Here is a 55,603-nt window from a genome sequence, read left to right as displayed (position 1 = left end):
GGGGGCAGCAGCTCGGGTGGGGGCTGCGGAGGCAGGGGCTCGGCGGGTGAGGACGAGCAGGGCGGGATGGCCGCTGGGCGGGTGCGGGGGATCGCGATCAGGTGCTGGTGGCGGGGTGGTGGGCCGGCGGTGGGGCGGGTCCGGGGCAGGGCGATCAGGTGGCGCCTGATGTCGGGTTGGTCCGGCGCGGCGGCGCGGGGCGGTGGTTCCGGAGTGGAGGTGGCCACCTGACCAGCGTGGGCAGCGGAGTGTAGTGGTGTCGATCCCCTGCGTGTGCCAACCGTGAGGTGTGAACCGGGACCACCGGATACGCCCGGGAGTGGCCCAGCGATCCGGTGGATCGCCTGCGTGGCGGTGATGGCCCGGGACTGTGCACAGGTCGTACAAAATGAGTGACGGCCTGGCGAAAACGCCAGGCCGTCAGTGAAAAGCGGTCAGAGGGACTTCATCATGTCCTCGAAGTCGGCCGTGAGGGCGAACGGGTCGGTGACCGTGGCCGGTTCGCGGCGTTCGAGTTCGCGGGCCAGTTCGGCGGCCGCGCGGTCGATGCGGCCGCGCAGGGGGCCCTCGACCGAGTTGGCGCCCCAGTCGTCGCTGGCGGCGAAGACCGCGGTCGGGGTCGGCAGCGCGCGGAGGTAGGCGAACAGCGGACGCAGCGCGTGCTCCAGGACCAGCGAGTGGCGGGCGGTTCCGGCGGTCGCGGCGAGCAGGACCGGCTTGTCGAGCAGCGCGTCCTGGTCGAGCACGTCGAAGAACGACTTGAACAGGCCGCTGTAGCTGGCGCTGAAGACCGGGGTGACCGTGATCAGCGCGTCGGCGGCGGCGACCGCGTCCTGCGCCTGCTTCAGCGCGGCCGGGGCAAAACCGGTCAGCATGTGGTCGGTGATCTCGTGGGCCAGGTCGCGGAGTTCGACGACCTGGACGTCGAGGGTGACGCCGAGCTGGGCGGCGGCCCGCACCGCCGCCGCGGACAGCTGGTCCGCGAGCAGGCGGGTGGAGGACGGCTGGCTGAGGCCGGCGCTGATCACAACGAGATTGCGCTGCTTCATGCCTTCACCTCTTCTTTGATCTCGAGCTTGGCGGCGTCACGGGCGGCGACGAGCGAGGCGTGGGTCGGCGCGTCCGGGACGTGGGCCGGCTTGAGGGCGGCGAACTCCTTGCGGAGCACCGGGACGACCTCGCCGAGCAGGTCGAGCTGCTCCAGCACGGTCTTCAGCGGCAGGCCGGCGTGGTCCAGCAGGAACAGCTGGCGCTGGTAGTCGCCGACGTAGTCACGGAACTTCAGGGTCTTCTCGATGACCTGCTGCGGGCTGCCGACGGTCAGCGGCGTCTCCCGGGTGAAGTCCTCGAGCGACGGTCCGTGGCCGTAGACCGGGGCGTTGTCGAAGTACGGCCGGAAGTCGTTGATCGCGTCCTGGCTGTTCTTGCGCATGAACACCTGGCCGCCGAGGCCGACGATGGCCTGGTCGGCGGAGCCGTGGCCGTAGTGCTCGAAGCGGTCGCGGTACAGCTTGATCATGCGCTGGGTGTGCGACGCCGGCCAGAAGATGTGGTTGGCGAAGAAGCCGTCACCGTAGAACGCGGCCTGCTCGGCGATCTGCGGGCTGCGGATCGAGCCGTGCCAGACGAACGGCGGGACGTCGTCGAGCGGGCGCGGCGTCGAGGTGAACGACTGGAGCGGCGTACGGAACTTGCCCTCCCAGTCGACGACGTCCTCGCGCCACAGCCGGCGCAGCAGGGCGTAGTTCTCCAGCGCCAGCGGGATGCCCGCGCGGATGTCCTTGCCGAACCACGGGTAGACCGGGCCGGTGTTGCCGCGGCCGAGGGTCAGGTCGACCCGGCCGTCCGCGAGGTGCTGGAGCATCGCGAAGTCCTCGGCGATCTTCACCGGGTCGTTCGTGGTGATCAGCGTGGTGGCGGTGCTGAGCTGCAGGGTGCTGGTCTGCGCGGCGATGTACGCGAGCGTGGTGGTCGGCGACGACGAGAAGAACGGCTCGTTGTGGTGCTCACCGAGCGCGAAGACGTCGAGGCCCACCTCCTCCGCGTGCTTCGCGATCGTGACGATGTCCTTGATCCGCTCGGCCTCGGTCGGGGTCTTCCCGGTGGTGGGGTCGGCGGTGATGTCGCTGACGCTGAAGATGCCGAATTGCATGACCCGCTCCTGAAACCTCCGGCCGGGGCTCGTACGTCCCGGACTACCCCGCACAACCTTGTTGACGGGGAAACTATTTCAGATTCAAACAACTTCGGCTGCGGCGCGGGTCACACTCTCGACTTTTCACGTGAGGAAGTACCACAGCGCGGAGGTGAGCCAGATGCTGACCAGAGCGGTGAAGACCAGGCCACCGGCGAGCGGCAGCACCCAGGAGCGGCCGGTGTCCGGCTGGCTGAGGACCAGCATCTTGGCCACGAACGCGCCGTAGAACAGGCAGCCGAGCAGCGAGTGGGCCAGCACGCGGGCGCTGTCGAAGCCGAAACCGAGCGCGTACAGGCAGTGCACCGCGACCGGCAGCGAGAGCAGCACGGCCAGGCGGCCGCTCCAGCGGTGCACGACGGCGGTCCAGGGCGGTGACGGCAGGCGGCCGTAGAGCGCGAGCGCGGAGATCAGCTGGACCGCGGCGAGGACCACGACGCCGGTGGTCAGAGCGGCTTTCAGCAGGATCGGCTGCCCGAGCGTGCCGAGGAAGGAGAGCGCGGCCGGGTCGTGCAGGCGGCCGAAGACGCCGAGCCCGACCGCGACACCGACACCGGCGACGACGGGCAGCCAGAGCAGCGGCCGCCGAGCCGCCATCTCAGAAGCCCTCGCCGCTGTCGACATCGATCGAGGTGGCGGTGACCGTGGTGCCGTCGACGGTGGTGGTGCGGCCGGTGACGTCCAGTTGCGGCGCCGGGCCGACCTCGTCGCCGTCGGTGAGCACGCCGACCTGGCGGCCGTCCGGCAGCACGATCCAGGAACCCTCCACCTTGGCGCCGCGCACCTCGGCGGACGCCCGGTAGAGCCCGGACGGCTTCTTCGCGACCTTCAGGGTGAAGCCGTGCTTCTCGCCGCGCAGGGTGATGTCACCCTCGGCGCCGCGCGCGTCGAACGTGCCGTCGATCTTGCTGCCCTTGCCGGACAGCTTGAGCACGCCGTTCTCGGCGGTGCCCTTGAGCCAGGCCTCGACCCGGTCGCCGTCACAGACGTAGGCGATCGCGATGCCGTCCCGGATCGAGATGGCCAGGGTCCCGGCGTCGTCCTCGACGAACCCGGCCAGGGTGACCCTGATCAGTGCCGGGGCGCTGGTGGGCGCGCTGGTGGCGACCGGGTCGGTGGGCGGCAGGGTGGCGCCCTGGCCGGCGGTCGCGGTGGCCGCGGGCAGGCTCGTCACGCCGACCACGGCGTCCCGGCGCGGGTCACGGTCGTCGGCCGACGCGATGTTGACGCCGATCAGGGTCGCGGCGACGGCCGCGAGCACCGCGAGGGTCACCAGGGGGCCCCGGCGCCAGCGAGGCGGTCCGGCGCCGGGCTGCGGCGCTTTCGGGGGTACGGCGGGAGGCGTCACGCCGGGCCTCAGCCGCGTCTCCCGGATCTCGGGGTCGGTGGGTGCGGTGCCGAACTGACCGGCCCACGCGTCGACGGGGTCGGAGGTGCTCGCGGAGCTCGGGAACGCACCGGCCCAGGCGCCGCCCGTGGCAGCGCCTGCTCGGCTGGCGGCCGCCGCGGCCGCTCCGTTGGCGGCCGCCGCCCCTGCTCCGGCTCCTGCTCCTGCTCCTGCTCCTGCTCCTGCTCCGCGCAGCGTGGTCTGCCGAGAGAGCGGGCTCGGCCCCCGGGCCGCGGCCGCGCTCTCCGGGCCGGCCGCGGTCGGGTCGGCGGCTGCGGCGCCACCCAGCGGCTGGGGCGCGCGGGGGAACCCGCCCGCGGGCTGGGCCGACAGCGCGCCGGCGTCCGCGAGGCTGCGCAGATAGGACGCCAGGCGCCGGGCGGTCGGGCGCTGACGCGGGTCGGGGAGCAGGCACGACCGGGCCGGGCCGGCCAGCTCGGCCGGCAGCGCCTCCGGGTCACCCTGGGAGTCCCCGGTGATCATCTCGACCAGCAGGACACCGAGGGAATACACGTCGGCCGCGGCGGTCGGCGGCGCGCCCTGCCAGATCTCCGGAGCGGTGTAGCCGGGTGTGCCCCCGGCCACCCCACGGTCGGCGTCCAGCAGCAGCACCGCCACCCCGAAGTCGGTGACCCGGGCGACGGGTGGGTCGGTACCGCGTACCAACAGGAGGTTTTCGGGTTTGAGGTCGAGGTGCACGACGCCTTGCGCGTGGGCGGCCGCGACCGCGCCGGCCACCTGGGCGACGATCGCGGCGGTCTCGGCCGCACCGAGCCGGCCGTCGCGCTGCGCGAGATGGCGGCGCAGGTCGGGACCGTCCACGAAGTCCATCACCAGGGCCACCGCGCCGCCCTCGACGACCAGGTCGCGGAGCCCGACGATGTTGGGATGGTCGAGGTCGCGGAGCGCCGCCTCCTCCCGGAGGAAGAGCTCACGGACCCGGCGGTCGCCGGCCAGCTCGGGGCGCAGCAGTTTGGCCGCCAACGGTGGCCCGCCGGAGCGCCGCACGGCTCGCCGGACGACGGCGAGGGCGCCTCGTCCGATCTCTTCGTGCAGCACGTATTCCCGGCCGAGGGCATCCTGATCGGCCATCCCCGTACCCTTTCCGGAATTGATCTAGCGGACCGGAAGACCGATTATGATCCGCCGCCGGCGGTCATGATGTTCTGAGCGATCTTCTGCAGCTGGTCGCGCAATTCGTCCAATTCCTGCTTGGCCTTGTCGAGTGCGGCTTTCGTCTCCGGCCAGGTCTGATCGCGGAACTGCTGCGCCAGCGGACCATCCCAGACGTCCGGGTTGGACAGCATCTTCCCCTGCGCGTCGAGCTGCGAGATCTGGTCGGTGAGCCCGCCGTTGATGATCGCTTGGACCTGCTGAATAGACGTCTTGGCCTGATCAGTCGAGAGTACTCGTCCCGGCATCGATCCACTCCCCCGAATCATGATGATCAATTTTGACTCTGTCTTCCCGGACTGCCATTGTCGTCACAGGAGACCTGTCACCGCAAACACTCTTCGTATTCTGTGGACAACCACGGGGAGAGAACGATGGTCGATCTACGGGGGATTTCCGAGGACGTTCCATACGACCGTGAGGCCGCCGACCGGCTGGCCGGGCAACTGCGCGCCGCGGCGGACGCCTGCGACGGGCAGATCCCCCGGCGCACCACGATCGCGTCGCACGCCGCGCAGGAGTGGCGCGGTGTCTACGCCCGCCAGTTCGGCACCCGGATGGACATCTGCACCGGCGACGCCCGCCGGCTCGCCACCGCGATGCGCCAGGCCGCACAGCAGGTGGACGAGCTGAGCCGGCTCGCGGCCGAGGAGCAGTCGCGCCGGGAGAAGGCGCGCGCCTGGCAGCAACAGCAGGAGGACGAGGGCGTCCTGGACAAGATCGGCGACTTCTTCTTCGGCGAGGACGACCTGCCACCGATCCCCGACCCGGTCACCCCGCCCCGTTTCACCTCGCCCGCCCCGGCCACCGCGGCCAGGGAGTGAGATGGACACGAGCTCCGCGCGGCCCGACGACCTGGACGACTTCGTCCGGGACAGCCGCGCGGCGGACGACGAGTTGCGCACCCGGTCGACCCAGTTGCGCAGCGCGTACGGGGAGTTCCAGGACGGCAACCGGTGGGGGCATCTCGACGCCACGTCGCTGCTCACCGCGTTCGGCACGTACATCGACCTGAACGAGGGCGACGCGAAGTGGGTGGCGCAGATCGCGGCGGCGTTCCGGGCCGCGGGTGGGGACGGTGACCTCGCCCGGCTTCCGGATGCGGCCATCGCCGCGAGCCTCCGGGCGGCTGGACTCGGCGGCGGGCGCGCTTCGGTCACTTTCGACGACCCGATTGCGTACGGGTTCCCGCCGACCAGCGGGTTCGCCGACGACCCGGTCAACACGGCGAGCGGCAACTTCGTACACAAAGCTGTTGATCGTGAAGGTTTTGATCGGGTCTACAACAGCCGATCGTCGGCCGTCGGCGCGTTCGGGACCGGCTGGTCGTCGTGGGCGGACACCCGGCTGCGGATCTCTGCGGACGGTGCCGCGTTCCATGGGCCGGACGGGCAGGTCGCGTTCTTCGGCCGCCAAGGAGCGGGCTACGGCCGGGTCGTCGGCATCGCCGCGACCCTCGACGGCGATCTGAGCCTGCGCTGGTTCGACGGGCGGGTGTGGCGGTTCGACGACACCGGGCGGCTGCTGACCGCGAACGATCTGTCCTTCGTCTACACCGACGGCCGCCTGAGCAGTGTCGGCGACGTCACCGTGGGCTGGACCGGCGAGCGGATCACCACGGTCGGCGACGTCGCGTTCACCTACGACGAGTCCGGCGACCTGGTCGGCGACGGCACCCACCGTTACGAAGTGGACGACGGCCGGGTCACCGCGGTGATCGACGCCGACGACGTCGTGCACGCCCGCAACACCTACGACCCCGACGGCCGGGTGCTCACCCAGACATCCCGGTTCGGACACCTCACCCGCTACGTCTACCTGCCCGGACACGTCACCGTGGTCGGCGAGACCGACGTCTACGTGCACGACGACCGGGGCCGCCTGCTGTCGGTGACCGACGCGCACGGTCAGACGTTGCGCCGCGCCTACGACGAGTGGGGTCACCCGGTCACCGTCACCGACCGCAACGGCGCGGTGGTCACGATGAGCTGGGACGACCGGGGTCATCTGCTGCGCCGGGACGGCTTCGAGTACCGCTACGACGATGCCGGCCGGGTCGTGGAGGTGAGGTTCGGCGACGCGGCGGTCCGCTACCGGTACGACGGCGCCAACCGCACCCCGTCCGACATCGTCGACGGCGAGGGCGGTGTCACCCGGCTCGAGGTGCGCGGGGACCTGGTCCACCGGATCGTCGATCCGGACGGGGTGACGGTGGACTTCGGCTTCGACGACGCCGGGCGGCTGGTCGCCACGACCGACGCGGACGGCAACACCGCGCGCCTGGAACGCGACGGGCTGGGCCGGGTGGTCGCGGCGATCACGCCGCTCGGCCGGCGCACCACGTTCGAGTACGGCCCCGGCGGCCACCTGGTCGCACAGACCGATCCGGACGGGGCGCGCTGGCAGTGCGAGTACAGCCGCGCCGGCCGCGCCACGGCGAGGATCGACCCGCTGGGCGCCCGGCACGAGTTCCACCACGGCCCGCATGGCGAGGTCGAGGCCTCCAGGGATCCGCTCGGCCGGATCACCACCCGCCAGTACGACAGCCTCGGCAACCTGGCCCGGCTGATCCTCCCGGACGGCGCCAAGTGGGACTTCGCCCACGACGCACTGTCCCGCCTGATCAGCACGACCGATCCGGCCGGCGCCACCTGGCTGCGCGAATACGACACGATCGGCACCCTGACCGCCACTATCGACCCGGCGGGCACCCGGTACTCGGCGGCCGTCGACGCGCGCGGCCGGATCACCGGGCTGGACGACGGGATCACCTCGGCAGCCTTCGCATTCGACCCGCTGGGCCGGACGATCGCCCAGATCCGCCCGGACGGCAGCGCGGCCCGGGCCGGATACGACCGGTGCGGACGACGGGTCACCGTCGAGGGCCCGGCCGGCGGTGTCATCCGGGTCGAGTACACCCCGGCCGGACGGCTGGCGCGGACCGTCACGCCGGGCGGTGCCGTCACCGTCTACGAGCACGACCAGTGCGGGCGCCTCGCGGCGGTCACCGACCCGCTCGGGCGGCGCTGGACGTACCACTACGACCACGACGGGCGGCCTGTCGCACGGATCAATCCGGACGGCGGCCGGGAGACCCTCGAGTACGACCCGGTAGGCCGGCCGGTCCGGCGTCTCCGTCCCGGCACCGGGGCGGAGACCGTCGAATACAACCTGGCCGGGCGCCCGGTAGCGGCGTCGTCCCTGGCCACCGGGCCACGCCGGTTCCGCTACGACCTCGCAGGGCAGATGGTCGCGGCGTCCGACGGACTGGGCAACACCACCCACTACCGGTACGACCTCGGAGGCCGCCTCAGCTCGGTCACCGATCCGCTCGGCGCGACCACGGAGTTCCGGTACGACGCGGCAGGCCGGCCCGTCGCCCGGACCGACCCGCTGGGCCGCACGGGCACCGTCGACTACGACCCGGCCGGTCGCATGGTGACCTGGACCGACCCCGCAGGACGCCGGCAGCAGTGGCGACGCGACCGGTCCGGCCGGGTCCGGTCGATCGAGGCCGACGGCGCCGCGCCGATCACCGTGATCCGCGACGCGCTCGGCCGGCCGGTCCAGGCCGACGAGGGCACACGCCGGGTGACCCTGCACTGGGACCGGTCCGGACGGCTGACCCGGCGGGAGCGCGACGGGCTCCGGCTGTCCTGGAGCTATGACGCGGACGGTAACCGCACTGGTCTCACCTACCCGGACGGCAGCCGGACGGGATACGAGTTCGACGCGTCCGGGCAGCTCACCGCGGTACGTCACGGCGACGGCGCGCCACGCCTGCTGAACCGTGACGCCAACGGTGACCTCGTCGCCGCAGGCGGGGACCAGGTCGACCGCGACGAGTCCGGGCGGGTGGTGGCCAGGGCCGGCCGGAGATACGGGTACGACGCCACCGGGCGGTTGCGGTTCGCCGGTGAGACGGCTTTCGAGTACGACGCCAACGGCCGCCTGGTGCGCGAGCACGACACCGGCCGGGACATCGCCTACCGATACGACGCGGCTGGTCAGCTCCTCGCGCGCGGTGACACCACTTTCGAGTACGACGCCGCCGGCCGCCGGACAGCCGCCATCGGACCCGACGGCCGGGTCGACTACCGCTGGGACGCGTTCGGCCGGCTCGCCGGCGTGGGCGGGACCGGGGTCGAGGTGGACCCGCTCGGGGAACTCGCCGCGGTCGGCGGCGTGCCGGTGCTGTGGGACAGCGCCCACCCGGTCGGCGGGCCGTGCTGGATCGGTGACGAGCCGGTCCGCGCGTCGCCTCGTGATGCCCATCGAGATGATCGGGACGTCTGGGGAGCACCGGGCTCCGTGTCGCTGGCAGTCGGCTACCGAGGTGAACTGGAATTCGGCGGCCTGGTGTGGTTGCGCAACCGGGTGTACTCCCCCGCCGAGCGAAGCTTCCTGTCCCCGGATCCGCTGCCGGGGCTACCCGGCACCGGATCGGCCAACAACCCGTACCACTACGCCGGCAACGACCCGATCAATCTGGCCGACCCGCTCGGCCTGCGCCCGGTCACCGACGCCGAGCTGCGCGCCTACCGCGACGAGATGGGCAGCGGCTTCTTCGAGGACGCCGGCGAATGGGTCGGCGACAACTGGGAGTACATCGCCGCCGGCGCGATGATCGTCGGTGGCATCGCGGTGATGGCCACCGGCGTCGGCGGCCCGATCGGCGCCGCCATGATCGGCGGAGCCCTGCTCAGCGCCGGCAGCAGCGCCGGCATCCAGAAATTCACCACCGGCGAGGTCGACTGGGGCCAGGTCGCCGTCCAAGGCCTGATCGGCGGAGCCGCGGGCGGCCTCGGCGCCGGCGCCGGGATGCTCGCCGGCGGCGCCCGGTTCCTGGGAACCAACCCGTTCGTCCGCGGCGCGGTCGTCGGCGGCATCGAGAACGTCGCCGGTGGGGCCATCACCCGCGGGCTCAGCGGCGCCGATCCCTTCGACCCCGGCGGGCTGGCCACCGACCTGCTGATCGGCGGGGTTGCCGGGGGCGTCGGCGGCCGTCTCGGCGCCGGGCGGGCGGGCCCGCCACGACCGGGTGTCGGTGTCGACGCCAACCCGCTGATCCGGGCCCTGGATCACGGCGAACTGGCCGGCCTCGACAAGGCCATCGGAGATCGGGTGCCGGTGGTGTCGCCACAGGCGGCGAGCGAGTATCTGGCCCGGGGTGTGCAGCAGCGATTCGACGACTTCCTGAACCAGCGGGGCGGGCGGATCGGGGCGACACCCACCGAGGCCGAGGCGGCGGCACTCCGCGAGCGGGCGACCCAGATGGTCGACCAGTTCGGCAACAGCCGCAGACTGGGCGAGGCCGACTCCCGGGTGGTCGCATCGGCCATGCGCGACCAGTTGCCGCTGATCACCGACGACCGCCGCCTGACCAGGTTCCTGGAGAACCTGCCCTATCCGGTGGAGCCATTCCCATGAGCGCTTTCAACGTGGTCGTCGTGCCCGAGCCTGAGATTTGCCCTCGGTGCGGCAGCGAGATCACCCGAGAGGTCCAGTTCAAGTACGGCGACCGGCGCGCCTATCGGTACGCGGTCGGCGATGCCCTCCGGTGGGGCGGCAACGACCTCGGTGTCCCCGCGCGGCTGGTCCGGGTGCAGGGCTATCCGGAGGTGTGCCCGGTGTGCGGCTTCGACCCCGACACCGTCTATGACGTCGTCATCCGGGACAACGTGATCGAGTCAGTGGCCCTCGGCACGAGCACACCCTATGTGGGCGCCGACGAGGACTTCGTGGTGGTGGAGGGATGAGGATGCCGAACGAGCCACCCCACGAACAGAACGTCCTGATCGGCCTGATGCGGAGCGAAGGCGATCGGCTGCTGAAGGCCGATCCCACCCTGCTGGCGAACGCGGGTGGCTGGCGCACCGCGCGCGGCGGGCTGTCCTGCTGGCTCCACGCACGCCGGGCCGATCGGCCGGACGAGCCCAGCATGGAGATCACCATCGCGCTCGAGGGCGGGGGCGGGCGGTATCGCGCCGAGAGTGACATCGGCACCTCCGACGGCCAGGTCGTCGAGCTGCTGCAGACCGGGCCGGAGCTGCGCGGCCTGGACCAGCTGCTGCCATTGCTCCGGGACTTCTACGGCCGGCACGCCGACCTGATCTGGCACCTGGCGCGAGAGGAGTGACGGTTGGACGAAATGCGGGCGGTGCGGGACTCGCTGGTGGATCTGCTGCATCTTGAGGGGGATCGGCTGCGCCGGGCGGAACCGGATCTGCGGCTCTACGCCGGCAGCCGGCACCTGCCGACCGGTGTGCTGTCCTGCTGGCTCACCGTGACGCCGCCGGACGCGGCGCGGCCCAGCATGGAGATCAGCATCGATCTGCTCGGGGAGACCGGACGGTACCGCCTGCGCAGCGACATCGCCACGTTCGGCGGCCGGATCGACGCCGAGTGGGATTCCGGCCCGGAGCTGCGGCCGCTGGACGAGCTGGTCCCCTCGCTCCGGCGGTTCTACACCCTGCACGCGGACCTCAGCCTGCGCCTCGCCCGGGAGGAGTGACCCGCCCGCCTCCAGCGACCGAAGGACGTGATCCGGATGAGCTCTGACGATCGACCCGTCGCCGCGGTGGTGCTGTCGGCCGCCGCCGAAGTGCAGCTCGCCTTCGACGAGCTGGCGGTCTGGGCGCGCGAGCAGCGCGGCATGTCCGGAGTAAGGCCGACCTGCGACCTGCACCGCGGCAACCTGAACCGGGCCCTGGAGGTCGACTGGTACCTCAGCGTCCGGCACACCCGCAGCACGTTCGACCTGGAGTACTGCCTGGAGGCCACGCACGAGGACGGCGAGTGGCTGATCCGGTCGGCGGGGTGCGCCGCGGGCCACGATCCGAACGGCAGCGAGCGGATCTACGAGCTGCCGGACCGCTACGCCGTCACCGACCGGGAGTTCGTCGACGAGCTGGTCGGCGCCTGCCGGACGCTCACCGACCACCGCGCCAAGATTCTCGACCTGTTCCTGACCGTTTATGTCCAGGGCTTCACGAAGCCCGGCCGGCCGACGCGGAGGGCCTGATGGGAACCAGTTCGGCACAGCCGGACGACCTCGACGACTTCGTCCGGGACAGCCGCGCCGTCGATGACGAGTTGCGCACCCGGTCGACGCAGCTGCGCAGCGCGTACGGAGAGTTCCAGGACGGCAACCAGTGGGGGCATCTCGACGCGACGTCGCTGCTCACCGCGTTCGGCACGTACATCGACCTGAACGAGGGCGACGCGAAGTGGGTGGCGCAGATCGCGGCGGCGTTCCGGGCCGCGGGTGGGGACGGTGACCTCGCCCGGCTTCCGGATGCGGCCATCGCCGCTAGCCTGCGGGCAGCTGGACTCGGCGGCGGGCGCGCTTCGGTCACCTTCGACGACCCCATTGCGTACGGGTTCCCGCCCACCAGCGGCTTCGCCGACGACCCGGTCAACACGGCGAGCGGCAACTTCGTACACCAGGCTGTTGATCATCGGGTCTACAACAGCCGGTCCTCGACCGTCGGCGCGTTCGGACCGGGCTGGTCGGCGCGGGCGGGCGCCAGGGTGGCGACGTGCCGGAGACCATCCCGATCTATCGCGGCACCCGGCACGTCCTGGAGAACGACATCGCCGAGGAGACCGGGATGGTGATGAGCGACGCGGCCCGGCGCGCCTACGCGGAGACCGGGTCGCTCGACGAGGCGATGGCGGCGTCCCAGCGCGCCCACGACCGTGGGGTCGCCGGCTGGACGAGCACGTCTTCCAGCGGGAGTGCCCGGTCTGTCACCAGACCATCCCGCACTACATCCTCGAACAGATCAACCTCGAGCCGGCCGACTAGGCGGCCTGGCCGAGAGCGGTCAGCAGGTCGAACGCCGGGCCGGCAGCCGGCCGAGAGGGGTGCCCGAGCCGGTCAGCTGCTGACCGCGGCCTGCACGATGTCCCACTCACCGTTGTGGATCAGGTAGCCGCGGCCGGGGCCCAGCCGGACCGGCGCCCGCCGGGGCAGTGTCACGCCGAGCAGGTCGCCGTCCAGGTCGACGTTCGGGCGCAGCAGCAGCCCCACCTTGGACCGGCGGACCGTCTGGGTCCAGTGGCCGTAGAGCGTGCGCAGCGCGTCCGAGCGGCCGGCCACGATCACGTGCAGGTCGGGCCGGCCGGCCGAGAGCAGCCCGGCGATCGCCGCGTCGGCGTCGTCGAACCCCTCCGCGTCGTCGATGAACAGCACCGCCGGGCCGTCGACGGTGCGCAGGTCGGCGAGCATCGCGGTGGCCGCTCCCCCGGCGGCGGCGAACCGGTCCAGGTCCGTGCTCTCGCGCAGCGGGGAACGGCGGCCGCCGGTGGCCGCGAGGTGGGCCCGGCCGCGCAGCACCGCGGCGAGGCTGAGCAGCGTGCTGCTCTTGCCGCTGCGGGCCGGGCCGGTGATCAGCGCGTGGTCGCCCTCGTAGAGCACCAGCTGCGCGGCCTCGAGATCGGACTCGCGGATGCCGACCGGCAGCCGCCACGGCTCGCCGGCCAGCGACGGCGGCGGCAGGTCGGCGGCGGCGACCGCGGCGGGCAGCACGCCGATCCGGGCGGCCAGCACCGGCGCGTCCGGATATTTGGCGGCGACCGCGGCGACCATCGCGGCCGGGGACGGGGTGGGCCGGCCGACCTGCGCCTGCAGTGCGGCCGGCAGAGTGACCATCCGGCCGGGCACCCGGGCCGGGACGTCCTTGCGGGTCAGGCCGGCCGCGACGTAGTCGTACGGGTCGGGCAGACGGAACAGCCAGCGCTGGGTGGTCACCGAGGTCCACGCGGGCGGGACGGTGCTGAACCGGTCGGCGGTCACCGCGAACGTGATCCCGGCCGCGGTGCCGTCGGCGTAGAGCCGGGTCAGCAGGTCCAGCACGGCCAGGCCCTCGACGTCGTCGAACTCGGCGCGCATCGCGGCCAGGTTGTCGATCAGCACCACGATCGTGCGGCGCGGGCCGGTCGCGGCGGTCCGGCGCCGGTCCAGCTCGGCGCGCAGGTGCCGGATCAGCCGGACCTGCCGTTCCCGGTCGTCGGCGGCGATCACCGCGCCGGTCTGCGGGAGCCCGTCGAGGACGGCCAGGTCACCGGTGCCGTAGTCGATCGCATACAGCTCCAGCTGCTCCGGGCCGCGGGCGACGGCCAGGCTGAGCGCGAGCGACTGGAGCGTGGTCGTGGTGCCGCTGCCGGTGATCCCGAACAGCAGCAGGTTACCCTCGGCCGGATCCCAGCCGGCCGGGTGCTGCGCCTGCCGGTCCGGGTCGTCGGCGAGCGCCACGGTGGCCCGCCCGGGTTCCGGTGGCAGCGTGGCCAGGTCGAGGTCGCCGCTGAGCGGTTCCGGCCAGGGCCGCCGGGGTGCCGGCAGACCCGAGGCCGCTGCGGCGATCGCATCGACGAGACGCGCCAGGTCCGTGCGTTCTTCTTCGGTACGAGGTGCAGGCCCCGACGTCACCGCCCCGCCGAACGTGAACGGCGCCACCGCGACCGGCGCGTCGTCCTCACCCCCGGACACCGCGGTGACCAGCGCCGTCTGGATCGGCACCACCTCACCCGGCCCGAGTCGCACGTACGCCCGGCCGGGCAGCAACCGGCTCAGCTCGGCCGCCTCCCGGATCCCGATCACGTCGATCGAGTCGGCGGCGTCCTGCACCCGCAGGGCGATCCGCAGGTTGGTGTTCGTGCGGATGTTGTCGTTGACCGCGCCGGACGGCCGCTGCGTCGCCAGGATCAGGTGCACGCCCAGGGTGCGGCCGCGCTGCGCGATCCCGACCAGGGCGGTCAGGAAGTCCGGTAGTTCCTTGGCCATGGTGGCGAACTCGTCGATCACCACGACCAGCCGGGGCATCGGCTCGGTCGCGCTCGCGCCGCTGCGGACGTACTCGATCAGGTTGTCGCAGCGCACCTCCCGCAACCGGCGCTCGCGGTGCCGCAGCTCCGCCTCCAGGGAGCGCAGCGCCCGCTCGCCGAGCTGCTCGTCCAGGTCGGTGACCATGCCGACGGTGTGCGGCAGCCGCGCGCACTCGTCGAACGCCGCGCCGCCCTTGTAGTCCATCAGCACGAACGTGAGCCGGGACGGGTCGGCGTTCGCGGCGAGCGCGGCGACCAGGCTGCGCAGCAGCTCGCTCTTGCCGGAGCCGGTGGTGCCGCCGATCAGCCCGTGCGGGCCGTCCCGGATCAGGTCGAGGGTGAACACCCCGCGGTCGGTCACCCCGAGCGGCGCGGTGATCGCGACCGGGTCGGCGCGCCGCCAGCGCTCGGCGACCCCGGCGGCGTCCACCCCGGCCAGCCCGATCATCGGCAGCAGCCGCACGCCGTCGGGCAGCCCGGCGCCGGTGCGCTGCAGCTCCGGGTCGTCGAAGCGGGCCAGCCGGCGCGCACAGGTCCGCGCCTGCGGCACGGCCAGCCCGGCGAGCAGCACGTCCGGGACGGCGAGGCCGTCGGCGGGCCGTCGTACGATCGCGTCCCCGTCCGGATCGACGATCTCCAGCACGGTGTCACAGGCCGCCGGCAGGCGGTCGACGCTCGCGGCCAGCACGATCCCGGCGACCGGAACCACCGCGGCGGCCTGCCCGAACGGCGTGCGCGGCGCGACCCGGGCCTGGTTGAGCAGGTCCCGAGCCGGTGCCCGGGCACCCTCGGTGAGCACGTCGGAGTCGAGCACCACGAGGGCGGTGCCGAGCGCGGCACCGGCGGCCAACTGCCGGGCCATCGCCTCGCCGCTCTCCCGGGTGTGCGCGAGCCAGCGGCCGGAGTCGTCCGGGAGCCGGGTGTGCGGCAGCCACTTGCACCAGTCCCACTCCGGTTCCCGGCCGTCGTCGACGAGCACCGCGACGGTCAGGTCGGCCGGGCCGTGGTGCACCGCGGCCTGGCAGAGCAGGCTGCGGGCGACGGCGAGCGCGGCGGCCCGGTCACCGGCGATCCCGACGATCCCGCCGCCACCGAGGGCGACCTCGACCGGCGCGGCGGGCAGCACGGCCTTCGCCACCCGTTCCCGGGCCGGTTCGGCGAGCTTGCCGGTCTCGGCGGTGACCTCCGGCTGCCACGGCCGGTCCGCGATCCCGGCGTAGAGCCGCAGGAAGTCGTCGTGGGCGGGCCGCCGCTCCCAGAGCCGGGTGCTGGGCAGCTCGGCGCGGCGCAGGGCCTCGGCCGGGTCGCCGAGCAGCTCCCGCAGCCGGGTCCGCTCGGTCGCGCCGGCCCGCGCCAGCCCCTGATCCAACTCGGTCAGCCCGGCCGCGAATGTCCGCTTGCCCTCGTCGGTCTCCTTGCGGTTGCGGCGGCGCGACTCGAGATAGGTGCCGATCCCGATCAGCGGGGAGAGCAGCGCGAACAGCCCGAACCGCAGGTCGCGGGTGACCACCACCATGACCACCGCGAGGACCAGCGGGCCGACCGTGGAGGCGACGCTGAAGTGCGGTTTCGCCGGTTCGCGCGGCTCGGCCGGCGCGGTCAGCCCGCCGGGGCGCTCGGGTGGCGCGGCGCGCGGCGGCCGGTTGAACGAGACCGTGCCGCCCGGGCCGAGGTGCCGGCGCAGGTCGAGGCCGGCCGGCCGGTCGCGGCCCGGTCCCGGCCGCAAGGTCATCGCCAGAGCGCCGATGCCGAGCACGTCACCGCTGGTCACGGCGGCTGGTTCGGTCACCCTTACCCCATTGAGCTGTACGCCGTTGGACGCGCCGAGATCGGTCACCGTGACCGTCCCGTCCGGCTCGACGGTCAGCAGGCAGTGCTCCCGCGACACGGTCTCGTGCTCGAGCCGCAGCCCGGCCGACGGCCCGCGCCCGACCACCCAGCGACCGGGGCCCAGCGGGAACACCCGCCCGGCGGTCAGCCCGGCGACCAGCACCGCCTCGTATACCGGTGGCCGGGCCGGCGCGGTGACCCGCGGTGGGCCGGCGTCCAGGGTCGCGCCCTCGTGCAGCCCGGAGTCCTCGATCGGTGTGGTGGTCTCCACCGGGGACCCGTCGACGGTGGCGACACCCGGATCGGCGGCGCCGAGCGCCGGGAACAGGTCGGCCAGGGTCGCCTCCCGGCTGCGCGGCCGCACGTCGATCTCGCGTCCAGCCGGCGCATAGACGATGTGCACCCGCCCAGGCTATCCATTCCCGATGATCGATTCGTCTGTTGATCTCCGCGACCGTGGATGGATTAGGGTGGCCGGATGTCCGGGCGGTGGGGTTGGCTCGACGGGCTGCGCGCGGTCGCGGTCCTGCTCGTGCTGTACGCCCACCTGACCCGGTACGTCTTCACCGGCCTGCGCGCGGTCACCGGCGAGTGGCTGCACGCCGGCACCGCCGGTGTGATGCTGTTCTTCCTGGTCAGTGGGTACATCATCCCGGCCTCGCTGGAACGGCGCGGCGACCTGCGGGCGTTCTGGGTCAGCCGGGCGCTGCGGCTCTACCCGATGTACCTGGTCGCGATCGCCGCCGTGGTGCTGCTGGCCGGCTACCGGACCGCCGAGCCGGTGACCTCGGCGGTGGCGCACGCGACGATGCTGCCGTTCCTGCTGGACGTGCCACTGGTCACGCCGGTGCTGTGGACGCTGACCTACGAGATGGTGTTCTACCTGCTGGCCACCGCGCTGTTCACGGTTCGCGCGCATCGGGCGTCGGCGGCGGTCGCGATCGTGCTCGCCGTGCTCGGGGTGGTCACGGCACCCCTGTCCGGGCCGCGGGCGGGGCTGGTGTGGCCGGCTGCTGTCGTACTCATGATCGGTCTTGGTCTGGTTGTCTCCGGACGAGCCGGGCCGGCGAAGGCGGGCGGGCTGCTGATCGGCGGGCTCGTGGTGACGCTGATCGCTCTCGGTCAGGATCCGGCGCACCGGTGGGACGGGCTGCTGATTCTCGCGGTGATGTTCACCGGGACCGCGATCTACCGCGCCGATCAGGGGCAGGTCGGGTGGTGGCAGCCGGCGCTCGCCGGGACGGTGGTGGCCGCCGGGTTGCTGATCAACTGGCTGGCCGAACTGGTCGCGTTCGACGCGCTGACCCCGCGGTACGTGACCCGCTGCGTGCTCACGCTGGTGACTTTCGGCGGGGCGTTCGCGGTCGGCCGGCTGTGCCGTCATCGTCGTACCCCACAGTGGTTGTCCGGGATCGGGGTGGTGAGCTACTCGGTCTACCTGATCCACTACGTCCTGATCCAGATCGGTCACCGTTTCCTGCTCTCGGGGCTGCCCGACCCGCTGGTCGCGGTCGGCTACCTGACCGCGGTGCTCGGGCTGGCCTGGCTCACCCATCGGTACGTGGAGGTACCGGCTCAGCGAATCGGCCGCCGGAAGCGTGCCTCGCCGCCTCCGGAGCGACAGGATGGTCCCGGTGAGTCACCGAGCGTGAAGGAGACGGCATGGCACGGCTGATCTGCACCGGGATCACCTCCCTGGACGGCTACATCACCGACGAGCAGGGCGAATTCGACTGGAGCGAGCCGGACGAGGAGGTGCACGCGTTCGTCAACGACCTGGAACGCTCGATCGGCACCTATCTCTACGGCCGGCGCCTCTACGAGGTGATGCGGTATTGGGAGGACGCGCACACCCACCCGGGGTCACCTGCGGTGGAGCTCGACTACGCCCGGCTCTGGCAGGCCGCCGACAAGATCGTCTACTCGACGTCGCTGGAGACGGTGACCACCGCGCGCACCCGGATCGAACGCGTCTTCGACCCGAAGGTGGTGCAGGCCCTGAAGGACACCGCCGACCGCGATCTCAGCATCGGCGGACCGCACCTGGCCGCGCACGCGTTCCGGGCCGCGCTGGTCGACGAGGTCCAGCTGTTCATCTCACCGGTCGCGGTCGGCGGCGGCACCAGGTTCCTGCCTTCCGGGGTACGCCTGGACCTGCGCCTGGCCGAGCAGCGCCGCTTCACCAACGGCGTCGTCTACCTGAGGTACCGAGCGGCATGACGCCCACGAAAGCCGCCCACCCGCGCCGAGCAGCCACACGCTGATCGTTTCCGGCGCCGGCGACCGGCCAGAACGGCGCTGGAAAGGATCACCGGCCCGGGGACGGGCCGGGCCGGTGATCGGGGGGTCGCGGTCAGCGGCCCTGGAGGGCCTTGACGTTGTCGCCGAAGGTCCAGTTCTTGGAGCCGTCCCAGTTGATCGACCAGGTCATCAGGCCCTTGATCGACGGGACTGACTGGTAGGCCTGGGAGACCAGGGACGGGCTCATGTAGCCGCCGCCGGCGCCGGACTGGGCGGGCAGGCCGGGGACCTGCTTGTCGTACGGAATCTTGATGGTCGTGCCCTGGATCGTCAGCCCGTTGTTCAAGCACTGGGTCTGGACGGTGAAGCCCTGCACGGTGCCGGCCGCGTAGGAGTCACCGGAACAGCCGTACATCGAGCCGTTGTAGTACTGCATGTTCAACCACCACAGCCGGCCGTTGTCCAGGTACTTCTTGATGATCGGCAGGTACGAGCCCCAGATCGAGCCGTAGGTGACGCTGCCACCGGTCACGTACGCGGTCTCCGGCGCCATGGTCAGGCCGAAGTTCGACGGCATCTGGGCGAGCACCCCGTCGATGATCCGGATCAGGTTCGACTGCGACGCGGAGAGCGTGGTGATGCTGCCGCTGCCGGTGAGGCCGGTCTCGATGTCGATGTCGATGCCGTCGAAGTTGTTCGCCTTCAGGATCGGCACGATGGTCGACACGAACTTGTCGGCGACCGTGCTCGAGCTCAGGTCGATGCCGGCCGCCGCGCCGCCGATCGACATCAGGATCGTGGCGCCCTGTGCCTTGGCCGCGCAGATCTCCGCGGCGGTCGGCACCTTGACGCCGGCGTCCATGCCGTTCTCCCAGAGCACCGTGCCGTCCGAGCGGATCACCGGGAACGCCGCCATCAGCACGTTGTACCCGTGCTGGGTGATCCGGCTGTCGTTGACCGGGATCCAGCCGAGGCCGGGGTGCACGCCGTTCGAGGCGCCGTCCCAGTTCTCCCAGTAGCCCTGCAGCACCTTGCCCGCCGGACGGCCCTTCGTCGCGCAGCCGGTGCCGCCCGTGGAGGTCGGGGTGGGGGTGGGCGACGCCGTCGGGGAGACCGTCGGGGACGGCGTCGGCGAGGCCGAGGTCCTGGTCGGCGTGGGGCTGGGGGTGCCGCCCCCGGTGCACGCGCCGAGGTCCTTCCACAGTGTCGGGGTGGCGGCCGGGTTCCAGCCGGCGCCGGCCCACGCGGTGTGGGTAACGAGCGCCTGGTACAGCTTGGACTGGTAGGTCACCTGCTGCCCGACGGTGTAGGTGGGCCCCTCGGTCCAGGTCACCGACGAGCAGGCGACAGCGGCCTGGCTCGTCGACGAGAACGCGACGACCGACCCGAGTGCCACCCCCACCCCGGCGACCAGTGCCAACACCTGGCGGCGAATACCCATGGCGACTCCTCGACGAGTGAACGTGACCTGTGCCACCACATCGTGGCTTTCACGTTCACAAATATCAAGGGTTCTTAACAGTCAGTTAAGCAAGTTTCTTAACAGTGACCGGGAGGCACGGTCACCGAGAGGCCGCCACCGTGACCGGGAGGCCGACGAACGCGCCGAACGGCTGCAGCGCCTCCTCGGCCCGCTGCCAGTCCTTCGCGGTGAAATCGGTCAGCGGCGACACCACGATGGACACGGCTTTCTTGCCCAGCGTGCGTTTCCAGACCGCGCGCACCTTGCCGTCCTGCACCAGGGTGGACTGGAAGACGCCGTTGCCGCCCGGGATGATGCTCTTCAACATCTCCGGGGTGGCCATCATGGCGCGGTCCTTGAAGCCCAGCAGGTACTCGTCGAAGCCGGGCAGCGCGTGCCACCCGCGCACCGGGCCGGCCGCCAGCACCGCCGGGTCGGCCCACATCTTCACCCCGTCGACCTCGACCTCGGCCAGCCCCGCCGCGGCGATCCCGGCTCGGGCGTCGCCCATGGTCAGCGCGGTCCAGCCGGCGAAGTCCTTGGCCGTGGTGGGGCCGTGGCTGCGGAAATACCGATGCGCGAGGATGCCCAGCGCCTCGTCCCGCGAGGGCGTGTTGCGCGTCGCGGCCCACTCGTCGAGCAGCACGAACGTCTGCTCCTTGCCCCGGTTCGGGGCGACCGCCGTCACGCCGCGCTGACTCGCGTACCACAGAAGGTGGTAAGCGAGCGGACCGGTGACCGTGACGCCGCCGTCGTTCATCGCCACCACGCACTCGGATCGCGTCTTGCGGCCACCGCCCGCCAGGGCGGCGCCGAGGATCTCGACCGCGCGGTCCGCGTCCTTCTCGGACAGGCCCAGGATCTCGCGGCGTTTCTCGACGCCGGCGAACATCCGGACGCCGGTCAGGCCGAGCATCCAGTGCGCGTCGGCCGACGGGATCAGGTGCACGGTGCCGCGCATCGGCCAGGTGCGCACCACGTCGTGCCGCTCGGTCCCGGCGACGATCTCGGCCTGGGTGCGGCCGGGCAGCCGGACGCCCAGCGACCAGAGCACGCTGTTGAGATCCTGCGCCTGCATGGCGCCGAACCACTCGGTGATCCCGAGGACCGTCTGCGGACCACCGCCACCGAGAAGGAGGCTGGTCATGCGCAGGCTCAGTGCCGTTTCCGAATTCACGGCACTGAGCCTAGAACGCCGGTGTGACAGAAATCAGCGGCCGCGCGCGGCCCGGTACCTCTTGATCAGGATGTTCGTCGACGAGTCGGCGTCGTCGGCCGGCGCGTCGGACGCGGTCAGCTTCGGCGCGAGCTGGTTCGCCATCACCTTGCCGAGCTCGACACCCCACTGGTCGAACGAGTTGATCTCCCAGATCACGCCCTGGGTGAACGTGATGTGCTCGTAGAGCGCCACCAGCTGCCCGAACGTGGCCGGCGTCAGCTTCTCCGCCAGGATCGTCGTGGTCGGGTGGTTGCCCTGCATGACCCGGTGCTTGGCGACCTCGGGCTTGGTGCCCTCGGCCTCGACCTGCTCCAGGGTCCGGCCGAAGGCCAGCGCACCGGTCTGTGCCAGGAAGTTCGACATGAACAGGTCGTGCATCTCACCGATGTCGTGGTTCGGCACGCTGAACCCGATGAAGTCCGCCGGGATCAGCTTGGTGCCCTGGTGGATCAGCTGGTAGAACGCGTGCTGGCCGTTGGTGCCGGGCTCGCCCCAGAACACCTCGCCGGTCTGGTAGGCGACCCGCTCGCCGTCCAGCCGGACCGACTTGCCGTTGCTCTCCATGGTCAGCTGCTGCAGGTACGCGGCGAAACGGTGCAGGTACTGCGCGTACGGCAGGACCGCGTGCGACTGGGCACCGAGGAACGTGTCGTACCAGACGTTGATCAGGCCGAGCAGGGCCGGGACGTTCTGCTCGATCGGCGTGCTGCGGAAGTGCTCGTCGACGGCGTGGTAGCCGGCGAGCATCTCGGCGAACTTCTCCTTGCCGATCGCGACCAGCACCGACAGGCCGACCGCGGACGGCAGCGAGTAGCGCCCGCCGACCCAGTCCCAGAAGCCGAACATGTTGGCGGTGTCGATGCCGAAGTCGGCGACCTTCGCGGCGTTCGTGCTGACCGCGACGAAGTGCTTGGCGACCGCGGCGTCGTCCTTGAGCGTCGCCAGCAGCCAGGACCGGGCCTCGGCGGCGTTGGTGAGCGTCTCCTGCGTGGTGAACGTCTTGGAGACGATGATGAACAGCGTGGTGGCCGGGTCCAGGTCACGGGTCTTCTCGAACAGGTCCGTGGGGTCGATGTTCGACACGAACCGGCACTCGATGTCGCGCTGCGTGTAGTCCTTCAGCGCCTCGTACGCCATCACCGGGCCCAGGTCGGAGCCGCCGATGCCAATGTTGACCAGCGTCTTGATGCGCTCGCCGGTGTGGCCCTTCCACTCACCGGAGCGGACCTTGTCGGCGAACGCGCCCATCCGGTCGAGGACCTCGTGCACGTCGGCGACCACGTCCTGGCCGTCGACCACGAGCTGCGCGTCACGCGGCAGCCGCAGCGCGGTGTGCAGGACGGCGCGGTCCTCGGTGACGTTGATGTGCTCGCCGGCGAACATCGCGGTGATCCGCTCGCTCAGCTTCGCCCGGCCGGCCAGGGCGACCAGGGCGGACAGCACCTCGTCGGTGACCAGGTTCTTGCTGTAGTCGATGTACAGATCGGCGAGCTCGGCGGCGTAGCGCTCGCCACGCTGCGGCTCGCTGTCGAACAGGTCACGAAGGTGGACCGCTGAGAACTTCTCCGCGTGGCCCTGCAGGGCCTGCCACTCGGCGCTGTCGGAAACGTGTTCGCTCATCTCTCCCACTCCGAACCTGGTTACTCGCACACTTCGCCCATCGTGGCACGTACCGCTGCCGGACGCGGCGAACTGGGGTTCATAGACGACGCACAGATGGATCACAGAGGCGTCGTAGGACCACTCGCGAGGTTAGTCCCATGACGACCACCGCCGCCCACCGGACCCGAAGTGCCCCGGAGCGTACGTCTTTGGGCCTTCTTCTGGTGGCCACCGCCACCCTGTACCTGTGGAATCTCAGTGAATCCGGCTGGGGCAACAGCTTCTACGCCGCCGCCGCGCAGGCCGGCGCGCAGAGCTGGAAGGCGTGGCTGTTCGGCTCGCTGGACGCCGGCAACGCGATCACCGTGGACAAGCCGCCCGCCGCGATGTGGGTGATGGGCCTCTCCGCGCGGATCTTCGGGGTGAACAGCTGGGCGATCCTGGCGCCGCAGGCGCTGATGGGCGTGGCCAGCGTGTGGCTGCTCTACCTGGCGGTCAAGCGCTGGTTCGGGCACGTCGCCGGGCTGCTGGCCGGCGCCGCGCTGGCGCTCACCCCGGTCGCCGTGCTGATGTTCCGCTACGACAACCCGGACGCGCTGCTGGTGCTGCTGATGACCGCGGCCGCGTACACCACGGTCCGGGCCACCGAGACGGCCAGCGGGAAGTGGCTGGTCTGGACCGGGGTGCTGCTCGGCTTCGGGTTCCTCACCAAGATGATGCAGGCGTTCCTGGTGCTGCCGGCGTTCGCGCTGGTCTACCTGGTCGCCGCGCCCACCACGCCCGGGAAGCGGATCAAGCACCTGCTGCTGGCCGGGCTGGCGCTGGTCGTCTCGGCCGGGTGGTTCATCGCGCTGGTGTCGCTGTGGCCGGCGTCGTCCCGGCCGTACATCGCCGGGTCGACGAACAACACGCTGTGGGAGCTGGCGCTGGGCTACAACGGGCTGGGCCGGATCCTCGGCGGTTCGGGCAACGGTGGCGGTGGCGGCGGTGGCGGTGGCGGTGGCAACACCGGGTTCGGCGGGGCGACCGGGATCGGGCGGTTGTTCGGCACGTCGATGGGCACCGAGATCTCCTGGCTGCTGCCGGCCGCGCTGATCGCGATGGTGGCGGTGCTCGCGGTGACCTGGACGGCGCCGCGTACCGACCGGGCCCGGGCCGGGATGCTGCTGTGGGGCGGGTGGCTGCTGGTGACCGGGGTGACGTTCTCGTACATGAGCGGGACGATCCACCCGTATTACACGATCGCGCTGGCGCCGTCGATCGCCGCGGTGGTGGGGATCGGGGCGCGGGTGCTCTGGCTGTACCGGGCGGAGATGTGGGCGCGGATCGTGCTGGCTGGGATGGTGCTCGCGACGGCCGGGTGGGGATTCGTCCTTCTGGGTCGTACCGAATGGATGCCGGCACTCCGGTGGGCCGCGCTGGCGGCCGGGACCATCGCGGCGATCGCGCTGATCGCGCCGGCTGCTCAACTGCGCCGGCTGGCCGTGATCGGCGTCGTCGCCGGGTTGCTGTCGACCGGGCTGGGCAGCGCGGCCTACGCGACCGCGACGGTCGGCGTCGCCCATACGGGCTCGATCCCCAGCTCCGGACCGTCCGGAACGTCCGGCATGGGCGGCGGTTTTTCTCGTACGAACAATGAGTCCCGTCCCTCCGCACCTTCGTCGTCGTCCTCTTCCTCGGCCGCTCCGTCGACCGGCGGCGCACCGGGCGGCACGGGTGGCGGCCGTGGCGGCGGGAGCAGCAGCAACAGTGAGCTGACCGCCCTGCTGAAGGCGAGCACCACCCGCTGGTCCGCCGCGGTCAGCGGCGCCACCTCGGCCGCCGACCTGGAGCTCGCCTCCGGCACCGCGGTGATCGCCCTGGGCGGCTGGAACGGCAGCGACCCGTCACCCACCCTCGCCGAGTTCCAGGCCTCCGTGGCGGCCGGCGACATCCACTACTTCGTCTCCGGCGGTGGCATGGGCGGTGGCGGCGGGCAGGGCGGCACCGCCACCGAGAGCTCGCAGATCGCCACCTGGGTGGCCGCGAACTACACCGCCACCACGGTCGGCGGCTCCACGATCTACGACCTGACCGCCACGAAGTAGACCTTCCCCCGAACAGCGGGCCCCGCGACTCCCCCGGTCGCGGGGCCCGCACCTATCATCCGTCGATGATCATCAGGCTCTCCGCGGCGGCCGACCGGCGCCGCACGCTGATTCCACTGTTCGCCGCGGCGGTCACCGCGGCGCTGGTGGCCGCGTCCCACCTGCCCGGCGGGCAGATCCCGGCCGTCCTCGCCCTGCTGGTCGAGTGCCTGACCGGTGTCGGGCTCGGGCTCGCCGTCACGGTCGCGGCCCAGCGGACCGCCCAGGCCGCCCCGGCCTTCGTCGTCGACGAGCGGACGCCGGCCCTGCACAGCACGCGCACCGGCGCGCTCCCGCTGCTCAGCGTCGCCATGGTGTCCGTGCTGGGCATCGCGGTCGTGCTGCCCCCGCTGGATCCGGAACTGCGCCCGGTCATGTGGCCGCTCGGCGCGTTCGCCGCCGTGTTCCTGATCCTCTGCGGTCACGGCATCCTGCGCGGGCTCGGGGTGAGTCTCACCCCGGACGGCGTACGCGCCGACAAGCTGGCCGGCGCCGTGACCGTGCCGTGGGAGGCCGTCGACCCGGTGCAGATCTGGTCCGGGCCGTTCGAGGTCCGGATCCGGTACCGACGGCCGGAGCTGGTCCGGACCACCGGCTGGGTGGTCAACCCGAACCGGTTCCGGGTGGACGGGAGCTCACCGGCGTTCACCGCCGCGACCGTCCAGCACTACGCCGCGAACCCCGATCAGCGGGTGCTGATCGGCGCCCCGGCCGGGCAGTTGCACCCGTCGTCGACGGCCGCCGAACCGCCCCGGTCGACCGAGCCCTGGAACCCGAGCACCGTCGTACCGATCCTGGTCCTGGCCGTCCTGATCGGCGCGGGCGCGCTGGCCGGCGACCTCTGGGTGGGCGCGACCTACGGGAACACCTCGGTCGCCGGCCTGGTCGCCCACGTGCTGGCGGTCCTGCTGGCGCTGGTCGCCGCCCGGTTCATCCGTGGCTCGGTCCGACTGCTGCGCCGCCGATGAACGAGCCACAGACCGGACGGGGAACCCTCGTCGTCATCGGTGGTTACCTGGTCCTGCTCGCGGTCCTGCTCGGCGTGGTGTCCGGTGTCGACGCGGTGTTCGGCGCGGATTCGGTGCCCGGCCTGGTCACCCGGATCGGGAACGGTCTGCTCGCGATCGGCGCCACCCGGCTGCTCGCCGGTGTCGTCCGGGACTGGTGGCGGGACCGGCGCCGGCCGCGGTGAAAATTGTCGTACCTACGTTCTAGGTTCTCGCGCATGGTTACCGCGGCATACTCGTACCTCGGTTCGTCGACTCTGGACGACGGCCTGACTCTGCAGACCTCCGGCGGGCCGGCGGCGCATCCCCGTTTCTTCACCGGCTTCCTCACCTCGCCCGGCGCCGCGGCGACCGGCCTGCTGGCCGTGGCCGAGGTGGCCCGCACGCGGTATTTCCGGCCGCTCCCCCCGGCCAGCCTCGACCCGGTGGTGACCGCCGGCTCCGACCGGCTGCGGTTCGAGTCGTTCTCCGGCTGCTGCGGCGTCTACGCCCGTCTCGACGTGCTCCCCGGCGGGCTGGACGGCGAGATCCTCGCGCACGGCACCACCAATGTCGACGTCAACCTGCCGCTGCAGCGGGCGCTGACCCGGGTCGGCCGCTCCGACCCGATGCACGTCGCGGTCGGCCCCGACGACCTGACCGTGACCACCTTCGACGGACCGCTGGTGGAGAAGAAGGTGCCGCTGCCGTCCCGCTGGCTGCGCGGCTTCGCCGAGGCGCAGGTGCTGACGTCCCGGTTCGACGCGCGCGCCGCGATCGGCGTCGCCGAGGCCCGCGCGCTCTTCCAGCGCCTGCCGGCCACCGACAAGTCCGTGCTCTGGGCGGTTCCGGCCGGGCGTTCGCTGCGCTTCACGTCCCGGCCGACGCCGGGCGCGGTCTGCCTGCCGGGCGCCGGGCGGCTGTCCGCTCTGAAACCCTTCCTCCGGTACGCGACGGGCCTGCGCGTGTTCGGCCCGGCCGTGTCGGCCGGCAGCGCCCCGGTCGCCAGCACCTGGGAGTTGAGCATGCCGACGCTGCGCCTGTCGGTGACCCTGTCGCCGGAGCCGTCGCGCGGCTTCTCCGGTGAGGGCGCGGTGCTCGAAGCGCTCGCCTCCGACGAGGTGGCCGACGACGCCGACCTGATCAGCGCCCTGCTCTCCTGGGACCCGGCGATCGACGTGGACGCGCTGGCCGGCGCGTCCGGGCTGGCCGCGGGCCGGGTGCGGGACGCGCTGACCCAGCTCGGCACGGCCGGCCGGGTGGGGTACGACGTGGCCGAGGCGGGCTATTTCCACCGCACCTTGCCGTACACGGCCGCCGCCGTCGAACGGATGAACCCCCGGCTGGCCGGTGCCCGCGCCCTGATCTCGGCGGGTGCGGTGACGCTCGGCGCCGAGGTGTCGGTGGTGGTCAGCGGCGACGAGACCTATCACGTCCGCCACGAGTCGCAGTCCTGCACCTGCCCGTGGTGGGCGAAACACCGGGGCGGGCGCGGCCCGTGCAAACACGTCCTCGCGGTCCGGATGGCCCACGCCGGCGAGACCGCCGCGACGATCGAGAAGGCCGAGGCCGCCGCATGACCATGACGACGCCACTGACCTGGGTCGGCCTGGACCGCCGCGCCCATCGCAACGAGGTCGGCGCGATCACCGCGCTGCTGCTCGCGGCCACCGAGGAGGAGCGCCTGGCGCTGGCCGAGGACGTCGAGGCCGGCATCAAGAAAGCCGACCGGGACGGCTGGTGGCGCGGCGACACCAGCCCGACGCCGGGGCACGCGCTCGCCGTGATCGGCTGCATGCCGACCGCCGCGAAGGCCGCCGCCCTGCTGCTGCGTGGCAACATGCGCAACTGGAGCGCGGTCACACCACGGCTGTTCCTGGAGATCGCCCAGGCGCGGGAGCTGCCCTGGCTGGGTGAGCTGGGTCAGCGCCTGGCCGCGCGGACCCCGGTGCGCGAACGGTGGAACAACGACTGGCCGTTCGCGGTCCGGCTGATGCACGCCGGTGGCGCCGAGCCGCCGGTCACCGAGGGCGTGACCCGGGCCTGGGTGGAGGGGCTGCTCCGGCCCGCCCAGCAGGGCACGCCGGTGCCACCGCTCAGCATCCGGATGCGCGACGACCCGTTCCTCCCGGTCCTGCTGCCCGCCGTGTTCGCGTTCGACGGTCTCGGCGCCGACCTGCTCAGCGACTCGTGGCAGGAGTCCGGTCCGCAGTTCCCGCCGGTGGTCGCGCACCTGGTCGCCGAGGGCACGCTGGAGCGCAAGACCGTGCTGGACCTGACCGTCGACCGGCTGGTCCGCGGCGACAAACCACACTGCCTGCGCCCGTTCACGCTGCTGCACGAGGCGCTGGCGCCCGGCATCGACGAGATGTCCAGTCACGCGCTGGACTACGCCCGGCTGCTGGCCGAGGCGCCCGGCGCGGTGGCGGCGGTGGCCCAGAAGGTGCTGCGGGCTGTCGACGACGCCGGGCGGCTGGAGCTGGACACCCTGCTCGACACGAGCGCGGCGACCCTGGTCCGCACCGAGAAGACCCTGGTCAAGGCGCAGATCACCTGGCTGGAGAAGGTGTCCCGCCGCGAGCCCGGGCGGGCTGCCGAGGTGCTCGAGACGGTTGCGGTGGCGTTCGGGCACCCGGCTCTGGACGTACAAGATCGGGCTTTGACGGTGATCGGCAAGCGGATCGGCGACCTGGACCCGGCAGTCGTGGCCCGGCTCGCCGACGCCGCCGTGGCGCTCTCCGGTGATCTGCCGGCCCGGGCCGCCGCGCTGTTCGGCACGGTCGTCGAGGAGGGTCCCGCCGAGATCCCGGAGCTGCCGCCGCCCGCCCCGCCGGCCGCGATGCCCGCACCGATCGCCACCCCGGCCGAGCTGGCCGAGGAGGTGGCCGCGCTGGTCCACGAGCCGGCCGCGATCCGCTGGGAACGCGTGCTGGCCGGCCTGGTCACGCTGAACACGACGGCGGGCCCGGCCGCGCTGGCCACCGCGCTGCAGCCGGTGCTCGACCGGTACCCGGGCGACTTCGAGGAGAACACCTGGAACCGCAGCAAGCCGCTGCTGCACCTGGGCGTCGCGATCCGCTCCGCGATCGGCACCGACAAGCCCGGCGGCCTGTGGCTCTGGCTGGTCACGTCGCTGCGCACGGCGTGGCAGGACGGCCGGCGCGGCGGGGTCGACTCGGCGATCGTCCCCACCCCCGACGGCGTCCTGGCGCTCCGGGTCGCCGAGACGGTGACCCAGCTGACCAGCACCATGGTGCCGCTGCTGATGGCCACCCCGACCCACGTGACCGGCAGTCTCGACGCGGCGGTCCTGCTCGACCGGTTGCGGCGGGCCGAGTCCGAGGGCTGGCAGCCGTGGCCGGTCGACTTCGAGCAGGCCCTGCTGCGGCTGCCCCGGGTGACCGATCCGGTGGTCGCCGCCGGTGCCGCGACGCTGACCTCCCCGGCCGGCCGGCAGTTCGCCGCCTGGCTCGCCGACGGCGGCCTGCCCGACCCGGTGAGCACCCGGTTCCAGCAGGAGCCGGCTCGGCGCGGCTACACCTGGTATTCCCCGGTCGGCCGCCGGGTGGTGGCCGCCCTGACCCCGGCCCGGGGCGGCGGCCTCCGCCTGGAACGCCAGCTGCTCACGATCGCCCCCGGCCCGCACCCGGAGGAGTTCCCGAGCGCGTTCCACGACGCCGGCGACGTGCTCGCCATGGTCCTGCCGCACCATCGGGAGGTGACCGCGGCCTGGGCGCTGCCCGAGCTGGCCGCGATGACCGACCAGGAGCAGCGCGAGGGTGCGGCGGTCCTGCCCCTGCTCGCCGAGTGCTCCGGCCCGGTCGGTCCGGCGCTGGCTTATGCCGTGGCGTATGCGCTGACCGCCCGCTACCAGGAAAGCCGCATCGCCGCCGTCGACGCCTTCCTCACCCTGGCTGCCGGCCCGCCCCCGGCCCGTGCCGCTGGGCCGGCCCGTGCCGCTGAGGCGGCCCTTCCCGGCGGGGCGGCCCCGTTTGCCGGGGCGGTTGGTGCCGCGGTGGCCGATCTCGGCGCCGATGCCACGCTGAAGTTGTCCCGGCTCGTCCCGGCCTTGGCCGAGGCGTACCGGGCGGGCGCCGCGGTCGCGGTCTGGGAGGTGCTGGCCACGGCCCTGCCGGCGATGCTGGCCAGTCCACAGCGGGGGTTGCCCGATCTGCTCGAGCTGGCCAGCCAGGTGGCCGGCGCGGTCCACGCCCGCGTGGAGATCCCGGGCCTGGCCGAGGTGGCCTCCCGCCCCGGCTCCTCCCGACTGGTCAAGGAAGCCAAGCGCCTCCAAACCGTCCTCACCCCCTGACCAGCCCGGTCACGGGGGCGCCGTCACGGGGGCGCCGTCACGGGGGCGCCGTCACGGGGGCGCCGGTCGGCGGCGCCGGTCGGCGGGCGCGGTGCCGGTCGGCGGGCGCGGTGCCGGTCGGCGGGCGCGGTTCAGACGCCATCACCGTTGGCGGGCACGGCCGCCTCGGGCGGCACTTCGCCGGCTGGTGCTGAGGGCTGCCTCCGGGCGCTCGAAGCAGCCACCAGCACCAGCTGGCATCGTGCGGCTCTGGCGGTCACGGCTGTTTGTCGGCGCTGGCTGGCCCGCAGGGGTGCCTCGCGGCCCCTGATAGACCCCTGGCGACCAGCCGCCGGCCCTCAGCCCGCGGTGGACCCCGTCGGCCCGCGGTCGCTGGGCGCGCCCAGGTCCCCGGCTGGCCCTCAGGGGTGCCTCGCGGCCCTTGATAGACCCCTGGGGACCAGCCGGCAGCCCTCAGCCCGCGGTGGACCCCGTCGGCCCGCGGTCGCTGGGCGCGCCCAGGTCCCCGGCTGGTCCTGAGGGGTGCCTCGCGGCTCTGGAGTGACCTCTCAGGACCAGCCGGGGACCTTGGGCTGGCGCTGGGGGGTGCCTCCTGGCTTCCGAGTGACCTCTCAGGACCAGCCGGGGGCCTGGGCTGGCGTGAGGTGTGCCGGGGGTGGGGCGCGGGGCGCGCGCTGCGAGGCGGGCGGGGGCAGGACCGCGGCACCAGCGACCGAGGCGGGGCAGGCGAGGCGGGGCAGGCGAGACGGGGGCAGGCGAGACGGGGGCAGGCGAGGCGGGGCAGGCGAGACGGGGGCAGGCGAGACGGGGCAGGCCAGACGGGGGCAGGCGGAGCGGTGAGGCTGGGGGTGGTGAGGCAGGCGAGGCTGGGGGGATTGGGAACTTGGGGTGGGATGCGGACAGGACTGGGTGTGACAGTAACTATGCGCGGCCGGATCCGGGCCGGGGACGCGGACGCCTTCGGCGACCTGTTCGATGAACATGCGCAGGCCGTTTACCGGCATGCGGCCTGGATGGACGGCGACACGACCGGTGCCGAGGACGTGGTGTCGCTGACGTTCCTGGAGGCATGGCGGATCCGGGACACTCTGCGCCCGGACGGGGAGAGCCTGCGGCCGTGGCTGCTCGGGATCGCCACCAACGTGCTGCGGAACCGGCGCCGGGCGGCGCGGCGGCACCGGGCGGCGATGTCCCGGCTGCCGGTCGGCGGCGCGGTGCCGGACTTCGCCGACGAGGTGGTCGGCCGGATGCACGACAGCGCCCAGCTCACCGCGGCCACCGCGGCCCTGACAGCGCTGCGCCGCACCGACCGGGAGGTGTTCCTGCTCTGCGTCTGGCAGCAACTGGACTACGCGGCCGCGGCGGAAGCCCTCGACATCCCGGTGGGAACGGTCCGGTCCCGGCTGTCCCGCGCCCGGGTCCGGCTCCGCACCCTGGCCGAGGCCGAGCTGCACCGCCGCCGACAAGAGCCGGCCGCCGGGCCACAGCCGCCCAGGAAAAACGAACCGCCCAGGAAAGACGAGCCACACCCACCCCGGAGAGAAGCCGCCACCGCGAACCCCGGCCCCGCGCGGGAGGAGTACCGATGACCGACCTGCTCACCCCACCCACCGGGCCGCACCTGCCCGATGAGCGGAAGCGCCTGCTCAAGGCGCACCTCCTGACCGCGATCGAGACACCCGCGCGGCAGCCCCGCCGCCGCCGGGCGCTGGTGCTCGCCGGGGGCCTGCTCGCCGCCTCCACCGTCGTACTGATGAATGTGCTGTGGCCGCACGCGGCGGCACCGCCGTACGTCACAATCAGTAACGGTGACCACGACGCTGCCGTGACCTTCCTCGGTATGGCGGCGGTGGCGGCGGACGCCGAGCCGGCCGCGGCCGGCGGCCAGGGGAAATACCTCTACATCCGCTCGCGGGAGAGTCATCTGGCGGTCGACGGCGACAACGACGTGACGCTGATCGGGCCGCGGGACCGGGAGATCTGGATTCCGCTCTTCGCCGGCGGGCACGGCGTGCTGCGTGACGGCGCGACGCCGAAGGATCTCGGCGCCTTCCGGGCGATCGACATCAACCCCGGGCTGCCGGACGACCCGGACGCGATGCTGCGCAAGGTGTACGCCGACGCCCGCAAGACCGGCAACCAGGTCGACGCGGAGGCGTTCACGCTGATCGGCGACTACCTCAGCGAGAACGAGACGGTCCTGCAGCCGACGGTCGTCGCGGCGTTGTACCAGGCGGCCGCCCGGATCCCGGGCGTGGAGCTGCTGGCGGATGCCGAGGACGGCGCCGGCCGGCACGGTGTCGCGGTGGCCCGCAGCGACGGCGGGATCCGGCACGAATGGATCTTCGATGCGGTGTCCCGCGAGTATCTGGGCGCGCGCAGCTACCTGGTCGAGGACGGCACGTGGGGCCGGGCCGGCCTGCTGCTCTCCAGCAGCGCGGTGCTGACCAAGACCGTGGTGGACACCCCCGGCAAGACGCCCTGACATGCGAAAACGCCGCCCGGGCGGTGGCCCGGACGGCGTCTTCAGGGGGGTGGGTGACGATTCAGCCGAGCTTCACGTTGAAGATCGGGTTGGCGGCGAGCTTCTTGAACGAGGCGAGCGAGGCCGGCGTGCTGTCGATGCTGATGTCGCGGTCGCCCTGGTCGTCGTGCTTGGTGTCGAAGTGCACGATGGCCTTGATCGCCGGACGCTTCGCGAGCTGGGCGAGAACGCTGTTGTAGACCGCCGACTTGTCGGCCTTCTTGCCGACCCGGTGGTAGGCGCCCCACTCGGCGATCATGAGGGGCTTGGTGCCGTGCTTGCTGACGGCCCAGTCGTAGAAGCCCAGGCTGCCGCCCTTGGCCTTGCGGTCGAGCAGCGCCGAGAAGTCGCCGAAGTGGTAGTAACCCTTCTCCACCGAGACGTAGGAGTCCAGGCCGACCCAGTCCACGACGTCGTCACCGGGGTAGAGGTTGCTCCACCAGGACTGCGCCATCCACTTCTCGTTGCCCATGTAGGCCATCACGTTCACGACGTTCGTCACGCCCTGGCCGCGCAGGCGCAGGATGGTGTGCCGGTACATCGCCGCGAAGTCCTTGGCCTCCATGCCGGAGCCGGCCCGCGCCACCACGTCGTTCTCCGGCTCGTGGTTCAGGACCAGGAAGAACTTCTTCCCGTACGCCTTGGCCCGCGCCGCGAACGCGTCGATCCGCTTGTCCTGCTGACCCTTGGCGACGGCCGCCCAGGTGGTGCCGTACGCGATCTTCCAGTTCTCCAGCAGCACCCGCGGGCTGGCCGGGTCGTTGGTCATCGCGATCTCGGCCTTGGTCGGGAACACCTCGTTGCCCTTGTGGTACTGGTGGAAGATGCTGGCGGTCCGGCCGGACGCCTTCTCCCACGCCTTCAGCGCCTGGTCCCGCGGCGCGCTGGTGAAGCCACCGGCGGCACCGCCCCAGAGCACGCCACAGGTCGGTACCAGCTTCGCGCCGGTCACGCATCCCGCGTCGGCGGCCTGCGCGGCCTGTGCCGGCGTGGCCGCCGCGGCGCCGAAACCGGCGGCGAGGGCGGTCAGCGTCAGTACGGTCTTACGCAGCGTCGAACGCATCAAGATTTGAATCCCCCCGGTTGTCCAGCGGTGTTGCCCGCCGGGCATGGAGAGAAGATTCCGGGACGCGCGGTGCACGCCGAGTGCCCGTGCCGGTGCGGGTCAGTTGCGGGCGTCCGGGTGTCTGGCTTGCTTCCCGGGCCGCGCACCGGTAGCCAGAGCAGATGTGGATCTTCGACGGGCACAATGACATGGCCATGCGGTTGCGCGAGGCGCACGGATCGAGCGTCGACGGGCTCGACCGGGCGCGTCCGGAACTGCACACCGATCTGCCGCGCCTGCGCACCGGCCGGGTGGGTGCGCAGTTCTGGTCCGTCTTCGTGCCGTCCGACCTGCCCGAGCCGGAGGCGGTGACGCACACGCTCGAGCAGATCGACATCGTGTACCGGCTGATCGCGGCGTACCCGGACACGCTCGAGGCGGCCCGTACCGCCGACGACGTGGAACGGATCGTGGCGGCGGGCCGGATCGCGTCGCTGATCGGCATCGAGGGCGGCCACTGCCTGGCGCGATCACCCGGCGTGCTGAGGTCGTTCGCGCGGCTCGGCGTCCGCTACGTCACGCTCACCCACAACAACCACACCGCGTGGGCCGACTCCGCTGCTTCGCCGCCGGAGATCGGCGGGCTCACGGCCGAAGGACATGCTTTGGTACGGGAGATGCAGCGCATCGGCGTGCTCGTCGACCTGTCCCACGTCGCCACCGCGACCATGCACGCGGCGCTGGACGAGGCGGCCGCGCCGGTGATCTTCAGCCACTCGGGGGCCCGCGCGATCACCGACCACCCGCGCAACGTCCCCGACGACGTGCTGGAGCGGCTCCCCGGCAACGGCGGGGTGGTGCAGTTGCCGTTCGTCGCGTACTTCGTCTCGGCGGCCGCGCTGACCTGGCGCCGGGCGGCCGACGCGGAGTGGCAGCGGCTCGGGCTGCCGGCGATCGACGACGACTGGCCGCGGGGCCCGCGCGCCGGGGAGGCCGAGCCGCCGGTCGCCCGGGTGGTCGACGAGCGGGCCGAACCGGCGTTCCAGGCCTGGCTCGCGGCGAACCCCGAACCGGCGGCGACCGTGGCCGACGTGGCCGGCCACGTCGAGCACGCACGGGCGGTGGCCGGGATCGATCACGTCGGGCTGGGCGGGGACTTCGACGGGACTCCGGCCGTACCGGTGGATCTTCCGGATGTGGCGGGGTACCCGAATCTCCTCGCCGAGCTGGCGGGGCGGGGATGGTCGGAGTCCGAGCTGCGGAAGCTGGCTCATGGGAACGTGCTGCGGGTGTTGCGGGAGGCGGATCAGTACGCCGCTTCCCTGGGGTGACCCTGGCCTCGCGTGCCTAGCGTGCCTCGCGTGCCTTGCCGCGGGCCGGGTTCGCTCGCCTCGCGTGCCTCGCCGCGGGCCGGGTTCACTCACCTTGTGTGACGGGAATTACCGTCCTGGGCGGCGTGCTTTTGCCGCCGCCCAGGGTGCCGACCTGCAGAATGGGCCGGAAGTTTGCGGATCCGCCGGAGCCCGACCAGTGGGTTCGGATGCCGGGAGCGCCGGCGGATCAGCCGACTCACCGCCGTAAAACTTCTTGGGTTTCGCGACGGCTGCCGGATGTTCAGCGGCGTGGGACGCGTGAACGTGAAGATCATACGGTTGGTGATCTACGGGTCCGGCAGCCGGGTGGCCCATATCGACGGACATTTCCGCCTCGCCGCGACGGTGGTACGGCGGCTCGCAGGCCGCCGCACCCCATTCACTCTCGGTGACCGTTTTCCGCTTCCTCGACGACCTCCTCGGACGTGGCCCGCTGTGCCGGGATGTCCGGCCCGTCCGTTCCGGGCGGCAGGCCCGTGCCGATCGCGGCGAACACCTCGGGCGCGTCCCGGCGCAGCCGGCGGCCCCACCAGACGCCGGCCAGGTAGACGGCGAGGAACGCCACCGGCGGCAGCCACACCTTGACCGGATTGTCGGAGTCCAGCAGGTCGCCGAAGAACGCCACCGACAGCAGCAGCATCAGGACCAGGAAGACCGTGGCGATCCACGGCGCGACCGCCCGGCGCCACCGCGTCTCGCCGTGCGCGTCGGACCGGAAGTACCGGACCACCGCGATCGACGCGATCGTCATCAGCGCGAGCACACCGAGACCGCCGGAGACCGTACCGAAGAAGAACAGGTCGGTGGTCGGGTTCAGCACCAGCGCCGCGAACACCAGCAGCACCACGAGGGCCAGCCCGGACTGGGCCACCGACGCGGCGACCGGCACGCCGTCGCGGGTGCGGGCCAGCCGCAGCGGCAGCACGCCCTCGCGGGCCACGGTGTGCGCGTACCGCGCGACCGTGTGGTGGAAGGCCAGCAGCGCCGCGAACAGGCTGGTGGCGAAGAAGACCCGGGCCAGGTCGGTGATCGCCGACGGCAGGAACGGGTCGGGGAGCACGAAGAACAGGTCGTTGAGGTACTGGGCGGCGACCTCGATGATCCGGTCCGGTCCGGCCACCACGGACATCGCCCAGGCGGAGCCGCCGTAGAGGATCGCGGCGACGCCCAGCGTCATGAAGATCGCGCGGGCCACCGTGCGCCGCGGGTCCCGGGCCTCGGCCGCGTACACCAGCGGCGCCTCGAACCCGACCATCCCGGCGACCGCGCCGACCAGCAGCGACACCCCGCCGGCGCTGGCGATCAGCGCCGGGTTGACGGTGTCGAAGGTGACCGTGCCGCCGGCCGGGTGACCGACCATCACCGCGTCGAGGGTGAGCACGATCAGCACCTCGGCACAGACCAGGACGGTCAGGATGCGGGCGTTGAAGTCGATCTGCCGCAGGCCGAGCACGCCGACCAGCGCCCAGCCCAGCAGTGCCCAGACGATCCAGGACATCTTCAGCCCGAAGATCGCCGCGGCGTTGTGCGCGGCCACACCGAACGCGCCGTACAGGCCGATCTGCATGGCGTTGTAGGCGAGCAGCGCGATGAAGGCGGTGCCGACGCCGGCCGGGCGGGTCAGGCCTTTGGCCGCGTACGCGTAGAAGGCGCCGCTGTTCGGGACGTGCCGGGCCATCGCGGTCAGCCCGACCGTGAAGATCGCCAGAACCGCGGCCACCAGCACGTAGGCGACCGGGATTCCTTTCTCTTTGACCTCCCCGTACCCGAGGGGAAGCGCACCGGCGACGACGGTGAGTGGCGTCATGGCGGAAACCGCTATGACGAACACCGACCAGGTGCCTAGTTTGCGGGTTTTCTGATCGGTAAGCCCCGTCTCAGCCACGGCGCCTCCTGTCCACAGCGGATCAGTGCCAAGACGCCGAAGATATCGAAGTTACCCGATCTTGGGGCGGTTGGTTTCCGCTGCTGCCCGACACGGGTAGATTCGTGCCTATGCCCATCGGCCCGCAGCCCCGTGGCCGTCGCGGAACCGTCGACGAGCCGTACAGCCCGCTCAACCTCCGGCTGATCCTGGCCGCGTTCGGCCTGCTGGTCTGCACCGTGCTGTCGATCGTGCTGTTCCGCACCGGCTGGACCGTGCCCGGGTGGCTGCTGGCGGCCTGGGCGGTGGTCGCCCTGATCGACATCGTGGTGATCCAGATGCGGCGCCGGGCGCGGGATCGGGCCGAGGGCGGCCGGGGGCACAGCCTCTTCGAGTAGCTCTCCCGGCTCAGGCGAGGCCCGCGTCGTGGACCAGCAGGGCGATCTGCACCCGGTTGTTCAGGTCGAGCTTGGTCAGCACCCGGGAGACGTGCGCTTTCACGGTGGCGACCGACATGAACAGCTGTGTCGCGATCTCCGCGTTCGTCCGGCCCTGCGCCACCGCGAGCGCCACGTCGAGCTCCCGCGTGCTCAGCTGATCCAGCCGCCGCTCGGAGTGCCCGCGGTCCTGGGCCGGCGCGGTGGTGACGTGCGTGATCAGCTGCCGGGTCACGCTCGGTGACAGCGTCGCCTCGCCGGACGCCACGCGCAGCACCGCGTCCCGGATCCGGGCCGGCTCGGTGTCCTTGAGCAGGAATCCGGCGGCGCCGGCCCGCAGCGCGCGCAGCACGTACTCGTCCGCGTCGAACGTGGTCAGGACCAGCACCTCGGGCGCGCCCGGCCGGCGGCGCAGGGTCTCGGTGGCGGCCAGGCCGTCGATCCCGGGCATCCGGATGTCCATCAGCACGACGTCGGGCCGGTGCTCGGCGACCGCGGCCGGCACCTCACCGCCGTCGGACGCCTCCCCCACCACCCGGACGTCGTCCGCACCGCTGAGGATCATCCGCAGCCCGGCCCGGACCAGCGCGTCGTCATCGACGATCAGCACCCGGACCGGGGTCACGGGGTTTCCACCGCGGCCACCAGCGGGCCTGGCGTACCTTCCCCGGCGAGCGGCTCTTCACCCGCCACGTCTGGCTCCCTCTCGGCGGCTGGTGCGGCTTCCCAGGGGAGCCAGGCTTCGAGGTGGAAGGCGCCGTCGCGGGGGCCGTAGGTCAGCCGGCCGCCGGCCAGCGAGGCACGCTCGTTGAGGCCGACCAGGCCCGTGCCGGCGCCCGGGATCGGCCGGGCGGGCGCGCTGACCGGCAACGGGTTGACGATCTCCAGGGTCAGACCCTCGCCGGGCCGGCCCGCGACCGTCATCCGCACCACCGCGCCGGTGGCGTGCTTGCGGGCGTTCGTCAGACCCTCCTGCACCATCCGGTACGCCGCCCGGCCGACCCCGGCCGGCACCGCGCCCGGATCGACGGTCACGTCGAACGACACCCGGTCACCCGCCGCCCGGGCCTCCTCGACCAGGGCCGGCAGCGCGCTCAGCGTGGGCTGCGGCCGCTCCGGCCCGGGCTCGGCCTCGGACTGCCCGGCTCGGAGCACCCCGATCACCGCCCGCAGATCCTGCAACGCCTGATGTGCGCTGGCCCGGACCACCGCCGCCGCTCCGGCGATCTCCTCCGGTGGCGCGTCCGGCCGGAACTCCAGTGCCCCGGCGTGCAGGCTGAGCAGCGAGATCCGGTGCGCCAGGACGTCGTGCATCTCCCGGGCGATCCGGGTGCGTTCCAGCGTACGGGCCTGCTCGACCCGCAACTGCTGCTCCGACTCGGCCCGGGCGGCCCGGTCGCGCCAGGAGAGGAGCAGCTCACGGCGGGCCCGGACCACCATCCCCCAGAGCGCGATGATCAGCACGATCGCCACGCCCCAGAAGACGCTCTCCCAGAAGCTGGATTCCTTGTCCGGCCGGGCCCCGGCGAAGATCATATTGGTCAGGACGGCGAGACCGGCATAACCGGCCAGCACCGCGAAACGGCGGTGCACGGCCACCGTGAGCAGGACGATGAACATGGTGAGCGCGCCGGCCACGCTGAACGCGGAGAGCACCAGCGTGAGGATCGCCAGCGGGGTCAGGAAACGGCGCCGCCACCACAGGGCGATCCCGGCGATGCCGCTGACCACCGCGTCGGTCACGATCACCCAGTCCGGCGACGGGTGCCACTCCTGCACCAGGGTCGGATTCGGGCAGAGCAGGTCGGCAGTGGCCCACACGGTGAACCCGAACCCGATCACGAAGCAGAGACTGTCGACCACCCAGTCACGGGTGGACCGGCGCGCCGGTGTGCCCGGCTCGGCGGACACCACGGCCGGCAACAACCAGCTGAACTCGACACCTCTCACCCGCCCGACTCTACGAGCGGGTGGACCCCGGCCGATACCGACCAAAGTCGTAACCGGAAGCTAGACCAAGGTTCCCGGGCATCGACCCTCGGCCGCAGCGACGGCGACCGTCCGGCCCGCAGGCTGAGCCCATGATTACGGTCGAGAACCTCACCAAGCGGTACGGCGCCCAGCGCGCCGTCGACGACGTGTCGTTCACCTGCGAGCCCGGCACGGTCACCGGCTTCCTCGGTCCGAACGGCGCCGGCAAGTCCACCACCATGCGGATGATCTGCGGGCTGACCCCGCCCACCTCGGGCTCCGCCACCGTGTCCGGCGTGCCCTACCGCCGGCTCGGCAACCCGGGACGGCACGTCGGCGTGCTGCTCGACGCGTCCGCGCAGCACGCCGGGCGTACCGGCCGGGAGACCCTGGCCCTGGCCGCCATGACGATGGGGCTGGACACCGCCCGGGTGCCGGAGCGGCTGGCCCGGGTCGGGTTGAACGCCACCGCCGGGAAGCGCCGGGTGCGGGCGTACTCGCTGGGCATGCGCCAGCGGCTCGGGCTGGCCTACGCGATGCTCGGCGACCCGGCCGTGCTGATCCTCGACGAGCCGGCCAACGGGCTCGACCCGGAGGGGATCTTCTGGATGCGGGGGCTGCTGCGCGAGTTCGCCGACCGGGGCGGCACCGTGCTGCTCTCCTCGCACCTGCTGCGCGAGGTGGAGGCGGTCGCCGACCGCCTGGTCATGATCGGCGGAGGCCGGATCCTCACCCAGGGCGACAAGGACGTGCTGCTCGGCGCAGGCGGCACGGTGGTCCGGCCGGAGGACCCGGCGGCCTTCGACGCCCTGCTGCGGCGCCTGGACCTGACCGGTTCCCGCTCCGCGGACGGGACCGTCCTGGTGCAGTCCGAGCCGGCGCCGATCGCCCGGGCCGCGGCCGCGACCGGGGTGGTGCTGCTGGAGGTGCGCCCGGCCGGCGTCGGCGGCCTCGAGGAGATGTTCCTGCGCCTGACCGGCACCACCGACCCGACCGAGGTGACCCGATGACGACCACCACAGAACCGGCCACGACCACACCGGCCGCCCCGGCCACGATCGCCACCGGTCGCCTGCCGATGGCCCGGCTGACCCTGGTGGAGCTGCGCAAGCTGGCCGACACCCGGGCCGGGTTCTGGCTGCTGGTGGTGATCGGCCTGGCCACCGCGGGCACCTCGGCGATCATCCTGGGCTGGTCCGCCGACCAGGAGATGACCTTCGAGGGCTTCTTCGCCTTCGGCCTGCTGCCCTCCGCCGTGCTGCTGCCGGTGCTGGGCGTGCTGTCGGTGACCAGCGAGTGGTCGCAACGCACCGCACTGTCCACGTTCACCCTGGTGCCCACCCGGGGGCGGGTGCTGATCGCCAAGGTGACCGCCGGGGTGCTGATCGCGGTGGCGGCGACCGTGGCCACCGCCGCGCTCAGCGCCGTCGCGAACGTGCTCGGCCGGGCCCTGGGCGGCGACGGCGCCTGGCACCTCGACGCGTCGCTGCTCTGGCAGGGCCTGTTGCTGCAGGTGATCTTCGTGCTGATGGGGATCGGGTTCGGCGCGCTGCTGCTGAGCACCCCGCTGGCGATCGTGCTGTACTTCGCGCTGCCGATGGTCTGGACGATCCTCGGCGAGATGATCAAGGGGCTGCACACGGCGGCCGGCTGGCTGGATCTGAACGTGACGACCGCCCCGCTGTCCGAAGCCGACATGACCGGCAACGAGTACGCCCGGCTGGCCGTGGCCGCCGCGGTCTGGGTGCTCGTGCCGCTGGTCGCCGGGACCGTCCGGGTCCTGCGCCGGGAGGTGACCTGACCGGCGCCGTGCCGGGCCGTCACCCCGAGCGGGGGTGAGCCCGGCGCGGCGTGGGGCCGATTTCGGGTCGCCGGGACCGCCGGGGTGCCATCCTGGAGGGCGGTCCACACCCCTCGCTGACCTGCCGGAACGAGGGTGGCGGGATGGTTCATGATCGAATGCGCGTGTTGATGCCATACGCACGATTAGGCAGGTAACGTCCGCTTCGTGAAACGCACCGGTTTTGCCAGTCTCGCGGCAATCGTGGCCATGACCCCGCTCCTCACCAGCCCAGCCGAGGCGCAGCAGCGGCCGCACGCCCCCGTACGCGGGCAGGCCGGGACGCTGCCGGAGCGGGACGGCCGGGAGCTCACCCGTACCCATCTGAATCTCGGTGGGAAAGCGCTGCCGGCGGCGCGCTATCGGCCGCAACCCACCGCCCGCCGGGCGCCCTCGCCCGCGGCAACGCCGGCGGTCGGCACCGTGCGCAGCTGGGTGGGGCTGGACGACACCGACGGTGACCTGTACCGCAAGGACTACACGCTGCGGGCGGTCGGCAAGCACATCGAGGTCTGGGTCGCCAAGGACATCGCCTTCCCGGCGGCCGACTGCCGCAAGAACGCCGCCGAGGTGACCGACGCGCAGGTGGCCGATCTGGTCGGCCAGTTCGACAACGACATCTACCCGAAGGAGACGGCGGCCTTCAGCACACCGCCGAACCGGTCGGGTGCCGACCCGGGCATGGCCGGCGATTTCACCGGCGACGGCGACAAGACGGTCACCCTTGTCGACAACGTCCGCGACGACAACTATTACCACTTCCCGGAGCGGCCGACCTACATCGCGGGGTTCTTCTCCGCGCAGCTCAACGAGCTGTTCGACCGCAACGTGATGACCATCGACGCCTACGACTGGCAGCACCGGCTCGGCAAGAACCCGAAGAACGAGCCGACCGACGACCTGTGCACCAGCCGCCCGGCCCGGCCCCGGATGTACGAGGGCACCTTCGCCCACGAGTGGCAGCACCTGCTGGAGTACTACTCCGACCCGCGCGAGGCGGACTGGCTCAACGAGGGGCTGTCCGATTATGCACAGACCCTGGTCGGCTATGTGGACGCCCGGATCGGCGTGCACCACCCCGGTTACGACAGTCACCTCGCCTGCTACCAGGGCTTCGGCAACGTGAAGACGACCTACAACGCGAACCCGCGCGAGTGTGGCGGCCCGCAGAACTCGCTGAACCTGTGGGACGAGGGCGACCCCAACGAGGTGCTCGCCGATTACGGCATCACCTATCAGCTGATGGTCTACCTGCGGGACCGGTTCGGCGCGAAGCTGCTCTCCACGCTGCACCGGGACAAGGAGCACCAGGCGCTGGCCGCGGTGCAGGCGGCGCTGCCGAAGGGGGTCGAGCTCACCGACGTGCTGCACGACTTCCAGGTGATGACCCTGGTCGACAAGGAGGTCGGCGGGCCCGGCGGCCGGATCCTCGGGGTGCCCCGGGAGCGGGTCACCGCGGCCAGCCTGCGCTCCACGGTCAACCTGGAGAACAAGGCGTCCTACGACCGGCCCGGGGCGGCGCCGAACGGCGCCGATTACATCCGCCTGCCGCAGGGTCTGATCCGGACGGTGACCTTCCGCGGCGCGGCCACCCTGCCGCCGACCCCGCTCACCTGGAAGATCGACTCCGAGCTGCTCTTCTCCGGCGATGCCCCGGACACCGACGAGACCGCGGCGCGGCAGGCCGAGGTGCCGGTCGACGACCCGGTGCTGCGGATCAAGACCACCTACGGCCTGGAGAAGGACTTCGACTTCGGCTACGTCACGGTCTCCACCGACGGGGGCAAGACATACCAGGTGGTGGCCGGGGACAGCACGGTCAAGGGCCCGCTCGGCGCCGGCCTCACCGGGCTGGCCGCCGACGTGACGGTCAGCTACGACCTGAAGGCCTACGCCGGACAGAAAATCCTGCTGGGCTTCCGTTACGTCAGTGACGCCGCGGTCAACCAGGGCGGCTGGCACATCGGCCAGATCACGCTCGGCAAGACCTCGGTGGTGAGCACCTCGCTGGACGGCTGGAAGTCGCCCACCCAGTGGCACCCGGTGCCGGTGAACGCGTGGCACGTGCGGCTGGTCGGGCTGAGCCGGGGACGGGCCGCGGTCGTGCCGATCGAGCAGGTGGACCGGCTGCGCGGCTTCGCCAAGGTGGTGGCGATCGTGACCCAGGACGACCCGAGCGGGACGGTCACCCAGTACGCCCCCTACACCCTCACCGTCGACGGCGTGGTGCAGCCGGGCGGGGGCGATCAGCCCGCCGCCACGTCCGCGGCACGGCCTCGCTCCGCCTCCGTGACTTCCATGGCGCGGCACCGATCCAGCTCCCCGGCTTCCGCGGCGCGGCCTCGCTCCGGCGGCGTCGCACGGCCCGGTGCCGGTGCCGTCGCGCGGCCTGATGCCGTCGCGCGGCCCGGTGCCGGGATCGGGGCCGATGCACGTGATCATGTCGCTGGGGGCAGCACGCCGTAGATGAGTGCCGGAGAACCGGAACCGGCTCGATTGATCTGCCCGCCACACAGGACCCAGGCTCCGGTGGCGGGCAGCTCTGCGAGATGGGCCAGCACCTCCAGGCTGATCCGGCGGCGTTGATAGACCAGCTTGGACACGGTGAACTCGGTGTCGGTGCTGACATCCGGACTGAACGCGTCGGTGCCGGTGCCGCCCCGCTCCCCCAGCCGCCCGGTCTCCACCAGCCAGCGCACCGCCTCCGGAGCGAAGCCGGGATGCCGGCCGAACGCCTCCGAGCCGAACAGCTCGGCCCAGCCGGTCCAGATGATCACCACGGACTCGTCCGGGATCCGGCCGTGCTGCTCCTCCCAGGCCTGCAGCTCGGCGACGGTCACCGCGTGCCCCGGGTCGGCGGCGCAGGCGGCCCGCACGTCGACCCGGACCGCCGGGCGGAACAGGTCGGCCGGCTCCAGCTCGTCGGCGAGCAGCCCGCCCGCGCTGAAGTGACCCGGCGCGCCCCAGTGCGTGCCGGTGTGCTCGCCGCCGCGCACCGCCCGCAGGTAATAGCCGTGTTTCTCCAGGGTGGCCACCGTCTCCAGCGCGAAGGGTGGATCACCGGGATAGACGCTGATCAGCGCAGGGTCGTTGACGTGCGACAGGCTCACCAGCTTCAACCGCTCAAGCATGCTGCCATCCTGCCATGAAACGTTGACACTGTCACGATGACAGTGTCATGATTCTTGGCATGTGGACGATGGAGGAGCTGATCGACCGGGTGCGCGCCGCGCTCACCGCGGAATATTCCGGTGCCCCCAACGGCCGTGTCCGAGACCTGCCGGACCGCCGCTCGATCCGGTGGTATTCGACGATCGGCCTGGTCGACCGGCCGCTCGGGATGCGCGGCCGCAACGCGCTCTACGGTCCGCGCCACCTGCTGCAACTCGTCGCGATCAAGCGACTCCAGGCGGCCGGGCGCACTCTCGCCGAGATCCAGGCCGAGCTGGCCGGCGCGTCGGAGGAGACGCTCACCGCGGCCGCCCGGGTGCCGGCCGATTTGCTGAGCGCCGATCCGCTGCCGCCGCTCGCGGTCGCCCGGCAGCCGTTCTGGAAGGCCGCGCCCGCTTCTCCGGCGCCGTCACCGGGGCCGATCGGGGCCGCCGTCCCCGCGGCGCCTGCTTCCCCGCCGGGGTCGCCGCCCGCGGTCCCTTCCGCGGCGCCTGCGGCCTCCGGACCACCTGTTTCTTCCGGACCATCCACAACCTCCGAATCACCTGTTTCTTCCGGACCGCCTGATGCCTCCGGGCCACCTGCCACCTCCGGACCGCCTGGTGCCTCCGGACCGCCTGCCGCCTCTGGGCCGCCCGCTTCCTCCGAAGCGGGTCCCGGCTCGTTTGCGGAGCCTCCTGCGGGGCCGGCCGATCTCGGCGCCGACTGGGCCTTCCCGGAGCCTGGGCGGCCGGCTCACACCGGCCGGGCCGGACCTCGCGAGCGGTCACCGCGGGCGGTTCCCGGCGGGTTTTCCCTCGGAACCCCTTTCGGTACGCCGGAGGTGCCCCCACCTGCGGCCGACCCGCCGGGCGGGTGGCCCGCCCCCGCGCTGGACGGACTGCTCACCGGCGTGCCGCTGGGCGCCGGCGTGATCCTGCTGGTGCCCAGCGCCCTGCACCTCGACCACACCGACCGTGCCGAGCTAGCCCTCGCGGCCCGGCCACTGCTCGACCTGCTCGCGTCCCGTGGGCTCAGCGATAGGAGAGATTCGTGATCATCTACGTCAATCCGATGAGCCGGGGCGAGCTCGACCGGGTCCGGGACGTCCCGGAGTCCGGCCTCGGCACCATGCGCACCGAGCGGGGCAACCTCCCGCTGGACCGGCTCGACGTGCAGGCCGCGATCAGCGGCCTGGTGGCGCGCACCGAGGTGACCGCCGAGTTCGTCAACACGCACGACGCCGCGCTCGAGGCGACGTATGTGTTCCCGCTGCCCGACCGGGCCGCCGTCGTCGGCATGACGATGACCGCCGACGACCGCACCGTCACCGCTGAGCTGCGCGAGCGCGGCGCCGCCCGCGAGCAGTACGACCAGGCCATCGCGGCCGGCCAGCGGGCGTCGATCGCCGAGGAGGAGCGGCCCGACGTGTTCACCATGCGGGCCGGCAACATCCTGCCCGGCGAGCGGATCGTGGTGCGGCTGCGGCTGGTCGGCCCGATGCCGTTCGAGGACGACGCCGCCACGTTCCGGTTCCCGCTGGTCGTGGCCCCGCGTTACATCCCCGGCGGAGCGCTGCCGGGTCCGTACTCCGGCGAGGGCCAGGCCACGGACACCGACGCCGTGCCGGACGCCTCCCGCATCTCCCCACCGGTGCTGCTGCCCGGCTTCCCCAACCCGTTGCGGCTCTCGATCGGCGTGACCGTGGACCCGGCCGGGCTGGAGCTCGGCGAGGTCCGGTCCAGCCTGCACACCGTCTCCGAGCAGGACGGGACGCTGCGGATCGCTCCTGGCGAGCGCGCCGACCGCGACTTCGTGCTGCGCCTGGCGTACGCGCCCGGCGGCCAGACCGCGGTGGCGGTGCCCGACGACGAGGGCGACGAGGGCACCTACCAGGTGGTCGTCCTGCCGCCCGCCGGCGAGGCAACGCCCCGCCCGAAGGACGTGGTGCTGCTGCTGGACCGCTCCGGCAGCATGGGCGGCTGGAAGATGGTGGCGGCCCGGCGGGCCGCGGCGCGGGTCATCGACACGCTGACCACGGCCGACCGGTTCGCGGTGCTGACCTTCGACCACTACGTGGAGCAGCCGGAGGGGCTGGCCGCCGGGCTGAGCGAGGCCACCGACCGCAACCGGTACCGCGCGGTCGAGCACCTGGCCCGGGCCGACGCCCGGGGCGGCACCGACCTGCTCGCCCCGCTGACCACCGGGCTCGGTCTGCTCGCCGACAGCACCGGGCGCGACCGGGTGCTGGTGCTGGTCACCGACGGGCAGGTGGGCAACGAGGACCAGATCGTCCACGACGTCACGCCGCTGATCGGTTCCACCCGGCTGCACACCATCGGCATCGACCGCGCCGTCAACGCCGGCTTCCTCGGGCGGCTCGCCGCACTCGGCGCCGGCCGGGCCGAGCTGGTGGAGAGCGAGGACCGGCTGGACACCGCGATGGAGCACATCCACCGGCGGATCGGCGCTCCCCTGGTCACCGGGCTGACGCTGATCGGTGAGGGGTTCACCCCGGTCGAGGGGACGCGTACTCCGCTGCGGCTGCCCGGGCTCTATCCCGGGGTGCCGCTGGTGGTCACCGGGCGCTATTCCGGCACCGCGACGGGCACTGTCACGGTGACCGGGACGACCCGCGACGATCAGGCGTTCCGCACCACTGTGGCGGTGCAGCAGCGAGCCGAGCCGGCGATCACCAAGCAGTGGGCGCGGGCGCGGCTGCGGGATCTCGAGGACGCGTACACCGCCGGGGACTACTCGCTCGAGCAGCAGGTGGTGGACACCTCTCTGCGGTTCGGGGTGCTGTGCCGGTTCACCGCGTACGTGGCGGTCGACGAGCGGGTGGTGAACCAGGGCGGAAAGGTCCAGCGGGTCACCCAGCCGGTCGAGATGCCGTCCGGCTGGGAGTCGCCGGCGCCGGTCGCGGCCGGGATGTTCCTCGCCTCGGCCGCCGCCTCGCCGTTCCCCGACCCGGCGGGCGCCATGCCGCCGCCCCCGCCGATGTTCGCGCCCCCGGCGCCGGCACCGGGCGGTCCGGCGCCCAGCGGGCCGAGCTACATGCCGAGCGGGCCGCCGCCCAGCGGCCCGAGCTACGCCCCGGTCAGCGCGGACACCTCTTCCGCACCGGGCGGGAGCGGCGTCTCCGCCAAGAAGGCCGGTGTCTGGCTCGGCCTGACCGAGGCGGACGACGCGGCGGACTCCGGTGGCCCGATGTTCGGGGGTCCTTCCCCGGCGCAGCGGCCGCGCGGCGGTATGGCCAGGTCCGCCCCGGTGCGCGGCTTCGCCCGGGCCCGCTCGCGGGACCAGGCGAGTGGCGGTGTGCCGATCGGCGACGTGCGCGCCTTGGCCACGGTCGAGGCCGGCCGGTTGCGCGACGCCGCGGACCAGCCCGCCTACGAGCGGCGTGACCTGCTCGACGACCTGGTCAGCCGGCTCACTGTGCTGCTCACGCCACTGACGGGGGACGAGTTCGGCCCGCTGCACGACCTGCTCACGTTCCTCGGCGGCGACGCCACCGTCGACGAGAAGTGGTCGACCGCCGTGCAGGTCCTGACCGATTTCGGCAGCGGCACACCCGAGCCCACCGCCAAACCGTTCTGGAAACGCTGACCCGACCGGCTCGTATCCACCCGCTGCCGGCAATCCGCCGGCAGCGGGGCGGTGCCCAGACCTCCGGCCGAAGCCACAGGCCACAGGCCACAGTGCCCGGCGGCGGCGCGGACACGAGCCCACCCCTGACCTCAAGGCCGCCCCTCACCGCGAGCCCACCCTCTGTCCGCAAGCCCACCCCTGGCCGCCCCGAGGCCCGACACCCAGCGCAAGAACTGACAGGCGACGCAATACCCGACAGACAACGCGCGGCCTGCGGCCTGACGGGCGGCGCAATACCGGCGGGCGACGCGCGGCACGACGCGCGGCGGGCGGCGGGTGGCGGGCGGCGGGCGGCGGGCGGCGGGCGGCGGGCGGCGGGCGGCGGGCGGCGGGCGGCGAGCGACGCAAGGTCCGACAAAGCGGCGCCAGGAAGGGACAGCTGGCTGCGCGACTGTAAGGAAATCGACAGATCGGAATGGATGTGGGCGGCCGTCCCGGCGCCACAACCGACCAGCCACCCGGAGGGATCGGCTGGTCAGCCTCGGTCCATCGGCCGATCAGCGGGAGTGGTGCTCGGTCCGGGCCGCGGAAGCATCAACCGAACGGCCCCCGCGCGGAACCGCGCCTGCCGGTAAGTTGGTTCATCGATTGTCGATCAGGGGGTGGCAGGGCCGTGAACGGCGAGGATTTCGGTAGCGACCGGGACCCGTTGCTGGTGCGCCCGTTCGTCGTCCAGGACGACGAAACCGAGGAGCAGGCCTCCTCGGACGCCACCTGGCCGGGCACCGCCGCTGAGGACTCGCCCACCCAGGTGCTGCCGATCTTCACCGGCGGCACGGACGTCGCCGCCCGATCGGCGCGGCGTGGGCGGCGGCCGTTGCTGCTGGCCGGCGCCGCCGCAGTCGTGATCGTGCTGGGAGCTGCCGGGTACACCGCGATGCGCCCGGACTTCCAGCCCGCGCTCTCGGCGGATCTGCCCGACCATTCGCTGCCCGCGGTGACCGGACCGGCCGTCGTCTCACCGTCCCCCTCCGTCGAGGCGGGGGACGACGGGCGCGGCGCTGATTCCGGGACCGGCAGCGAGTCCGGCCAGGACGCCGACAAGCCGGCCACGAGCAAACCGACGACCGTGCCGGCTTCCGCCAAGGCGAGCGTGCCGGTGTCCGCGCCCACGAGCGCGGCGGTGACGACCGCGCCGACGACGCCGGCCGCGCTGGCCCCGTCGCCGCTGATGGCCGGTACCGGCACCCTGGTCAGCGGGAACGGTCTGTGCCTGGACGTCCCCGGCGCGATCCCGAGCGACGACAACAACATCCAGGTGTTCGACTGCAACCAGTCCGTCGCGCAGGTGTGGACCCTCGCCGACGACGGCACCCTGCGCGTGATGGGCCGCTGTGCGCTGCTGGTCGGCGATGACACCGTCCGGCTGACCACCTGCGACGGTCGCACCACGGCCCAGTGGCGGGCCACCGGCGCCCGCGAGCTGGTCAACGCGGCCGGGAGCAGCTGCCTCACCGACCCGTCCGGCGGCGGCCGCCCCGGCACCCGGGTCCTGGTCGTCAAGTGCACCGGCCAGTCCAACCAACAATGGTCCCTGCGCTGACCCGCTGACCAGCAAAAACCAGCTGACCAACCGGCCACGCAAAACCGACCGCCACCACAACCAGCTACCCACCACGACCAGCCGGCCACGCAAGACCGACCGGCCACGACAAAAGGCAACAACCCGGTACCAGCGAACGTTAACCGGCGCGTGACCCTCCGGATGAGGTGATGGCGGTATGCGGATCCTCGTGGTGGAAGACGAAGAGTTCCTCGCCGATCTGGTCGCCGAGGGCCTGCGCAAACAAGCGATGGCCGTCGACATCGCCCACGACGGCGCCGCCGCCCACGAACGCCTCGCGGTCAACGACTACGACGTGCTGGTCCTCGACCGCGACCTGCCGGTCATCCACGGCGACGACCTCTGCCGCCAGCTGGTCGCCCAGGGCTCCCGGGTACGGATCCTGATGCTCACCGCCTCCGCCACCGTCCACGACCGGGTCGCCGGGCTCGACCTCGGCGCCGACGACTACCTGCCGAAACCGTTCGCCTTCGACGAGCTGGTCGCCCGGGTCCGGGCGCTGGGCCGCCGCACCGTCCCGGCCCTGCCACCGGTGCTCGAGCTCGCCGGGCTGACCCTGGACACCGCCCGCCGCCAGGTGCACCGCGACGGACGCTACCTGCCGCTGTCCCGCAAGGAGTACGCCGTACTGGAAGTCCTGATGCAGGCCCGCGGCCGCGCCGTCAGCAGTGAGGAGCTGCTGGAACGCGCCTGGGACGAACACATCGACCCGTTCACCACCGTGGTCAAGGTGACCGTCAGTAAACTGCGCGCCAAGCTCGGCGACCCGCCCGTGATCATCACCGTCCCCGGCGGCGGTTACCGGATATGAGGCTGCGTACCCGGCTGACCCTCCTCTACGGCGGCCTCTTCGCCCTGGTCAGCTCGTTCTTCCTGCTCGTCGTCGAGCAGCTTCAGCTGCGCGTGTTCGACGAGACGGTCGGTGATGTCCCGTTCGTCGGGGCGACCGGCTCGCCACCCGCGTTCCCGCCGAACCGGCCCCGGAGCATGGAGAAGGTGCAGCAGGACCTCTCCGACGCGCAACGCCATCTCACCCTGGTCGCGATCGCCGCGGTCACCGTGCTGGCGTTCGTGGTCTGTTGGTGGCTGACCGGCCGGCTGCTGCGCCCGCTGGCCCGGATCAACGCCGCGGCCCGCCGCCTGTCGGTCGCCACGCTGCACGAGCGGATCGCGCTGGACGGCCGCCAGGACGAGTTGCGCGAGCTGGCCGACACGTTCGACGCGATGCTGGATCGGCTCGAGCAGGCGGTGGCCAGCCAGCGCCGGTTCATCGCGAACGCCTCGCACGAGCTGCGCACCCCGCTCGCCATCCAGCGCACCGCGATCGAGGTGGGCCTCGACGACCCTTCCCCGGAGCGGCTGGCCGAGGTCCGCGCCGCGATGCTGCGCAACACCGAACGTTCGGAACGCCTGATCACCGGCCTGCTGGAGCTCGCGCAGGGCGAGCGGGGTCTGCAGGCGCCGGGCCCGGTGCTCCTCGGCGACGTCGTCGAGCAGGTCGTCGAGGAGCACCGCCCGGCCGCCACCGCCGCCGGGGTCACGATCAGCAGCGGCATCACGCCGGTCGGCGTGCACGGCGACGAGGTCCTGCTGACCCGCCTGGTCGCGAACCTGGTCGAGAACGCGATCCGCTACAACAAAACCGGCGGCGTGGTCGAGGTCCGCTGGGACGCCGCCGGGTTGCTGGTCGGCAACACCGGCCCGATGGTACGACCGGAGCGCGTCCCCGAGCTGTTCGAACCGTTCCGCCGCCTGCACCCCGACCGCACCGGCCGGGGCGAGGGCGCCGGACTGGGCCTGTCCATCGTGGCCGCCATCGCCCACGCGCACGGCGCCACCGTCGACGCGACAGCGAACCCGGACGGCGGGCTGACCGTCCGGGTCGTGTTCACGAGCCCAGCGCCTCGGTCGGCGTGAGCAGCGCCGCCCGCCGCGCCGGATAGATCCCGGCGACCGCCCCCATCAGCACCGCGGCCAGCGCACCACCGGCGACCGCGGGCAGTGGCACGGCCAGCGGCCACCCTTTGACCAGGGCGAACACCGCGCACACGGCCAGCCCGAGCAGCACCCCGGCCAGGCCGCCGAGTGCCGACAGGGTGACCGACTCGGTGAGGAACTGCAGCCGGATCTGCCCGCGGGTGGCACCCAGCGACCGGCGCAGCCCGATCTCCTGCCGCCGTTCGAGCACCGCGATCACCATGATGTTCGCGATCCCGACGCCACCGGCCAGCAGCGCGATCCCGCCCAGCCCGAACAGCAGCGCGTTCAGCGTGCGCTCCGCCTCGGCGCCGGCGAGCAGCGCGTCGGACGGGCGGGACACCGTCACCTGCTCGGGGTGCTCCGGGTCGACCGTCGCGGGCAGCAGCTCACGCACCGCGGTGACGGTGTCGTCGCTGGACCGTTCGTACACTGTGGTGGGTTGACCGTCGAAGCCGAGGGTGCGCGCGTATTCCCAGCCGATCAGCGCGGACCGGTTGATCTCGGCGGCGAGCGGTACCCGGTCGGCGACCCCGACCACCAGGAACCAGCGCCCGCCGATGTGGACGTGCCCACCGGCCCGGTCGATGCCGAGCCGGGTGGCTGCCGTCGCGCCGAGCACGACGGCGGGATAGCGGCTGGTCGCGGCGTTCAGGAAGGTGCCGGAGCGGACCGTGGCACCGAGCGCGCCGAAGAGCCCGGGCCGGGCCGCCTGCACAGTGATCCCGCTGGTGGTGGCGATGTCGATCTTGTCGGTGCGCCGCACCGTCACGGTGTCGACGAGCCCGGTCGCGGACACCCCGGTCACGCCCGGGATCCGCGCGACCATCCGTTCCGCGGTCGCCGGCAGCGTGGCCGGTTCCCCCGGTCAGCGTGCTGCCGGCCGAGACGGTCAGCATGTTCGTGCCGAGCTTCTCGATCTGGGCGAGCAGCGCGGCCCGGCTGACCGTGCTGACCCCGACCAGGCCGACCATCGCGGCCACCCCGATCGCGATGCCGAGCGCGGACAGCACCGCCCGCAGCGGCCGTCCGTAGAGCCCGCCGAGCCCGACCGCGGCCAGATCGACGAGGCGAAGCCGCGCCGGCTCCGGCAAGGTGCTCAAGCGACGACCATCGTCCGGCAAATTGATCATGCGATCACCGTCGTTTCCTGACCGGCTGATCATGCGATCACCGAGACCGAGCCGTCGCGGATCGCGACCCGGCGGGGCAGCGCGGCCGCCACGTCCCGGTCGTGGGTGATCACCACGACCGCGGTGCCGTCCCGGTTCAGGGCGGCGAGCAGGTCGAGGACCCCGGCACCGGAGGCGGTGTCCAGGTTGCCGGTCGGCTCGTCCGCGAGGACCAGCGGCGGGTCGCCGACCACCGCGCGGGCGATCGCCACCCGCTGCCGTTCGCCGCCGGAGAGCTGGTGCGGCCGGTGCGTCAGCCGGTGCCCGAGCCCGACCCGGTCCAGCGCCGCGGCGGCCAGCACGCGGCGCCGTCGTGCGCCGACACCGTGGTAGAGCAGCCCGGTCGCCACGTTGTCCAGCGCGGACAGGTGCGCGGTGAGGAAGAACTGCTGGAAGACAAAACCGATCCAGCGGGCCCGGATCGCGGCGAGCCGCCGGTCCGGCAGGAGCGCCACGTCGTGCCCGCGCAGCAGCACCCACCCGCTGGTCGGCGTGTCCAGAGTGCCCATCAGCTGCAGCAGCGTGGACTTGCCGGAACCGGACGGCCCGACGATCGCGATCAGCTCACCGTCCCGCACGGTCAGCGAGGCGTCGCGCAGCGCGGTCACCCCTCCCGGGTACGTCCTGGTCACCCGGTTCAGCTCGACGAGGCTCATGTCCGCGGCACCCTGACGAGCATTCCCGGTGCCAGGTCGCCGGTCACCTCGACGTCGTCCCCGGCAAAAATCCCCAGGTGTACGGGTACCGAGCGCACCGTCCCGGACTCGTCCAGCACCTCGACGGCGTACTGGTCGGGTGACGTCGCGAGCAGCGCGGTGATCGGCACCGCCAGGACTCCCCGGCGTACCGAGCCTTGAAAAGCGGCAGTGACCGGCGCGCCGTCGAAAGCACCCGCGGTCCCGGCCTCCGGCAGCGTCACGGTGACCGGAAGGCGCGCCTCCTGCGTCGCGGACCCGGTCGCCACCGTGCCGACCGCCGTGATCGTGCCGGTCACCCGCGCACCACCCGGCAGCGTGACCCGCACCCGCGCGCCGGTACGGGCCAGCGCCGGCGCGTCACTGACCGGCAGCTCCACGGTGACCTGCCGCCGGGTGCCGCTGACCGTGCACACCGTGCCACCGGCCGGCCCGCCGAGCGTGGCCCGCACCGCGGTCACCCGGACCGCGCCCGGCTGGACCACCACGTCACCGGGCGCGACCACCCCGGTACGACTCCGCCCCCGATCCTGCTGCCAGTCCCGGATCGCCGCGGCGGTGGCGCCGGTGAAGTCGCGATCCACGGTCAGTTCCGCGCCGTGGCCGAGCGCCGCCAGGTTGCGCTCCAGCTCCAGCACGTCGTAGCCGTCGGTGACCCCGGCCCGCAGCTCACGCCAGAACGGCGTCGAGCCGTAGAACAGCGGCACCGCGACGCCGTCCACCCCGTACACCCGGTTCCCGCGCCGCAGCACCGCGCCGGCCGCCGGAAGCCAGGTGATCCGGCCGGGCCCCTCCCCCAGCACGCCGCGGCTCGCACCGAACCCGAGCGTCCCGGCAACCTCGGCAGTGCTGCTCAGGTCGGTACGCCGCACCTCGACGGCGGGCAGGCTCCCGGTCGACGCCGCGACCGGCGCGCTCCGGTCCGGCCAGAGCAGCCAGCCGCCGCCGGCCGCCAGCACCACCACCCCGCCGGCCAGCAGCAGGCGGCGTCTCACCGGGGCACCTCCTTGTCACAGACCGTGAACGCGTCCACGAGCTGCTGCTGCGGATACGTCGCGCCCTGCGCCAGGTGGACCGCCGGATCGCCGCCGGTCTCCGGATCCTCGGCCCGGATCCCGTGCTGGCGCAGGCACTCGGCGAGCCGGAGGGCGTGCTCCTCGACCGCCGGATCGGGGTCGCCCTCCCGATGCCCGGGCGGCGCGAGCCGGGCGCACGCGGACAGCGCGGCCAGGGTCTTCGGGTCCTTGGTGTTGAGCGTGAACCCACCGGCCTCGTCGATGTCGTCCAGGTCCGGGACGTCGACACCCGCGCTGCGCATGCACGCGTTGTGCTGATTCGCCTGGGCCAGCTCGGCCGCCGACGGCTCCGGCCCTCCGGTCTTCCCGCAAGCCGCCGGACCCAGCGTGAGCACGACCGCCAGGGCCACCCCATATCGTACGAATGTCCTCATGCCCCCGAGTCTCGGCACCGCGCGGTTGCGCCTCGGTGAGCGGGACCGTTAACCGGAACTCAACCGTGCATCGACGCACCCTTGAGCACCTTGTCGACGGCGTTGCGAGGTCCGTGCACGGCCAGCCCGACCAGGTCCAGCCCCGCGGTGGGCACCGCCCGGACCGCGGCCCGGTTCGCCTCGTCGTGGCCGGTGGCGAAGAGATCCGACGTGAATATCGACATTTGTACGCCCCGGGCCAGCCCCCGGGTGTGCGCCTCGCGCAGCAGTTCCTTGCCGCCCTCGAGGACCAGCACCGGCTGGCGGAACATCGGCAGGTACTCGACGTCGTCGCCGTCGACGTACGGCTGACCGAGCGTCTCCGGCTGGGCGGTGGCCAGCCCGGAGACCAGGAAAGCGGTGACGTTGAGGCGTTGCCAGACGAGCAGGTCGTCGCGGAGCAGGACAGCGATCTTGGTGGTGAATCCGGTCATGCCACTCATCGTCGACCGTCCCCCACCTGCGGGTCTTGTACGATCGTGACGTGCTGC

The 55,603-nt window shown here is 72.4% G+C and carries 46 protein-coding genes and 2 pseudogenes (1 of these 48 cut by a window edge); 28 read left to right on the top strand and 20 right to left on the bottom strand.

Features of this window, described 5'->3' with window-relative positions; translation table 11 throughout:
- The 6 genes and pseudogenes from Apa02nite_RS24530 to Apa02nite_RS24505 all read right to left on the bottom strand — a co-directional run.
- Positions 1 to 227 (bottom strand): annotated as a pseudogene (locus tag Apa02nite_RS24530) (hypothetical protein); the annotation flags it as partial.
- A 207-nt stretch (positions 228 to 434) separates the two neighbouring features.
- Positions 435 to 1,049, bottom strand: coding sequence for a CE1759 family FMN reductase (locus Apa02nite_RS24525; RefSeq protein WP_203827063.1), 615 nt, complete (start codon positions 1,047 to 1,049; stop codon positions 435 to 437).
- Complete coding sequence (locus tag Apa02nite_RS24520) at positions 1,046 to 2,152, bottom strand: LLM class flavin-dependent oxidoreductase (protein WP_203827062.1); 1,107 nt, start codon at positions 2,150 to 2,152, stop codon at positions 1,046 to 1,048. The genes Apa02nite_RS24525 and Apa02nite_RS24520 overlap by 4 nt, the downstream gene beginning before the upstream one ends.
- A gap of 126 nt (positions 2,153 to 2,278) precedes the next feature.
- Entirely contained in the window at positions 2,279 to 2,791 is a 513-nt protein-coding gene (locus tag Apa02nite_RS24515; RefSeq protein WP_203827061.1) for a DUF6529 family protein, read from the bottom strand.
- Position 2,792: 1 nt separating this feature from the next.
- On the bottom strand, positions 2,793 to 4,673 hold the full coding sequence (locus tag Apa02nite_RS24510) for a serine/threonine-protein kinase (RefSeq protein ID WP_203827060.1): 1,881 nt from the start codon (positions 4,671 to 4,673) through the stop codon (positions 2,793 to 2,795).
- A gap of 44 nt (positions 4,674 to 4,717) precedes the next feature.
- Positions 4,718 to 5,002 carry a pyrophosphorylase gene (locus Apa02nite_RS24505; protein WP_067687986.1) on the bottom strand — a complete coding sequence of 95 codons (285 nt, stop codon included), beginning with the start codon at positions 5,000 to 5,002 and terminating at the stop codon, positions 4,718 to 4,720.
- Between the two features lie 126 nt (positions 5,003 to 5,128).
- Here Apa02nite_RS24505 and Apa02nite_RS24500 point away from each other — a divergent pair, with 126 nt between their 5' ends.
- The 8 genes from Apa02nite_RS24500 to Apa02nite_RS52615 all read left to right on the top strand — a co-directional run bounded on the left by Apa02nite_RS24500 (position 5,129) and on the right by Apa02nite_RS52615 (position 12,564).
- On the top strand, positions 5,129 to 5,578 hold the full coding sequence (locus Apa02nite_RS24500) for a WXG100-like domain-containing protein (protein WP_067687985.1): 450 nt from the start codon (positions 5,129 to 5,131) through the stop codon (positions 5,576 to 5,578).
- Between the two features lies 1 nt (position 5,579).
- Positions 5,580 to 10,184, top strand: a complete 4,605-nt coding sequence (locus Apa02nite_RS24495) for a DUF6531 domain-containing protein (protein WP_203827059.1) — start codon at positions 5,580 to 5,582, stop codon at positions 10,182 to 10,184.
- Complete coding sequence (locus Apa02nite_RS24490) at positions 10,181 to 10,513, top strand: hypothetical protein (RefSeq protein WP_203827058.1); 333 nt, start codon at positions 10,181 to 10,183, stop codon at positions 10,511 to 10,513. Before Apa02nite_RS24495 ends, Apa02nite_RS24490 begins: the two co-directional genes overlap by 4 nt.
- Entirely contained in the window at positions 10,510 to 10,893 is a 384-nt protein-coding gene (locus tag Apa02nite_RS24485; protein ID WP_203827057.1) for a hypothetical protein, read from the top strand. The genes Apa02nite_RS24490 and Apa02nite_RS24485 overlap by 4 nt, the downstream gene beginning before the upstream one ends.
- Positions 10,894 to 10,896: 3 nt before the next feature.
- On the top strand, positions 10,897 to 11,268 hold the full coding sequence (locus tag Apa02nite_RS24480; RefSeq protein ID WP_157441946.1) for a hypothetical protein: 372 nt from the start codon (positions 10,897 to 10,899) through the stop codon (positions 11,266 to 11,268).
- Between the two features lie 36 nt (positions 11,269 to 11,304).
- Entirely contained in the window at positions 11,305 to 11,778 is a 474-nt protein-coding gene (locus Apa02nite_RS24475; protein WP_203827056.1) for a hypothetical protein, read from the top strand.
- Positions 11,778 to 12,374, top strand: a complete 597-nt coding sequence (locus Apa02nite_RS24470; RefSeq protein WP_203827055.1) for a DUF6531 domain-containing protein — start codon at positions 11,778 to 11,780, stop codon at positions 12,372 to 12,374. The genes Apa02nite_RS24475 and Apa02nite_RS24470 overlap by 1 nt, the downstream gene beginning before the upstream one ends.
- A gap of 94 nt (positions 12,375 to 12,468) precedes the next feature.
- Positions 12,469 to 12,564, top strand: a complete 96-nt coding sequence (locus Apa02nite_RS52615; RefSeq protein ID WP_507762493.1) for a hypothetical protein — start codon at positions 12,469 to 12,471, stop codon at positions 12,562 to 12,564.
- A gap of 72 nt (positions 12,565 to 12,636) precedes the next feature.
- Here the strand turns inward: Apa02nite_RS52615 and Apa02nite_RS24465 are convergent, their stop codons facing one another.
- A complete protein-coding gene (locus Apa02nite_RS24465) occupies positions 12,637 to 16,815 on the bottom strand; it encodes a type VII secretion EssC family protein (protein ID WP_203827054.1) in 4,179 nt (1,392 codons plus the stop codon).
- A gap of 75 nt (positions 16,816 to 16,890) precedes the next feature.
- On the opposite strand from Apa02nite_RS24465, the gene Apa02nite_RS24460 reads away from it, so the two are divergent.
- Both Apa02nite_RS24460 and Apa02nite_RS24455 read left to right on the top strand, forming a co-directional pair.
- On the top strand, positions 16,891 to 18,087 hold the full coding sequence (locus Apa02nite_RS24460) for an acyltransferase family protein (protein WP_203827053.1): 1,197 nt from the start codon (positions 16,891 to 16,893) through the stop codon (positions 18,085 to 18,087).
- Positions 18,075 to 18,632 carry a dihydrofolate reductase family protein gene (locus Apa02nite_RS24455; protein ID WP_067703988.1) on the top strand — a complete coding sequence of 186 codons (558 nt, stop codon included), beginning with the start codon at positions 18,075 to 18,077 and terminating at the stop codon, positions 18,630 to 18,632. Before Apa02nite_RS24460 ends, Apa02nite_RS24455 begins: the two co-directional genes overlap by 13 nt.
- Positions 18,633 to 18,765: 133 nt before the next feature.
- Here the strand turns inward: Apa02nite_RS24455 and Apa02nite_RS24450 are convergent, their stop codons facing one another.
- The 3 genes from Apa02nite_RS24450 to pgi all read right to left on the bottom strand — a co-directional run bounded on the left by Apa02nite_RS24450 (position 18,766) and on the right by pgi (position 22,954).
- The gene (locus Apa02nite_RS24450; RefSeq protein WP_203827052.1) at positions 18,766 to 20,094 is read right to left on the bottom strand and encodes a carbohydrate-binding protein; all 1,329 of its coding nucleotides are present in this window, start codon (positions 20,092 to 20,094) and stop codon (positions 18,766 to 18,768) included.
- 121 nt (positions 20,095 to 20,215) lie between these two features.
- The gene (locus Apa02nite_RS24445; RefSeq protein ID WP_203827051.1) at positions 20,216 to 21,262 is read right to left on the bottom strand and encodes a winged helix DNA-binding domain-containing protein; all 1,047 of its coding nucleotides are present in this window, start codon (positions 21,260 to 21,262) and stop codon (positions 20,216 to 20,218) included.
- A 63-nt stretch (positions 21,263 to 21,325) separates the two neighbouring features.
- Entirely contained in the window at positions 21,326 to 22,954 is a 1,629-nt protein-coding gene (gene pgi / locus Apa02nite_RS24440; RefSeq protein ID WP_203827050.1) for a glucose-6-phosphate isomerase, read from the bottom strand.
- Between the two features lie 191 nt (positions 22,955 to 23,145).
- On the opposite strand from pgi, the gene Apa02nite_RS24435 reads away from it, so the two are divergent.
- The 7 genes from Apa02nite_RS24435 (at position 23,146) to Apa02nite_RS24405 (ending at position 32,845) form a co-directional block, all read left to right on the top strand.
- Positions 23,146 to 25,023 carry a glycosyltransferase family 39 protein gene (locus Apa02nite_RS24435; protein ID WP_239164538.1) on the top strand — a complete coding sequence of 626 codons (1,878 nt, stop codon included), beginning with the start codon at positions 23,146 to 23,148 and terminating at the stop codon, positions 25,021 to 25,023.
- A 65-nt stretch (positions 25,024 to 25,088) separates the two neighbouring features.
- Entirely contained in the window at positions 25,089 to 26,030 is a 942-nt protein-coding gene (locus Apa02nite_RS24430; RefSeq protein ID WP_203827048.1) for a hypothetical protein, read from the top strand.
- Positions 26,027 to 26,254, top strand: a complete 228-nt coding sequence (locus Apa02nite_RS24425; RefSeq protein WP_203827047.1) for a hypothetical protein — start codon at positions 26,027 to 26,029, stop codon at positions 26,252 to 26,254. Before Apa02nite_RS24430 ends, Apa02nite_RS24425 begins: the two co-directional genes overlap by 4 nt.
- A gap of 33 nt (positions 26,255 to 26,287) precedes the next feature.
- The gene (locus tag Apa02nite_RS24420; protein WP_067704007.1) at positions 26,288 to 27,628 is read left to right on the top strand and encodes an SWIM zinc finger family protein; all 1,341 of its coding nucleotides are present in this window, start codon (positions 26,288 to 26,290) and stop codon (positions 27,626 to 27,628) included.
- Positions 27,625 to 30,360, top strand: coding sequence for a DUF6493 family protein (locus tag Apa02nite_RS51950; protein WP_203827046.1), 2,736 nt, complete (start codon positions 27,625 to 27,627; stop codon positions 30,358 to 30,360). Before Apa02nite_RS24420 ends, Apa02nite_RS51950 begins: the two co-directional genes overlap by 4 nt.
- Before the next feature lie 911 nt (positions 30,361 to 31,271).
- Entirely contained in the window at positions 31,272 to 31,949 is a 678-nt protein-coding gene (locus Apa02nite_RS24410; RefSeq protein WP_239164537.1) for an RNA polymerase sigma factor, read from the top strand.
- Complete coding sequence (locus tag Apa02nite_RS24405) at positions 31,946 to 32,845, top strand: CU044_5270 family protein (protein ID WP_203827045.1); 900 nt, start codon at positions 31,946 to 31,948, stop codon at positions 32,843 to 32,845. The genes Apa02nite_RS24410 and Apa02nite_RS24405 overlap by 4 nt, the downstream gene beginning before the upstream one ends.
- A gap of 61 nt (positions 32,846 to 32,906) precedes the next feature.
- Here Apa02nite_RS24405 and Apa02nite_RS24400 read toward each other — a convergent pair whose 3' ends face one another.
- Positions 32,907 to 33,947, bottom strand: a complete 1,041-nt coding sequence (locus Apa02nite_RS24400; protein WP_203827044.1) for a glycoside hydrolase family 26 protein — start codon at positions 33,945 to 33,947, stop codon at positions 32,907 to 32,909.
- A 164-nt stretch (positions 33,948 to 34,111) separates the two neighbouring features.
- Here Apa02nite_RS24400 and Apa02nite_RS24395 point away from each other — a divergent pair, with 164 nt between their 5' ends.
- Positions 34,112 to 35,260, top strand: a complete 1,149-nt coding sequence (locus Apa02nite_RS24395) for a dipeptidase (protein WP_203827043.1) — start codon at positions 34,112 to 34,114, stop codon at positions 35,258 to 35,260.
- Between the two features lie 421 nt (positions 35,261 to 35,681).
- On the opposite strand, the gene Apa02nite_RS24390 is transcribed toward Apa02nite_RS24395, so the two are convergent.
- A complete protein-coding gene (locus Apa02nite_RS24390) occupies positions 35,682 to 37,109 on the bottom strand; it encodes an APC family permease (RefSeq protein WP_239164536.1) in 1,428 nt (475 codons plus the stop codon).
- Between the two features lie 188 nt (positions 37,110 to 37,297).
- Here Apa02nite_RS24390 and Apa02nite_RS24385 point away from each other — a divergent pair, with 188 nt between their 5' ends.
- Positions 37,298 to 37,564 carry a hypothetical protein gene (locus Apa02nite_RS24385; protein WP_067704028.1) on the top strand — a complete coding sequence of 89 codons (267 nt, stop codon included), beginning with the start codon at positions 37,298 to 37,300 and terminating at the stop codon, positions 37,562 to 37,564.
- A gap of 10 nt (positions 37,565 to 37,574) precedes the next feature.
- On the opposite strand, the gene Apa02nite_RS24380 is transcribed toward Apa02nite_RS24385, so the two are convergent.
- Positions 37,575 to 38,228 carry a response regulator gene (locus Apa02nite_RS24380; RefSeq protein ID WP_239164535.1) on the bottom strand — a complete coding sequence of 218 codons (654 nt, stop codon included), beginning with the start codon at positions 38,226 to 38,228 and terminating at the stop codon, positions 37,575 to 37,577.
- Entirely contained in the window at positions 38,225 to 39,553 is a 1,329-nt protein-coding gene (locus Apa02nite_RS24375; protein ID WP_203827042.1) for a sensor histidine kinase, read from the bottom strand. The genes Apa02nite_RS24380 and Apa02nite_RS24375 overlap by 4 nt, the downstream gene beginning before the upstream one ends.
- 131 nt (positions 39,554 to 39,684) lie before the next feature.
- Between Apa02nite_RS24375 and Apa02nite_RS24370 the strand changes: the two genes are divergently transcribed.
- From Apa02nite_RS24370 to Apa02nite_RS24360, 3 genes are all read left to right on the top strand, one after another.
- Complete coding sequence (locus Apa02nite_RS24370; RefSeq protein WP_203827041.1) at positions 39,685 to 40,584, top strand: ABC transporter ATP-binding protein; 900 nt, start codon at positions 39,685 to 39,687, stop codon at positions 40,582 to 40,584.
- Positions 40,581 to 41,375 (top strand): ABC transporter permease, encoded by a 795-nt coding sequence (locus Apa02nite_RS24365; RefSeq protein WP_203827040.1) that lies wholly within the window; start codon positions 40,581 to 40,583, stop codon positions 41,373 to 41,375. The genes Apa02nite_RS24370 and Apa02nite_RS24365 overlap by 4 nt, the downstream gene beginning before the upstream one ends.
- Before the next feature lie 249 nt (positions 41,376 to 41,624).
- Positions 41,625 to 43,880, top strand: a complete 2,256-nt coding sequence (locus tag Apa02nite_RS24360; RefSeq protein WP_203827039.1) for a M6 family metallopeptidase — start codon at positions 41,625 to 41,627, stop codon at positions 43,878 to 43,880.
- On the opposite strand, the gene Apa02nite_RS24355 is transcribed toward Apa02nite_RS24360, so the two are convergent.
- Positions 43,853 to 44,545 carry a cyclase family protein gene (locus Apa02nite_RS24355; protein WP_203827038.1) on the bottom strand — a complete coding sequence of 231 codons (693 nt, stop codon included), beginning with the start codon at positions 44,543 to 44,545 and terminating at the stop codon, positions 43,853 to 43,855. The genes Apa02nite_RS24360 and Apa02nite_RS24355 overlap by 28 nt on opposite strands.
- A gap of 59 nt (positions 44,546 to 44,604) precedes the next feature.
- Here Apa02nite_RS24355 and Apa02nite_RS51175 point away from each other — a divergent pair, with 59 nt between their 5' ends.
- The 5 genes from Apa02nite_RS51175 to Apa02nite_RS24330 all read left to right on the top strand — a co-directional run bounded on the left by Apa02nite_RS51175 (position 44,605) and on the right by Apa02nite_RS24330 (position 51,696).
- Positions 44,605 to 45,621, top strand: coding sequence for a helix-turn-helix domain-containing protein (locus Apa02nite_RS51175; protein WP_239164534.1), 1,017 nt, complete (start codon positions 44,605 to 44,607; stop codon positions 45,619 to 45,621).
- On the top strand, positions 45,618 to 48,173 hold the full coding sequence (locus Apa02nite_RS24345; RefSeq protein ID WP_203827037.1) for a VIT domain-containing protein: 2,556 nt from the start codon (positions 45,618 to 45,620) through the stop codon (positions 48,171 to 48,173). Before Apa02nite_RS51175 ends, Apa02nite_RS24345 begins: the two co-directional genes overlap by 4 nt.
- Before the next feature lie 655 nt (positions 48,174 to 48,828).
- Positions 48,829 to 49,758, top strand: coding sequence for a ricin-type beta-trefoil lectin domain protein (locus Apa02nite_RS24340; protein ID WP_203827036.1), 930 nt, complete (start codon positions 48,829 to 48,831; stop codon positions 49,756 to 49,758).
- 178 nt (positions 49,759 to 49,936) lie between these two features.
- Complete coding sequence (locus Apa02nite_RS24335; RefSeq protein WP_203827035.1) at positions 49,937 to 50,590, top strand: response regulator transcription factor; 654 nt, start codon at positions 49,937 to 49,939, stop codon at positions 50,588 to 50,590.
- Positions 50,587 to 51,696 (top strand): sensor histidine kinase, encoded by a 1,110-nt coding sequence (locus Apa02nite_RS24330; RefSeq protein ID WP_203827034.1) that lies wholly within the window; start codon positions 50,587 to 50,589, stop codon positions 51,694 to 51,696. Before Apa02nite_RS24335 ends, Apa02nite_RS24330 begins: the two co-directional genes overlap by 4 nt.
- On the opposite strand, the pseudogene Apa02nite_RS24325 reads toward Apa02nite_RS24330, so the two are convergent.
- The 5 genes and pseudogenes from Apa02nite_RS24325 to Apa02nite_RS24305 all read right to left on the bottom strand — a co-directional run bounded on the left by Apa02nite_RS24325 (position 51,668) and on the right by Apa02nite_RS24305 (position 55,546).
- Positions 51,668 to 52,889, bottom strand: a pseudogene (locus tag Apa02nite_RS24325) (ABC transporter permease). The gene Apa02nite_RS24330 and the pseudogene Apa02nite_RS24325 sit on opposite strands and share 29 nt — an antisense overlap.
- A gap of 29 nt (positions 52,890 to 52,918) precedes the next feature.
- Positions 52,919 to 53,584: an ABC transporter ATP-binding protein gene (locus Apa02nite_RS24320; RefSeq protein WP_203827033.1), complete on the bottom strand. Its 666-nt coding sequence runs from the start codon at positions 53,582 to 53,584 to the stop codon at positions 52,919 to 52,921.
- The gene (locus Apa02nite_RS24315; RefSeq protein WP_203827032.1) at positions 53,581 to 54,618 is read right to left on the bottom strand and encodes a peptidoglycan-binding protein; all 1,038 of its coding nucleotides are present in this window, start codon (positions 54,616 to 54,618) and stop codon (positions 53,581 to 53,583) included. Before Apa02nite_RS24315 ends, Apa02nite_RS24320 begins: the two co-directional genes overlap by 4 nt.
- Positions 54,615 to 55,073 (bottom strand): hypothetical protein, encoded by a 459-nt coding sequence (locus Apa02nite_RS24310; RefSeq protein WP_203827031.1) that lies wholly within the window; start codon positions 55,071 to 55,073, stop codon positions 54,615 to 54,617. Before Apa02nite_RS24310 ends, Apa02nite_RS24315 begins: the two co-directional genes overlap by 4 nt.
- A gap of 59 nt (positions 55,074 to 55,132) precedes the next feature.
- Positions 55,133 to 55,546: a DUF2000 domain-containing protein gene (locus Apa02nite_RS24305; protein WP_198171255.1), complete on the bottom strand. Its 414-nt coding sequence runs from the start codon at positions 55,544 to 55,546 to the stop codon at positions 55,133 to 55,135.
- 50 nt (positions 55,547 to 55,596) lie between these two features.
- Between Apa02nite_RS24305 and Apa02nite_RS24300 the strand changes: the two genes are divergently transcribed.
- Positions 55,597 to 55,603, top strand: the start of a protein-coding gene (locus Apa02nite_RS24300; protein ID WP_203827030.1) for a helix-turn-helix transcriptional regulator. 779 nt of this gene lie beyond the right edge of the window; 7 of the gene's 786 nt are visible here — the first part of the coding sequence; it begins with the start codon at positions 55,597 to 55,599; its stop codon lies off the right edge, out of view.

Origin of the sequence: Actinoplanes palleronii (genome assembly GCF_016862315.1) — a bacterium.
GTDB classification, from domain to species: domain Bacteria; phylum Actinomycetota; class Actinomycetes; order Mycobacteriales; family Micromonosporaceae; genus Actinoplanes; species Actinoplanes palleronii.
This window is presented reverse-complemented; position numbering and strand designations above follow the sequence as displayed.

Excerpts from the sequence above, each read along its gene's own strand:
- Apa02nite_RS24525 (WP_203827063.1), bottom strand. The coding sequence starts at position 1,049 with ATGAAGCAGCGCAATCTCGTTGTGATCAGCGCCGGCCTCAGCCAGCCG.
- Apa02nite_RS24520 (WP_203827062.1), bottom strand. The coding sequence starts at position 2,152 with ATGCAATTCGGCATCTTCAGCGTCAGCGACATCACCGCCGACCCCACC.
- Apa02nite_RS24515 (WP_203827061.1), bottom strand. The coding sequence starts at position 2,791 with ATGGCGGCTCGGCGGCCGCTGCTCTGGCTGCCCGTCGTCGCCGGTGTC.
- Apa02nite_RS24510 (WP_203827060.1), bottom strand. The coding sequence starts at position 4,673 with ATGGCCGATCAGGATGCCCTCGGCCGGGAATACGTGCTGCACGAAGAG.
- Apa02nite_RS24505 (WP_067687986.1), bottom strand. The coding sequence starts at position 5,002 with ATGCCGGGACGAGTACTCTCGACTGATCAGGCCAAGACGTCTATTCAG.
- Apa02nite_RS24500 (WP_067687985.1), top strand. The coding sequence starts at position 5,129 with ATGGTCGATCTACGGGGGATTTCCGAGGACGTTCCATACGACCGTGAG.
- Apa02nite_RS24495 (WP_203827059.1), top strand. The coding sequence starts at position 5,580 with ATGGACACGAGCTCCGCGCGGCCCGACGACCTGGACGACTTCGTCCGG.
- Apa02nite_RS24490 (WP_203827058.1), top strand. The coding sequence starts at position 10,181 with ATGAGCGCTTTCAACGTGGTCGTCGTGCCCGAGCCTGAGATTTGCCCT.
- Apa02nite_RS24485 (WP_203827057.1), top strand. The coding sequence starts at position 10,510 with ATGAGGATGCCGAACGAGCCACCCCACGAACAGAACGTCCTGATCGGC.
- Apa02nite_RS24475 (WP_203827056.1), top strand. The coding sequence starts at position 11,305 with ATGAGCTCTGACGATCGACCCGTCGCCGCGGTGGTGCTGTCGGCCGCC.
- Apa02nite_RS24470 (WP_203827055.1), top strand. The coding sequence starts at position 11,778 with ATGGGAACCAGTTCGGCACAGCCGGACGACCTCGACGACTTCGTCCGG.
- Apa02nite_RS24460 (WP_203827053.1), top strand. The coding sequence starts at position 16,891 with ATGTCCGGGCGGTGGGGTTGGCTCGACGGGCTGCGCGCGGTCGCGGTC.
- Apa02nite_RS24455 (WP_067703988.1), top strand. The coding sequence starts at position 18,075 with ATGGCACGGCTGATCTGCACCGGGATCACCTCCCTGGACGGCTACATC.
- Apa02nite_RS24450 (WP_203827052.1), bottom strand. The coding sequence starts at position 20,094 with ATGGGTATTCGCCGCCAGGTGTTGGCACTGGTCGCCGGGGTGGGGGTG.
- Apa02nite_RS24445 (WP_203827051.1), bottom strand. The coding sequence starts at position 21,262 with ATGACCAGCCTCCTTCTCGGTGGCGGTGGTCCGCAGACGGTCCTCGGG.
- pgi (WP_203827050.1), bottom strand. The coding sequence starts at position 22,954 with ATGAGCGAACACGTTTCCGACAGCGCCGAGTGGCAGGCCCTGCAGGGC.
- Apa02nite_RS24430 (WP_203827048.1), top strand. The coding sequence starts at position 25,089 with ATGATCATCAGGCTCTCCGCGGCGGCCGACCGGCGCCGCACGCTGATT.
- Apa02nite_RS24425 (WP_203827047.1), top strand. The coding sequence starts at position 26,027 with ATGAACGAGCCACAGACCGGACGGGGAACCCTCGTCGTCATCGGTGGT.
- Apa02nite_RS24420 (WP_067704007.1), top strand. The coding sequence starts at position 26,288 with ATGGTTACCGCGGCATACTCGTACCTCGGTTCGTCGACTCTGGACGAC.
- Apa02nite_RS51950 (WP_203827046.1), top strand. The coding sequence starts at position 27,625 with ATGACCATGACGACGCCACTGACCTGGGTCGGCCTGGACCGCCGCGCC.
- Apa02nite_RS24405 (WP_203827045.1), top strand. The coding sequence starts at position 31,946 with ATGACCGACCTGCTCACCCCACCCACCGGGCCGCACCTGCCCGATGAG.
- Apa02nite_RS24400 (WP_203827044.1), bottom strand. The coding sequence starts at position 33,947 with ATGCGTTCGACGCTGCGTAAGACCGTACTGACGCTGACCGCCCTCGCC.
- Apa02nite_RS24395 (WP_203827043.1), top strand. The coding sequence starts at position 34,112 with ATGTGGATCTTCGACGGGCACAATGACATGGCCATGCGGTTGCGCGAG.
- Apa02nite_RS24390 (WP_239164536.1), bottom strand. The coding sequence starts at position 37,109 with ATGACGCCACTCACCGTCGTCGCCGGTGCGCTTCCCCTCGGGTACGGG.
- Apa02nite_RS24385 (WP_067704028.1), top strand. The coding sequence starts at position 37,298 with ATGCCCATCGGCCCGCAGCCCCGTGGCCGTCGCGGAACCGTCGACGAG.
- Apa02nite_RS24370 (WP_203827041.1), top strand. The coding sequence starts at position 39,685 with ATGATTACGGTCGAGAACCTCACCAAGCGGTACGGCGCCCAGCGCGCC.
- Apa02nite_RS24365 (WP_203827040.1), top strand. The coding sequence starts at position 40,581 with ATGACGACCACCACAGAACCGGCCACGACCACACCGGCCGCCCCGGCC.
- Apa02nite_RS24360 (WP_203827039.1), top strand. The coding sequence starts at position 41,625 with ATGACCCCGCTCCTCACCAGCCCAGCCGAGGCGCAGCAGCGGCCGCAC.
- Apa02nite_RS24355 (WP_203827038.1), bottom strand. The coding sequence starts at position 44,545 with ATGCTTGAGCGGTTGAAGCTGGTGAGCCTGTCGCACGTCAACGACCCT.
- Apa02nite_RS51175 (WP_239164534.1), top strand. The coding sequence starts at position 44,605 with ATGTGGACGATGGAGGAGCTGATCGACCGGGTGCGCGCCGCGCTCACC.
- Apa02nite_RS24335 (WP_203827035.1), top strand. The coding sequence starts at position 49,937 with ATGCGGATCCTCGTGGTGGAAGACGAAGAGTTCCTCGCCGATCTGGTC.
- Apa02nite_RS24330 (WP_203827034.1), top strand. The coding sequence starts at position 50,587 with ATGAGGCTGCGTACCCGGCTGACCCTCCTCTACGGCGGCCTCTTCGCC.
- Apa02nite_RS24320 (WP_203827033.1), bottom strand. The coding sequence starts at position 53,584 with ATGAGCCTCGTCGAGCTGAACCGGGTGACCAGGACGTACCCGGGAGGG.
- Apa02nite_RS24310 (WP_203827031.1), bottom strand. The coding sequence starts at position 55,073 with ATGAGGACATTCGTACGATATGGGGTGGCCCTGGCGGTCGTGCTCACG.
- Apa02nite_RS24305 (WP_198171255.1), bottom strand. The coding sequence starts at position 55,546 with ATGACCGGATTCACCACCAAGATCGCTGTCCTGCTCCGCGACGACCTG.